The 55042-nt window shown below is 72.3% G+C and carries 59 protein-coding genes; 33 read left to right on the forward strand and 26 right to left on the reverse strand.

Features of this window, described 5'->3' with window-relative positions; all coding sequences use genetic code 11:
- Positions 1-149 precede the first annotated feature (149 nt).
- Together ABD331_RS01660 and ABD331_RS01665 are read right to left on the reverse strand one after the other, a co-directional pair.
- Complete coding sequence (locus ABD331_RS01660) at positions 150-668, reverse strand: hypothetical protein (protein WP_344470344.1); 519 nt, start codon at positions 666-668, stop codon at positions 150-152.
- 24 nt (positions 669-692) lie between these two features.
- Positions 693-1031, reverse strand: coding sequence for an Atu4866 domain-containing protein (locus ABD331_RS01665; protein WP_344470345.1), 339 nt, complete (start codon positions 1029-1031; stop codon positions 693-695).
- A 217-nt stretch (positions 1032-1248) separates the two neighbouring features.
- Here ABD331_RS01665 and ABD331_RS01670 point away from each other — a divergent pair, with 217 nt between their 5' ends.
- Both ABD331_RS01670 and ABD331_RS01675 read left to right on the forward strand, forming a co-directional pair.
- Positions 1249-1434, forward strand: a complete 186-nt coding sequence (locus ABD331_RS01670; protein ID WP_344470347.1) for a CopG family transcriptional regulator — start codon at positions 1249-1251, stop codon at positions 1432-1434.
- On the forward strand, positions 1431-1802 hold the full coding sequence (locus ABD331_RS01675; RefSeq protein ID WP_344470348.1) for a type II toxin-antitoxin system death-on-curing family toxin: 372 nt from the start codon (positions 1431-1433) through the stop codon (positions 1800-1802). The genes ABD331_RS01670 and ABD331_RS01675 overlap by 4 nt, the downstream gene beginning before the upstream one ends.
- A gap of 15 nt (positions 1803-1817) precedes the next feature.
- Here ABD331_RS01675 and ABD331_RS01680 read toward each other — a convergent pair whose 3' ends face one another.
- From ABD331_RS01680 to ABD331_RS01690, 3 genes are all read right to left on the reverse strand, one after another.
- Positions 1818-3068, reverse strand: a complete 1251-nt coding sequence (locus tag ABD331_RS01680; RefSeq protein WP_344470349.1) for an FUSC family protein — start codon at positions 3066-3068, stop codon at positions 1818-1820.
- 20 nt (positions 3069-3088) lie between these two features.
- Positions 3089-4210 (reverse strand): FUSC family protein, encoded by a 1122-nt coding sequence (locus ABD331_RS01685; RefSeq protein WP_344470743.1) that lies wholly within the window; start codon positions 4208-4210, stop codon positions 3089-3091.
- 92 nt (positions 4211-4302) lie between these two features.
- Entirely contained in the window at positions 4303-4971 is a 669-nt protein-coding gene (locus tag ABD331_RS01690) for an alpha/beta fold hydrolase (RefSeq protein WP_344470350.1), read from the reverse strand.
- Between the two features lie 125 nt (positions 4972-5096).
- On the opposite strand from ABD331_RS01690, the gene bar reads away from it, so the two are divergent.
- The 12 genes from bar (at position 5097) to ABD331_RS01750 (ending at position 16491) form a co-directional block, all read left to right on the forward strand.
- Positions 5097-6188, forward strand: a complete 1092-nt coding sequence (gene bar / locus ABD331_RS01695; RefSeq protein ID WP_344470352.1) for a barbiturase — start codon at positions 5097-5099, stop codon at positions 6186-6188.
- 78 nt (positions 6189-6266) lie between these two features.
- The gene (locus ABD331_RS01700) at positions 6267-6596 is read left to right on the forward strand and encodes a PadR family transcriptional regulator (RefSeq protein ID WP_344470353.1); all 330 of its coding nucleotides are present in this window, start codon (positions 6267-6269) and stop codon (positions 6594-6596) included.
- Positions 6593-7546, forward strand: coding sequence for an HD domain-containing protein (locus ABD331_RS01705; protein WP_344470354.1), 954 nt, complete (start codon positions 6593-6595; stop codon positions 7544-7546). The genes ABD331_RS01700 and ABD331_RS01705 overlap by 4 nt, the downstream gene beginning before the upstream one ends.
- Positions 7547-7557: 11 nt before the next feature.
- Positions 7558-8097 (forward strand): SseB family protein, encoded by a 540-nt coding sequence (locus tag ABD331_RS01710; protein WP_344470355.1) that lies wholly within the window; start codon positions 7558-7560, stop codon positions 8095-8097.
- Between the two features lie 129 nt (positions 8098-8226).
- Entirely contained in the window at positions 8227-8811 is a 585-nt protein-coding gene (locus ABD331_RS01715; RefSeq protein WP_344470357.1) for a prepilin peptidase, read from the forward strand.
- A 43-nt stretch (positions 8812-8854) separates the two neighbouring features.
- Positions 8855-10036 carry a chorismate synthase gene (aroC, locus tag ABD331_RS01720; RefSeq protein ID WP_344470358.1) on the forward strand — a complete coding sequence of 394 codons (1182 nt, stop codon included), beginning with the start codon at positions 8855-8857 and terminating at the stop codon, positions 10034-10036.
- Positions 10033-10533 (forward strand): shikimate kinase, encoded by a 501-nt coding sequence (locus ABD331_RS01725; RefSeq protein WP_344470360.1) that lies wholly within the window; start codon positions 10033-10035, stop codon positions 10531-10533. The genes aroC and ABD331_RS01725 overlap by 4 nt, the downstream gene beginning before the upstream one ends.
- Before the next feature lie 34 nt (positions 10534-10567).
- The gene (aroB, locus tag ABD331_RS01730) at positions 10568-11641 is read left to right on the forward strand and encodes a 3-dehydroquinate synthase (protein ID WP_344470361.1); all 1074 of its coding nucleotides are present in this window, start codon (positions 10568-10570) and stop codon (positions 11639-11641) included.
- On the forward strand, positions 11638-12072 hold the full coding sequence (gene aroQ, locus ABD331_RS01735) for a type II 3-dehydroquinate dehydratase (RefSeq protein WP_344470362.1): 435 nt from the start codon (positions 11638-11640) through the stop codon (positions 12070-12072). The genes aroB and aroQ overlap by 4 nt, the downstream gene beginning before the upstream one ends.
- On the forward strand, positions 12069-12824 hold the full coding sequence (locus ABD331_RS01740; protein WP_344470363.1) for an SGNH/GDSL hydrolase family protein: 756 nt from the start codon (positions 12069-12071) through the stop codon (positions 12822-12824). The genes aroQ and ABD331_RS01740 overlap by 4 nt, the downstream gene beginning before the upstream one ends.
- A gap of 440 nt (positions 12825-13264) precedes the next feature.
- Positions 13265-14260 carry an ABC transporter ATP-binding protein gene (locus ABD331_RS01745; RefSeq protein ID WP_344470364.1) on the forward strand — a complete coding sequence of 332 codons (996 nt, stop codon included), beginning with the start codon at positions 13265-13267 and terminating at the stop codon, positions 14258-14260.
- The gene (locus ABD331_RS01750; RefSeq protein ID WP_344470365.1) at positions 14257-16491 is read left to right on the forward strand and encodes an alpha/beta fold hydrolase; all 2235 of its coding nucleotides are present in this window, start codon (positions 14257-14259) and stop codon (positions 16489-16491) included. The genes ABD331_RS01745 and ABD331_RS01750 overlap by 4 nt, the downstream gene beginning before the upstream one ends.
- A gap of 247 nt (positions 16492-16738) precedes the next feature.
- Here ABD331_RS01750 and ABD331_RS01755 read toward each other — a convergent pair whose 3' ends face one another.
- Positions 16739-18733 (reverse strand): ATP-dependent DNA helicase, encoded by a 1995-nt coding sequence (locus tag ABD331_RS01755; protein ID WP_344470366.1) that lies wholly within the window; start codon positions 18731-18733, stop codon positions 16739-16741.
- Positions 18734-18963: 230 nt separating this feature from the next.
- On the opposite strand from ABD331_RS01755, the gene ABD331_RS01760 reads away from it, so the two are divergent.
- Positions 18964-20274 (forward strand): chromosomal replication initiator protein DnaA, encoded by a 1311-nt coding sequence (locus ABD331_RS01760; RefSeq protein WP_344470368.1) that lies wholly within the window; start codon positions 18964-18966, stop codon positions 20272-20274.
- Between the two features lie 95 nt (positions 20275-20369).
- Positions 20370-21944 carry a Na+/H+ antiporter gene (locus ABD331_RS01765; protein ID WP_344470369.1) on the forward strand — a complete coding sequence of 525 codons (1575 nt, stop codon included), beginning with the start codon at positions 20370-20372 and terminating at the stop codon, positions 21942-21944.
- Positions 21945-21947: 3 nt separating this feature from the next.
- Here ABD331_RS01765 and ABD331_RS01770 read toward each other — a convergent pair whose 3' ends face one another.
- Positions 21948-22205, reverse strand: a complete 258-nt coding sequence (locus ABD331_RS01770; RefSeq protein WP_344470370.1) for a UBP-type zinc finger domain-containing protein — start codon at positions 22203-22205, stop codon at positions 21948-21950.
- Positions 22206-22330: 125 nt separating this feature from the next.
- Here ABD331_RS01770 and ABD331_RS01775 point away from each other — a divergent pair, with 125 nt between their 5' ends.
- The 6 genes from ABD331_RS01775 to ABD331_RS01800 are packed head-to-tail and all read left to right on the forward strand — an operon-like array spanning position 22331 to position 29049.
- On the forward strand, positions 22331-23092 hold the full coding sequence (locus ABD331_RS01775) for an ABC transporter ATP-binding protein (protein WP_344470371.1): 762 nt from the start codon (positions 22331-22333) through the stop codon (positions 23090-23092).
- Positions 23080-23844, forward strand: coding sequence for an ABC transporter ATP-binding protein (locus ABD331_RS01780; RefSeq protein WP_148434075.1), 765 nt, complete (start codon positions 23080-23082; stop codon positions 23842-23844). The genes ABD331_RS01775 and ABD331_RS01780 overlap by 13 nt, the downstream gene beginning before the upstream one ends.
- Positions 23841-25688 (forward strand): AMP-dependent synthetase/ligase, encoded by a 1848-nt coding sequence (locus ABD331_RS01785; RefSeq protein ID WP_344470372.1) that lies wholly within the window; start codon positions 23841-23843, stop codon positions 25686-25688. The genes ABD331_RS01780 and ABD331_RS01785 overlap by 4 nt, the downstream gene beginning before the upstream one ends.
- Positions 25685-26572 carry a branched-chain amino acid ABC transporter permease gene (locus tag ABD331_RS01790; RefSeq protein WP_344470373.1) on the forward strand — a complete coding sequence of 296 codons (888 nt, stop codon included), beginning with the start codon at positions 25685-25687 and terminating at the stop codon, positions 26570-26572. The genes ABD331_RS01785 and ABD331_RS01790 overlap by 4 nt, the downstream gene beginning before the upstream one ends.
- Positions 26569-27738 carry a branched-chain amino acid ABC transporter permease gene (locus tag ABD331_RS01795; RefSeq protein ID WP_344470374.1) on the forward strand — a complete coding sequence of 390 codons (1170 nt, stop codon included), beginning with the start codon at positions 26569-26571 and terminating at the stop codon, positions 27736-27738. The genes ABD331_RS01790 and ABD331_RS01795 overlap by 4 nt, the downstream gene beginning before the upstream one ends.
- Before the next feature lie 21 nt (positions 27739-27759).
- Positions 27760-29049: an ABC transporter substrate-binding protein gene (locus ABD331_RS01800; RefSeq protein WP_344470375.1), complete on the forward strand. Its 1290-nt coding sequence runs from the start codon at positions 27760-27762 to the stop codon at positions 29047-29049.
- Here the strand turns inward: ABD331_RS01800 and ABD331_RS01805 are convergent.
- From ABD331_RS01805 to ABD331_RS01870, 14 genes are all read right to left on the reverse strand, one after another.
- Positions 29013-30125, reverse strand: coding sequence for an alcohol dehydrogenase catalytic domain-containing protein (locus ABD331_RS01805; RefSeq protein ID WP_344470744.1), 1113 nt, complete (start codon positions 30123-30125; stop codon positions 29013-29015). The genes ABD331_RS01800 and ABD331_RS01805 overlap by 37 nt on opposite strands.
- A gap of 5 nt (positions 30126-30130) precedes the next feature.
- Positions 30131-31036, reverse strand: a complete 906-nt coding sequence (locus ABD331_RS01810; RefSeq protein ID WP_344470376.1) for a hypothetical protein — start codon at positions 31034-31036, stop codon at positions 30131-30133.
- Positions 31033-31347, reverse strand: coding sequence for an antibiotic biosynthesis monooxygenase family protein (locus tag ABD331_RS01815; protein ID WP_344470377.1), 315 nt, complete (start codon positions 31345-31347; stop codon positions 31033-31035). Before ABD331_RS01815 ends, ABD331_RS01810 begins: the two co-directional genes overlap by 4 nt.
- The gene (locus tag ABD331_RS01820; RefSeq protein WP_344470378.1) at positions 31344-31655 is read right to left on the reverse strand and encodes an antibiotic biosynthesis monooxygenase family protein; all 312 of its coding nucleotides are present in this window, start codon (positions 31653-31655) and stop codon (positions 31344-31346) included. Before ABD331_RS01820 ends, ABD331_RS01815 begins: the two co-directional genes overlap by 4 nt.
- Position 31656: 1 nt before the next feature.
- Positions 31657-32388, reverse strand: a complete 732-nt coding sequence (locus ABD331_RS01825) for an SDR family NAD(P)-dependent oxidoreductase (RefSeq protein WP_344470379.1) — start codon at positions 32386-32388, stop codon at positions 31657-31659.
- A 13-nt stretch (positions 32389-32401) separates the two neighbouring features.
- Positions 32402-32848 (reverse strand): anthrone oxygenase family protein, encoded by a 447-nt coding sequence (locus ABD331_RS01830; RefSeq protein ID WP_344470380.1) that lies wholly within the window; start codon positions 32846-32848, stop codon positions 32402-32404.
- An 8-nt stretch (positions 32849-32856) separates the two neighbouring features.
- On the reverse strand, positions 32857-33555 hold the full coding sequence (locus ABD331_RS01835; RefSeq protein ID WP_344470381.1) for an SRPBCC family protein: 699 nt from the start codon (positions 33553-33555) through the stop codon (positions 32857-32859).
- A gap of 33 nt (positions 33556-33588) precedes the next feature.
- Positions 33589-34809: a ketosynthase chain-length factor gene (locus ABD331_RS01840; RefSeq protein WP_344470382.1), complete on the reverse strand. Its 1221-nt coding sequence runs from the start codon at positions 34807-34809 to the stop codon at positions 33589-33591.
- Entirely contained in the window at positions 34806-36101 is a 1296-nt protein-coding gene (locus tag ABD331_RS01845) for a beta-ketoacyl-[acyl-carrier-protein] synthase family protein (protein WP_344470383.1), read from the reverse strand. The genes ABD331_RS01840 and ABD331_RS01845 overlap by 4 nt, the downstream gene beginning before the upstream one ends.
- Positions 36098-36529 carry a cupin domain-containing protein gene (locus tag ABD331_RS01850; RefSeq protein WP_344470384.1) on the reverse strand — a complete coding sequence of 144 codons (432 nt, stop codon included), beginning with the start codon at positions 36527-36529 and terminating at the stop codon, positions 36098-36100. The genes ABD331_RS01845 and ABD331_RS01850 overlap by 4 nt, the downstream gene beginning before the upstream one ends.
- A complete protein-coding gene (locus tag ABD331_RS01855) occupies positions 36526-36849 on the reverse strand; it encodes a TcmI family type II polyketide cyclase (RefSeq protein ID WP_344470385.1) in 324 nt (107 codons plus the stop codon). Before ABD331_RS01855 ends, ABD331_RS01850 begins: the two co-directional genes overlap by 4 nt.
- A 61-nt stretch (positions 36850-36910) precedes the next feature.
- Positions 36911-38269 carry an acetyl-CoA carboxylase biotin carboxylase subunit gene (locus ABD331_RS01860; protein ID WP_344470386.1) on the reverse strand — a complete coding sequence of 453 codons (1359 nt, stop codon included), beginning with the start codon at positions 38267-38269 and terminating at the stop codon, positions 36911-36913.
- A 10-nt stretch (positions 38270-38279) separates the two neighbouring features.
- A complete protein-coding gene (locus tag ABD331_RS01865) occupies positions 38280-38705 on the reverse strand; it encodes an acetyl-CoA carboxylase biotin carboxyl carrier protein (protein ID WP_344470387.1) in 426 nt (141 codons plus the stop codon).
- On the reverse strand, positions 38702-40474 hold the full coding sequence (locus tag ABD331_RS01870) for an acetyl-CoA carboxylase carboxyltransferase subunit alpha (RefSeq protein ID WP_344470388.1): 1773 nt from the start codon (positions 40472-40474) through the stop codon (positions 38702-38704). The genes ABD331_RS01865 and ABD331_RS01870 overlap by 4 nt, the downstream gene beginning before the upstream one ends.
- A 160-nt stretch (positions 40475-40634) precedes the next feature.
- On the opposite strand from ABD331_RS01870, the gene ABD331_RS01875 reads away from it, so the two are divergent.
- The 3 genes from ABD331_RS01875 to ABD331_RS01885 are packed head-to-tail and all read left to right on the forward strand — an operon-like array spanning position 40635 to position 42648.
- Complete coding sequence (locus ABD331_RS01875) at positions 40635-41438, forward strand: class I SAM-dependent methyltransferase (RefSeq protein WP_344470389.1); 804 nt, start codon at positions 40635-40637, stop codon at positions 41436-41438.
- 44 nt (positions 41439-41482) lie between these two features.
- Entirely contained in the window at positions 41483-42052 is a 570-nt protein-coding gene (locus ABD331_RS01880) for a GntR family transcriptional regulator (protein ID WP_344470390.1), read from the forward strand.
- Positions 42053-42105: 53 nt separating this feature from the next.
- The gene (locus tag ABD331_RS01885) at positions 42106-42648 is read left to right on the forward strand and encodes a DinB family protein (protein ID WP_344470391.1); all 543 of its coding nucleotides are present in this window, start codon (positions 42106-42108) and stop codon (positions 42646-42648) included.
- Between the two features lie 6 nt (positions 42649-42654).
- Here ABD331_RS01885 and ABD331_RS01890 read toward each other — a convergent pair whose 3' ends face one another.
- From ABD331_RS01890 to bla, 3 genes are read right to left on the reverse strand one after another with little or no spacing between them, the layout of a single operon-like run.
- Complete coding sequence (locus ABD331_RS01890) at positions 42655-43053, reverse strand: hypothetical protein (protein ID WP_344470392.1); 399 nt, start codon at positions 43051-43053, stop codon at positions 42655-42657.
- Between the two features lie 21 nt (positions 43054-43074).
- Positions 43075-45213 carry a transglycosylase domain-containing protein gene (locus ABD331_RS01895; RefSeq protein ID WP_344470393.1) on the reverse strand — a complete coding sequence of 713 codons (2139 nt, stop codon included), beginning with the start codon at positions 45211-45213 and terminating at the stop codon, positions 43075-43077.
- On the reverse strand, positions 45213-46145 hold the full coding sequence (bla, locus tag ABD331_RS01900) for a class A beta-lactamase (protein ID WP_344470394.1): 933 nt from the start codon (positions 46143-46145) through the stop codon (positions 45213-45215). Before bla ends, ABD331_RS01895 begins: the two co-directional genes overlap by 1 nt.
- A 221-nt stretch (positions 46146-46366) precedes the next feature.
- On the opposite strand from bla, the gene ABD331_RS01905 reads away from it, so the two are divergent.
- The 6 genes from ABD331_RS01905 (at position 46367) to ABD331_RS01930 (ending at position 49361) form a co-directional block, all read left to right on the forward strand.
- Positions 46367-47332 (forward strand): alpha/beta fold hydrolase, encoded by a 966-nt coding sequence (locus ABD331_RS01905; RefSeq protein ID WP_344470395.1) that lies wholly within the window; start codon positions 46367-46369, stop codon positions 47330-47332.
- Positions 47333-47341: 9 nt separating this feature from the next.
- The gene (locus ABD331_RS01910; protein WP_344470396.1) at positions 47342-47728 is read left to right on the forward strand and encodes a hypothetical protein; all 387 of its coding nucleotides are present in this window, start codon (positions 47342-47344) and stop codon (positions 47726-47728) included.
- 58 nt (positions 47729-47786) lie between these two features.
- Entirely contained in the window at positions 47787-48113 is a 327-nt protein-coding gene (locus ABD331_RS01915) for a YidH family protein (protein WP_344470397.1), read from the forward strand.
- 4 nt (positions 48114-48117) lie between these two features.
- Entirely contained in the window at positions 48118-48453 is a 336-nt protein-coding gene (locus ABD331_RS01920) for a DUF202 domain-containing protein (RefSeq protein WP_344470398.1), read from the forward strand.
- A 57-nt stretch (positions 48454-48510) separates the two neighbouring features.
- Positions 48511-48813 (forward strand): hypothetical protein, encoded by a 303-nt coding sequence (locus ABD331_RS01925; protein ID WP_344470400.1) that lies wholly within the window; start codon positions 48511-48513, stop codon positions 48811-48813.
- A gap of 125 nt (positions 48814-48938) precedes the next feature.
- On the forward strand, positions 48939-49361 hold the full coding sequence (locus ABD331_RS01930; protein WP_344470402.1) for a hypothetical protein: 423 nt from the start codon (positions 48939-48941) through the stop codon (positions 49359-49361).
- Here ABD331_RS01930 and ABD331_RS01935 read toward each other — a convergent pair.
- Both ABD331_RS01935 and ABD331_RS01940 read right to left on the reverse strand, forming a co-directional pair.
- Positions 49358-51205 (reverse strand): ABC transporter ATP-binding protein, encoded by a 1848-nt coding sequence (locus tag ABD331_RS01935; protein WP_344470404.1) that lies wholly within the window; start codon positions 51203-51205, stop codon positions 49358-49360. The two genes, ABD331_RS01930 and ABD331_RS01935, sit on opposite strands and share 4 nt — an antisense overlap.
- Positions 51202-52926 (reverse strand): ABC transporter ATP-binding protein, encoded by a 1725-nt coding sequence (locus ABD331_RS01940; protein ID WP_344470406.1) that lies wholly within the window; start codon positions 52924-52926, stop codon positions 51202-51204. The genes ABD331_RS01935 and ABD331_RS01940 overlap by 4 nt, the downstream gene beginning before the upstream one ends.
- Before the next feature lie 188 nt (positions 52927-53114).
- On the opposite strand from ABD331_RS01940, the gene ABD331_RS01945 reads away from it, so the two are divergent.
- On the forward strand, positions 53115-53594 hold the full coding sequence (locus ABD331_RS01945; protein ID WP_344470408.1) for a nucleoside deaminase: 480 nt from the start codon (positions 53115-53117) through the stop codon (positions 53592-53594).
- A 36-nt stretch (positions 53595-53630) separates the two neighbouring features.
- The gene (locus tag ABD331_RS01950; protein ID WP_344470410.1) at positions 53631-54944 is read left to right on the forward strand and encodes a sensor histidine kinase; all 1314 of its coding nucleotides are present in this window, start codon (positions 53631-53633) and stop codon (positions 54942-54944) included.
- The last annotated feature ends 98 nt before the right edge of the window (positions 54945-55042 follow it).

Below are 55042 nucleotides of genomic sequence, written 5' to 3' on the forward strand. Positions count from 1 at the left end.
CTGACCGTGCGGCTCACGGCTGGCTGACCGCGCCGCTCACGGCTGGCTGACCGCGCCGCTCACGGCTGGCTGACCGCGCCGCTCACGGCTGGCTGACCGCGCCGCTCACGGCTGGCTGGCCCGCCGCTCACGGCCGGCGGTGCGTCGGTTCAAGGGCCCTCCCAGTACGGGGTGTGCGCCTCGACCTCCGCCGGCACCCGGATCCGCCCGTCCAGCAGGACGAGCGGAGCGATCTCCACGCTCTCGCAGAAGCGCAGATAACCGACGAAGAACTCGACGCCCCCCGTGCCGGCGTGCAGCGAACGCCGCCCGAGCCAGCCCAACAGGGTCCTGACCAGGTAGAAGCTGTCGGGATGCACGGCCTGGCGCGCCGTCAGCGCCCAGCCGTCCGGATTCTTCCGCCCGACCAGCTCGGCCACGAGCGCACCCCCCACCTGCCACCCCGCGCCGCGTCCCGCCAGGAGGGGCTCCGGCTCCGCGGTGTCCCACTCACAGGCGGGGTCGTCGGGGTCGCCGAGCGGGTAGGCCTCCAGGTAGTGGTCGCTGCCGATCGGCAGCCGCTCCGGGCGCGGCCCCTGGCCCGTGTGCCAGCGCAGCTCGGCCAGCTCGTCCCCGGTGAGGTCGGCGCTGAGATCCAGCGACAGCGTGAGCTCGTACAGATCTCCCATCCGGCGCACTTTAGTGCGATCCCGTCACCGCTTCCGGTAGAGGACGAGGTGCTCGTGATAGAGCACCCCGTCGCGCACGTCGCCGGTGGCGGTGAACCCGGCGTCGTCGTAGTAGTCGAGGTGGTCGCCGGTGACGGTGTAGCGGCCCGTGTAGGCGCGCTTGCGTCCGTCGCGCTCCTCCTCGTAGCGGCCGTTCGGCAGCAGCTCCTGCCTGATGCGGCCGTCGGCGGTCACCCACATGCCCACGTACGGGTGCGGGGACGCGCCCGTACGCTCCGGCGCCTGCTTCGGGGCACGGCCGCCGTCGGCGCAGGCGGTCATCGCGGTGAGCAGGCCGAGGGTGAGCAGCGCTTTGCCGATCATGTGGAACCTCCGTCGGTCCGGGTGGTGGGTCTGGGACCGAGTCTGCCGAGGTCGGGGAGGTGGAGGGAGTGGTGAGAAGTTCCTAGGGGGGACGCACCCACCCACGCGGATCCCGGAAGTTCGTTCAGCGGAGGGTGAGGAAGAGTGGACTCTCCGTGGTGGTATCGCGGTGATACCGCCTCGTGTCTACGCTTGGGGTATGGCTATGACCCTTCGCTTGAGTGACGAGCAGACCGAGGCCCTCCGCAAGCGTGCGGAGGCTGAAGGGCGGAGCATGCAGCAGATCGTGCTGACAGCCGTTGAGGAGTATCTCGCGCGGCACAGTGCCGACGAGGAGGTGCGCCGCCTCGGTGCCAAGTCGCGGGAGCGTTGGCGGACGGTGCTCGATCGGCTGGGCGAGTGACTCGCTACCTCACGCTCGAGCAGGTTCTCGAGCTGGCGGAGGCCGAGCTCGGCGACGTCCTGGCTGTCAGGGACCTCGGCCTCCTCGATTCGGCGGTGCACCGGCCGGGCTCGTCCATGTTCGGGCAGGAGGCCTACCCCGATCTCATCACCAAGGCCGCCGCGCTGCTGCAATCGCTGGCGACCAATCACCCGCTCATCGACGGCAACAAACGCCTGTCGTGGCTCGTGACGGACGTCTTCCTGCGGTACAACGGCCTCGAGCTCGACACTGACGACGACTCGGCCTACGAGCTCGTCATCGCCGTCGCCTCGGGCAAGCTCACCGAGGTGGACGAGATCGCCGCCGTCCTGCGCACCTTCACCTGAGCCCGCGCAGGCCCGTCACCCTCGCCGCGTCGTCTCGTCGCTAGCATCGGCCTGTTCCCTCGGGCTGGCCTGTCCGTTCGGGTCGGCCTGTCCGTTCGGGCTGGCCTGTTCGCCTGGGTCGGCCTGTCCGCCCGAGCCGGCCTGTTCGCCTGAGCCGCCCCCACCCCGAGTGCCCGTCCCCTTGCCCGGGCCCGTCTCATCCAGCGGCGTCAACGCCGCCGTGGCCTCCTCGTGCTCCATCCCCGTAGCCTGCAGCAGATCCACCACCACGGACCGCAACTGCGCGATGATCACATGCGCGGAGAACCCCAGCCGCGCCGGCCGCTCCCGGGCCGCCACCGCCAGCAGCGCCTGCCGGGCCAGGGCAGGCTCACGCCCGGCGCCCAGCTCCAGTTGCAGGAGCAGCGCCGCCTCCGACACCTCGCGCATCGCCTCCGCCAGCGCGGCGGGCGGCGGGCTGGCCTCGCCGAGGGAGGCCAGGGTGCGCCTGCTGAGGACGCGGGCGTTGCGCAGCGCCAGGTCCACGGGCACGGCGGCGGTCTCGTAGCGGGCCAGGCGGGCCCGCCGGTGCCAGTGCAGCGGCGAGATCATCGTGATCTCCTTGCTGGTCTCCAGCGCGGCCTCGAACTCCTCCACCGCCGTCTGCGTCGTGCGCGCCTCCTCCAGCGCTTCGGCGGCCAGGTCGGCGTCGCGTTTCTCGATGGCCTCCGCCGCCCGTTCGAGCACCGTGGACAGCGCGTCGAGCACCCCCGACAGGTGTTTGGCCGCGATGGCGTACGGGCTGGCGGGCAGCAGGGCGACGGCCGCGATGCCGATGACGCCGCCGGTGAGCGCGTCGGCCATGCGGTCGAGGCCGCCGGCGCCGTCGCCGGGCACCAGGGTGGTGACCAGCACGGCTGAGGAGCCGGCCTGGGCGACGAACAGGGCTCCGCTGTTGAGCAGCACGGCGACCGTCATGGCGAGGGCGACGACGAGCGCGAGCTGCCAGGCGCCGGAGCCGATCCACGAGACCAGCAGGTCGCCGACGCCGACGCCGAGGCTGACCCCGACGACCAGCTCGACGACCCGCCGCAGCCGCTGCCCGAGGCCGACGCCCACGCAGATCAGCACGGAGATGGGGGCGAAGAACGGGCGGGGGTGGCCGAGCAACTCGATGGCGGCGGTCCAGGCCAGGGCGGAGCCCACCGCGCACTGCGCGATCGACGGCGCTGTGAGGCCGAACGTGCCCAGCCGTTCCTTGACGAGATCGCTGAGCCTGTTTAGCACCCTTCCACCATGGCGGATCTTTATGACAGTAAGGTCACGTTTGCCCCAGCTAAGTCCTTTTCGTCAGGTGTGGGCGGTGGCTCCGGACGGACGTCCAGAGGCGGGAGCGCGGCGACGGCCTCCTCGCGTTCGGTGCCCGTCGCCTGGAGCAGGTCCACGATGATCGACCGGAGCTGGGCGATCATCACGTCCGCCGAGAAACCCCACCGCTCGGCCCCCTGCCGCGACGCCACGGACAGGATCGCCAGGCCCGCCCTCTCCGGGGAGCGGCCCCCGGCCAGCTCGTCGCGCAGCAGCACGGTCGCGTCGGCCAGCTCGCGCAGCGCCCCTGGCAGCCAGGGCGGCAGCGGGCTGGAGCCGTCGAGCGCCACGATCGCCCGCCTGGCCAGCACCCTGGCGTTGCGCAGCGCGTGGTCGAGCGGCACGGCCGCCGTCCGGTAGCCCTCCAGCCTGGGGCGGCGGTGGCGGTGCAGCGGCGAGATGGTGGCGATCTCGTGGCTGGTCTGCAGCGCCTGCTTGAACTCCTCCACGCTCGTCTGCGTGCCCCGCGCCGCCTCCAGCGCCTCACCGGCCAGCGCCGAGTCGGACCGCTCGATCGCCTCGGCGATCCGGCGCAACGCGTCGGCCAGCGCGCCGAACATGCCGGTCGCGTGCCGCGCGGCCAGCGCCGACGGGCTGGCGGGCAGCAACGCCACGGCCAGCAGCCCCATGAGGCCGCCGACCAGGGCGTCCAGCATGCGGTTGAGCCCGCCCAGACCGGACGGCGGCAGCAGCGTGGCGACCAGCACCGCCGACGAGCCCGCCTGCAGCACGATCAGCGAGCCGCTGTCGAGCAGCACCGCCACCGTCATGGCGAGGGCCACCACCAGCGCGATCTGCCAGGCGCCCGAGCCGATCCACGACACCAGCAGGTCGCCCACGCCGACGCCCAGGCTGACCCCGACGACCAGCTCGCCCACCCGCCGCAACCGCTGCCCGAGGCCCACGCCGATGCACACCACCACCGCGATCGGCGCGAAGAACGGGCTGGGATGACCCAGCACCTCCTTGGCCACCAGCCACGCCAGCGCGGCGCCCGCCGCGCACTGACCGATCGAGGGCGCCATCAGCCGGAGCCTGCTCAGGCGCTGGTGCAGGTGCATGTCAACCACGCACCTACCCTGGCCTGGGAACGTGACACGGCGGTTACAGGCCGATGAGAACGGTGCAATCGAGCGCCGCGTCCTGCTCAGCCTCAGACCTGGGGAGGATGGCCGAGGAAGGCGTCCACCGCGCGCAGGAACTCCTTGCGGGCGTCCATGTGGACCAGGTGCCCGGCCTCGATCCTGACCAGCTCCGCCGCCGGGATCCGCGCCGCCACGTCCGGCTCGAACGGGCTGAGCGTCCCCGACAGCACCAGCGTGGGCGCCGTGATCTCCTTGAGCCCCTCGCCCCACGTGGGTTCGAGCATCTGCCGCTCGGTCTGGTGCACCATCCGCCAGTCGAACCCGGTCGAGTCGTCCTCCACGATCGGAGAACGCCCCGTCAGCGGGTACGCGGGCGGCGGGTCCTCCAGCACGAGCCGCTCGATCCGTCCCGGATGCCCGGCCGCCACGAGAGCGGCGACCACGCCGCCGAGCGAGTGCCCGATGAGCGTGACCCGCCCGACGCCCAGGTGGTCGAGCAGCGCCACCACGTCCGCCGCCATGCCGGGCAGCGGGTACTCGCCCGGGTGGTCGCTGGCCCCGTGGCCGCGCAGGTCGGGCACGAACACGTGGTGACGGGCGGCGAAGTGCTGGGTGATGCCGTTCCAGTCGTTGTGGTCGGCGGTACGGCCGTGGATCAGCATCAGCGGCGGAGAGGAGGGGTCGCCCTCCTCACGGTAGACGAGTCTGAGCCCGTTGACGTGCGCGTCGCGAATCACAGCCCGACCCTACGACGTCAGCGCACCTTGACATCACCGCCGGTCTTCATGGGCACACATTGACCATGAACCCCGCCGGCCGGCTCGGTAGCGTGGGGACCCGCCGCCAGCAGAAAGGGCAACGCATGCCGGACCCGATCGAAGTGCGCAAGGTGCCGATCGAGAGCGTCACCGACGCCTCCGGCCTGGCCAGGCTCATCGCCGACGGCGTGATCGAGGCGGACCGGGTGCTGGCGGTCATCGGCAAGACCGAGGGCAACGGCGGCGTCAACGACTACACCCGCATCCTCGCCGACCGCGCCTTCCGCGAGGTCCTGGCCACTCACGGGCATCCGTCGCCGGAGAGCGTCCCGCTGGTCTGGTCGGGCGGCACGGACGGCATCCTCAGCCCGCACGCCACCGTCTTCGCCACCACGGCCGACGCCCCCGCCTCCGAGGAGCCCAGGCTGTCCGTCGGCGTCGCGATGAGCGAGGTCATCCTGCCCGAGGACATCGGCCGCCCCGCCATGGTGGAGAAGGTCGCCGCCGGCGTACGGGAGGCCATGAAGATCGCCGGCATCGACGACCCGCGCGACGTCCACTACGTCCAGACCAAGACGCCGCTGCTCACCCTGGCCACCATCACCGACGCCAAGAGCCGCGGCCAGGACACCGCCATCGAGGAGACCGGCCCCTCCATGGACCTGTCCAACTCGACCACCGCCCTCGGCATCGCCGTCGCGCTCGGCGAGATCGAGATGCCGGCCGCCGGCCAGATCCACAAGGACCTGTCGCTGTACTCGTCCGTCGCCTCCTGCTCGTCGGGGGTGGAGCTGGACCGCGCGCAGATCGTGCTGGTCGGGAACGTGCGGGGGATCGGCGGGCGCTACCGCATCGGGCACAGCGTCATGAAGGACGCGCTGGACGCCGACGGCATCTGGCAGGCCATCCGCGACTCCGGCCTCTCCCTGCCCGACCGGCCCCACCCGTCCGACCTCGGGGGGAGGCTGGTGAACGTGTTCATGAAGTGCGAGGCCGACCCGTCGGGGCGGGTGCGCGGGCGGCGCAACATCATGCTGGACGACTCGGACGTGCACTGGCACCGGCAGATCAAGGCGGCCGTGGGCGGGGTGGCCGCTTCGGTCACCGGGGATCCGGCGGTGTTCGTGTCGGTGGCGGCCGTGCACCAGGGGCCGTCGGGCGGCGGGCCGGTGGCGGCGATCGCCGACCTGGGCTGATCTACCTGCATCGGGAGTCATACAACTCGGGCTGTTCGGCGACGGTGCGCGTACATCTACCTATGTAGAGTTCGAGACATGCGGGCCGGTTTACGGATGACCATGCCGACGCAGGCGGTCCTGCGGGCCTTCCTGGACGATCCCCCGCGCGAGCGTTACGGGCTGGAGTTGTGCGAGGTCGCGGGGCTGCCCAGTGGGACGTTGTATCCGATTCTGGCCCGGCTGGAGCAGGCCGGGTGGGTGGAGAGCCGGTGGGAGGACCCGGAGGCCCACGTGGCGGAGGGGCGTCCCCGGCGTCGTTACTACCGGGTCACCACGGATGGGGCGCAGCAGGCGCGGGAGGCGGTCGCGGAGGCTTACCGGGCGCGTAGGCAGCGGGTGCCGGGGTGGGTGGTGGGCTTGCCGTGAGCGGGCATCTGCAGCCTTTGCTGAAGGTCGCCGGTGGGTCGCTGACCGGTGAGCAACTGGGGGTGGTGCGGCGCGCGTACGAGGTGGCCGACCGCTGGCACAGCGGGCAGTTCCGCCGGGACGGGAGCCCCTTCATCACCCATCCGGTCGCCGTCGCCGTGATCGTGGCCGAGCTGGACCTGGATCACGAGATGTTGTGCGCGGCGCTGCTGCACGAGGTGCCCACGGACGCTGAGGCGTTCGGCGAGCGGATCACGGACCTGCTGCATGGCATGCGGATGCTTGACGACGCCGAGCGCCGACCGCCCGATTGGGCTGTCTCGACGGACGAGCGCGTGCTCACGCTCAAGCTCGCCGACCGGCTGCACAACCAGCGCACGATCAGCGGTCTGCCCGAGAGCAGGCAACGGGTGAAGTCGCAGGAGAACCTGGACGTCGTCGCACCCGTCGCGCGAAGGCTCGGGCTGACGGAGGTCGAGGAGGAGTTGCGGCGGCTGGCCATGGCGAACCTGTCCGGGCTCGGTGGCGCCCAGGCCTGCTTCGGCGTCATCACCGCAGGCGCGATCATGCTTCCGGCAGGCGTTCGGGGCAGGTGGCTGGAGGAATGGCTGGGGGAGTTGCTCGCGCTGCCCGGCGGAAGGGCTCGGCTGAGATTCGTGTGCTGGCTGATGGCCGGGATGCCGCGGATGGCGCTGACCCTGCGTCGGCGGGATGCCCTCCGGCGTGGTGGTGGAGTGGTGGGTGCGGTGGTGCGGTGCCTGCGCTGGGTCGTGCGGTCGGACCTGCGGACATGGGCCCTGCTCACGCCGCTGCTCGCCTGGCTGGTGCTGGACGCGGCGGCCGAGCGGGTCGCCGACGCCGTGGTGATCGCGATCACCGTGCCGCCCGTACTGGTCGCGGCGGTTCGCGCGATCCGGGCCAGGCTCGGGGGCGGTGACGGGCGCGGGTAGTCTCGGACGCTGTGCCGAGCATCCCGCAACCCCTTGACCCGAACGACGACGGCAGCGCCGCCCCCGCCGTCGCCGCCGCGCTGGCCGCCTACGAGGCGGGCACGGCCGGTCCCGCCGAGGTGCTGAACGCGCTGGGCGGCGCCCGGCTGCTGGTGCCCGTGGTGGCGCTGCTGACCGAGTCCGAGGTGGGGGAGCACGGGCTGCGGCAGGAGAAGGAGAGCGAGATGGCGCTGCCCAAGCTCGTCGGGCAGGACGGCCGGGAGGCGGTGCTAGCGTTCACCGGCACGTCGGCGCTGACCCGGTGGCGGCCGGACGCGCGGCCGATCCAGGCCACGACGCTGCAGGTCTGCCGGGCCGCCGTGCAGGAGCGGGCGGCGGCGGTCGTGGTGGACGTGGCGGGGCCGGTGCAGTTCGTCATCGAGGGCGAGGTGCTGGCCGCGCTGGCGGCGGTGGAGTCAGGGACGGTGAACGAGCTGGACGGGGTGACGGTGGCCAGAGTGGAGGAGGCCGCGCCGCCGCGTAAGCGCCGCTGGTTCTCACGGCGACGCTGAGCCGCTTCCGGTCTCCGATGCGGACGCGCTGTGCCGCGTCAGGTTCGGAACGGCGGTGCTGCGCCGCTGCCATACCGGATTCGTATGGCCGGGCGAGGCACGTGGCCGGGTGCGGCTAGCGTCGGCCGGGTGGTCGCACTCATGGCGCTGGCCGGCCTGTTCTGCGGAGACCGCATCCGCTCGCTGGCCGCCTCCTACGACGGCTACGCCGCCGCAACCCCCCGCCGCTGGCCGGCCGTGGAGCTGGTGAGTGCCGCCGTGGCCGCACTGGTCGCCTGGCGGGCGGGCACGCCGTACGTGTGCTTCGCCGTGATCGCCGTGGCCCTGGCCGTCATCGACTGGCGCACCAGCACGCTGCCCGACGCGATCACGCTCCCCGCGTACCCGATCATGATGCTGGCGCTGCTGCCGACGGGAGAGCTGCCCAGGGCGCTGGCCGGCGGCGTGGTGCTGACGGCGGTGTACGGGCTGCTGTGGTTCGTCAGGCCGGAGGCGATGGGGTTCGGCGACGTCAAGATCGCCGGGCTGATCGGGATGGCGGCGGCGGCGATGAGCTGGCAGGCGCTGCTGGCGGCGGCGTTCTGCGGGCAGTTGCTCGGCGCGCTGTACGCGCTGTCCCTGCTGGCGACGGGCCGCGGCACCAGGCACACCCAGTTCCCTTTCGGCACCTTCATGCTGCTCGGCACGCTGCCGACACTCTGTCTCGCATCGTGACCGAGGGACATCTCACTAGGCCGTACATGGAAGACTTGTACGCATGTTGCGCTGGTTGACCGCCGGAGAGTCCCACGGGCCCGAACTCGTCGCCGTCCTGGAAGGCCTGCCGGCCGGGGTAGAGGTGACCACGGCCGCGATCGACGAGGCCCTGCGCCGCCGCAGGCTCGGATACGGGCGCGGCGCGCGGATGAAGTTCGAGCAGGACGAGGTGACGATCGTCGGCGGCGTCCGGCACGGGCGCACGATGGGCAGCCCGGTCGCGATCCGCGTGGGCAACACCGAGTGGCCGAAGTGGGAGAAGGTCATGTCGGCCGACCCGGTCGATCCGGCCGAGCTGGAGGGGATGGCGCGCAACGCGCCCAGGTCGCGTCCCCGTCCCGGCCACGCCGACCTGGCGGGCATGCAGAAGTACGGCTTCGACGACGCCCGCAACGTGCTCGACAGGGCCAGCGCCAGGGAGACGGCCGCGCGGGTGGCGCTGGGCGAGGTCGCCAGGCGCTTCCTGAAGCAGGCGCTCGGCGTCGACATCGTCAGCCACGTGACCGAGATCGGCGGCGCCCGCACCCCGTCGCAGACGCTGCCCGGCCCCGGCGACCTGGCCAGGATCGACGAGGACCCGGTGCGCTGCTCCGACGCCGAGGGCAGCGCCGCGATGGTCGCCGTGATCGACAAGGCCCACAAGGACGGCGACACGCTCGGCGGCGTCGTCGAGGTCCTCGCCTACGGCCTGCCGCCGGGCCTGGGCAGCTACACGCACTGGGACCGCAGGCTCGACTCCCGGCTGGCCGCCGCGCTCATGGGCATCCAGGCCATCAAGGGTGTCGCGGTCGGCGACGGCTTCGAGACCGCGCGCAGGCCGGGCTCCCGCGCCCACGACGAGATCGAGTACACCACCGCCGACGGCGTGCGCCGCATCACCAACCGCGCGGGCGGCGTCGAGGGCGGCATGACGAACGGCGAGATCCTGCGGGTCAGCGCCGCCATGAAGCCGATCTCCACCGTCCCCAGGGCGCTGGCCACGATCGACGTCAAGACGGGCGAGGCCGCCAAGGCCCACCACGAGCGCTCCGACGTGTGCGCCGTCCCGGCGGCGGGCATCGTGGCCGAGGCGATGGTCGCGCTGGTGCTGGCCGACGCGGCGATCGAGAAGTTCGGCGGCGACTCCGTGGAGGAAGTCGCCCGCAACCTGTCCGGCTACCTCTCTTCCATGGTGATCAAATGACACGCGTTGTGCTGATCGGCCCGCCCGGGTCCGGCAAGAGCACGCTCGGGCGGCTGCTCTCCGAGCGGCTCGGCCTCGGCTTCCGCGACACCGACGCCGACGTCGAGGCCGTGGCGGGCAAGCCCGTCTCCGACATCTTCGTCGAGGACGGCGAGACCCGCTTCCGCGAGCTGGAGCACGAGGCCGTGCGCCGCGCGCTGGCCGAGCACGACGGCGTCCTGTCCCTGGGCGGCGGAGCGGTGCTGCACGAGGAGACGCAGGCGCTGCTCGCCGGTCACCACGTCGTCTACCTGCAGGTGGGCCTGGCGGACGCGGTGCAGCGGGTCGGGCTGGCCTCGGCCAGGCCGCTGCTGGTGCTCAACCCGCGCAGCCAGCTCAAGAAGCTCATGGAGGAGCGCAGGCCCGTCTACGAGCGGCTGGCCGTGGTCACCGTGGTGACCGACAAGCGCGAGCCGGAGGAGCTCGCCGACGAGATCGTCAAGGGGCTGCCCGCATGACCAAGGCGACCGCGATCGTGAAGGGGTGCCTGGCATGACGGCCGCGACGAGGATTCACGTGCGCGGCGACAGCCCGTACGACGTGGTCGTCGGCACCGGCGTGCTGGCCGAGCTGACCACGCTGCTCAAGCCCGGCGTCCGCACCGTGGCGGTGATCGGCCCCGAGACGCTGCCCGAGATCACCCGGCCGGTCGGCGCGGCGCTGTCCGAGGCCGGCTACCAGGTCGTCGAGCTGCCCGTGCCCGACGGCGAGGCGGCCAAGACCGTCGAGGTGGCCGCGCGGCTCTGGTCCGAGCTGGGCAGGCACGGCGTCACCCGCTCCGACGCCGTGGTCGGCGTGGGCGGCGGCGCGACGACCGACCTGGCGGGTTTCGTGGCGGCCACGTGGCTGCGCGGCGTGCAGGTCGTGCTTGTGCCCACGACGCTGCTGGCCATGGTCGACGCGGCGGTCGGCGGCAAGAACGGCATCGACACGCCCGAGGGCAAGAACCTCGTCGGCACCTTCCTGCCGCCCGTGGGCGTGCTGTGCGAGCTGTCCACGCTGGCCGGCATGCCGAAGGACGACTACGTCGCGGGCCTGGCCGAGATCATCAAGGGCGGCTTCATCGCCGACCCGGAGATCCTGCGGCTCATCGAGGAGGACCCGGAGGCGGCCACCCGCCCCGACGGCCCCCACACGCGCGAGCTGATCGAGCGCAAGATCCAGGTCAAGGCCGACGTCGTGGGCGCCGACCTGCGCGAGGCGGGCCTGCGCGAGATCCTCAACTACGGCCACACGCTCGCCCACGCCATCGAACGCGACCGCCACTACGGCATCCGCCACGGCGAGGCCGTCGCCATCGGCATGGTCTACGCCGCCGAGCTGTCCAGGCTCTCCGGCCGCGCCGACCTGGTGGCCCGCACCCGCGCCATCCTCACCAGCGTCGGCCTGCCCATCACGTACGCCGCCGACGCCTGGCCGAGGCTGCGCGACCACATGCGCCTGGACAAGAAGAACCGCGGCGCCAAGCAGCGCTTCGTCGTGCTCGACGACCTGGCCAGGCCGGGCCGCCTCGAAGGCCCCGCGGAAGAGCTGCTCGAAGCCGCCTACAAGGAGATCTCCGCATGATCCTCGTGCTCAACGGGCCCAACCTGGGCCGTCTCGGCAAGCGTGAGCCGTCCATCTACGGCGCCGACACGTACGAGGACCTCGTCAACCTCTGCCGCGAGACCGGCGGCAAGCTCGGCCACGACGTCGAGGTGCGCCAGACCGACTCCGAGGCCGAGCTGATCGGCTGGATCCACGAGGCGTGCGACGGGCGGATCCCGGTCGTGCTCAACCCGGCCGCCTTCACCCACTACTCCTACGCCCTGCGCGACGCCATCGCCCAGCGCACCGCGCCGCTCATCGAGGTGCACATCTCCAACCCCGCGGCCAGGGAAGAGTTTCGCCATACCTCCGTCGTGGCCGGGGTGGCGACAGGCACCATCGCGGGGTTCGGACTACAGTCGTACGTCCTTGCGCTGCACGCTATCTCGGAGATGAACACCACCTCATGAGGCACTACAAGTCCTTCGTCGCCCTCGGCGACAGCTTCACGGAAGGGCTGAACGATCCCGGGCCGGACGGGCACTACTGTGGCTGGGCCGACCGGGTGGCCGAGCGGCTCGCCGCCGACGAACCCGGCTTCCGCTACGCCAACCTCGCCGTACGCGGCAAGCTGCTCGACCAGATCGTGGCCGAGCAGGTGCCGCTGGCCGTCGACATGGCGCCCGACCTGGTCAGCTTCTGCGCCGGCGGCAACGACCTGCTGCGGCCCGGCAGCGACCCGGACGTCATGGCCAAGAAGCTCGCCCTGGCCGTGCGCGACCTGCGGGGCTGCGGGGCGGAGGTGGTGCTGTTCACGGGGGTCGATCCGCGTGACACGCCGCTGATGCGGCGGCTGCGCGGGCGCTTCGCCGTCTTCTACCTGCACCTGCGGTCCATCGCCGACCTGTACGGGTGCCGGCTCGTCGACCAGTGGTCCATGCAGGGGCTGCGCGACTGGCGGGCGTGGAGCCCCGATCGGCTGCACATGAACGAGGACGGGCACCGGCTGGTGGCGGCCCGGGTGCTCGACGTGCTGGGGGTGCCGTTCGACGACTGGCGCAAGGAGTGGCCGGAGCGGGAGGTCGATCCGCGGGCCCGGCGGCGGGAGGACGCCCAGTGGTTGCGGGAGCATCTGGTGCCGTGGGTGTCGCGGCGGCTGCGCGGAGTGTCCTCGGGGGACGGTCTGTCTCCCAAGCGGCCCGATCTCGCGCCGTGGATGTGAGCTTGCCGGTCTGATCGCCGGGGCGGCCCCCGCGCCCGCATGCCGTCATCGCCGGTCGGCCGGCCAGAAGCGCCCATGACACCACCAACGGGGCAGGGCCGCCGGACCGCGCCCCGTCGCGCGCCGACAGCAGCATGACGGGGACGAGCAGTGCCGGCGACGCCAGGCCGGTGACGGCGTTCAGGGCGAGCGCGAGCGTGTCCGCGAGCACGGCGGCCACCCCCGCCCATGCGGGTCAGCGCGGGCCGTGTCCGGATCGCGGCAGCAGTCTGCCCTGTGCGTGAGCCGCCGGGGAGTAGGGCTGGGTCTACCCCGGAGGGTGGGGATTCTCCACCGGCGAGGGTGGTCCAGGGCCCATGGCGTACACGCCCCCGCTCCGCGAGGCTGAAGGACGCGCCGAGCGCCGTCCCCGGCCGGGCGGACGAGAACGAGGGAGAGCCGTGATCGAAGTGCGGGACCTGACCCTGCGGTACGGCCGCACGGTCGCCGTGGACGACCTGACCTTCACCGTGAGACCGGGCGTGGTGACCGGGTTCCTGGGCCCGAACGGCGCGGGAAAGTCCACGACCATGCGGGCCGTGCTCGGGCTGGAGGTCCCTGACAGGGGCGAGGCGCTGGTGGACGGCCGCGCGTACGCGTCGTTGCGCCGTCCGATCCGCACCCTGGGGGCGCTGCTCGACGCCGGGGCCGTGCACGGCGGCCGGACCGCCCGCGCCCACCTCGCCTGGCTGGCCCGCAGCAACGGCATCGGCGCGGGCCGGGTGGCCGCGGTGCTGGAGCAGTCCGGCCTGGCCGGCGTCGCGGACCGGCGGATCGGCACGTTCTCGCTGGGGATGAAGCAGCGGCTGGGCATCGCGGCGGCGCTGCTCGGCGACCCGGCGGCGCTGATGCTGGACGAGCCGCTGAACGGGCTGGACCCGGAGGGCATCCGCTGGCTGCGCGGCCTGCTGCGCTCGCTCGCCGGCGAGGGCCGCACCGTGTTGCTGTCCAGCCACCTGATGAACGAATTGGCGCTCACCGCCGAGCACGTCATCGTCATCGGGCGCGGCCGGCTGGTCGCCGACACCAGTACGGAATCCCTGGCCGGGCACTTCCAGGGCGACGTGCTCGTCCGCACGCCGTCCCCGGAGCGGCTCGCTGACGTCCTGCGCGCGCACGGAGCGACGGTGGTGGCCGGGGACGACGCCGCCCTGTCCGTCCGGGACCTGGCGGCGTCCGACATCGGCGCCCTGCCCGTCCGGGACCTGGCGGCGTCCGAGATCGGCGCGCTGTCCGTCCGCGACCTGACGGCGTCCGAGATCGGCGCGCTGGCGCTGTCCGCCGGGGTCGCGCTGGCGGAGCTGACGCCGCGCGGCGCGTCGCTGGAGGAGGCGTTCATGCGGCTCACCGGCGACAGCACCGACTACAGGACCGCCCCTCGGGAGGCCGTGCGATGATCGACGCGATCGCCGCGGAGTGGCTGAAGCTCCGCTCACTGCGCTCGAACCTGTACCTGCTGGCCTGCTCGGTGGCAGCCGTGGCCGCCTGCGCCGGGATCGCGTTCATGATCGGACGTGGCTTCGACAACCAGACCGTGGACGAGCGGATGGCCTTTCCCGCCAACGGGGACGGCCTCGGCAACGGCATCGCGGTCGCCTACGTCGTCTTCGCCCTGCTGGGAGCGCTGGCGATCACCTCGGAGTACGGCACCGGCATGATCCAGTCGAGCCTGGCGGCCGTGCCGCGCCGGCAGGTGCTGCTGCTGGCCAAGGTGCCGGGCCTGGCCGCCGTCACGCTGGTGGCGGGTCAGGCGCTGGCGTTCGCCATGCACGCGGCCTCCATGGCGGTGCTCGGCGACCGGGCCGGGCAACTGCTGCGGGAAGGGGTGCCGCTGGGCACGCCGCTGTCGCATCCGGGCGTGCTCGCCTCGGTGATCGTCACCGGGCTGTCGATGGCCGCGGTCGCGCTGATCGGGCTCGGCGTCGGGGCCGCCGTCCGCTCCACGCCAGGCGCGCTGGTCGTGCTGGCCGTGATCATCGTGGTGCTGCCGGTGGTGGCCAGGACGCTGCCCATGCCGCTGCGCGCGCAGGCGGGCTCGTTCATGATCGAGAACTTGCCGCTCCAGATCGCGGGGGCCGGCGGTGGGAGTCTGTCCTCGGCCGCGGCGGCGGGGCTGCTCGTCGGGTACGTGATCGCCGCCCTCACGGCCGGGGCCACGGTGATCGCGCGGAGGGGACGCCGGATCAAGGCGCTGGCGGTCGGCGTGGTCGCGACCGTGCTGGTCTCGGCGGTGCCCGCCGCGACCGTCCTGCCGGGATCGAGCCGGGCGATCCTGGCCTGGGCGCGGTGCGCGGACCAGGAGCTGCTCCGGGAGATGCGCTGCGCCTCCATCACCGTCCCCCTGAACTGGGCCGAGCCGTCCGGGCGGAAGATCGAACTCACCGTCGGGCTGCTGCCCGCGACCGGCGTCCAGCGGCGGATGGGCACGGTGTTCGCGGTGCCCGGCGGCCCCGGCGCCTCGGGCGTCTCCTCGCTGAGCGAGAACGCCGCCGGCTTCGCCGAGCTGCGCGACCGGTTCGACGTGGTCAGCGTCGAACCACGCAACACCATCGACAAGGGCGTGCTGTCGTACGAATGCCTCACCTCGGGCCCCTGGATCACCTGGCCCGACACGCCCGCCGAGTACGCCGAGCTCGGCAGGAGCAACAGGGCGGCGGCCGAGCGCTGCCGCGCCGCCGACCCCGAGTTCTTCGACCACATGGACTCGGCCTCGGTGGCGCGCGACATGGAGGCCATCCGGGCCGCGCTGGGCGAGGACAGGCTGAGCTTCATCGCCAACTCCTACGGCGGCATGCCCGCGCTCGCCTACTCCCGGCTGTTCCCGGGGCGGGTGCGGGCGATGGCGTTCGACGGCACGGCCAACCCGTACCAGCCCCGCGCGCAGAGCAGGCTGCCCCACGAGGCCGCCTTCGCCCGGTTCGCCGCCTGGTGCGCGAAGGCCGCCGCGTGCGCCCTGCACGGCCGGGACGTCGGTGAGGTCTGGCGGGCGCTGGTGGCTCGGGCCGACCGGGTGCCGGTGCCCGTCAAGGGCGAGCGGGCCGCCTACAGCGGGTTCGACATCAAGGAGGCCGCCGCGCCCAGCGTCATCTCGCCCGGACCCGCGCCCGAGCATCCCCGCTGGGTGGAGCTGGCCGAGGCGATCGAGCGGGCCGCCGCAGGGGACGCGTCCGGGTTCGCCGACTATGTCCGGCGGAGCACGAAGAGCGTGAAGGTTCCCTCGTTCACGGGGATGAACATGACGCACTGCCTGGACGGGCTGGGCTTCGAGAGCTACGAGGCGTACGTGGAGCAGCGGCGTGAGGGGGAGCGGCTGCTGCCCAACCTGGCCGGGATCGAGTTGTGGCATCCGCTGGCCTGCGTGGGCTGGCCTTCGCCCGTCACCAACCCGCCCGGGCCGCTGCCCGCCGGTGAGCTGCCGCCCTACCTGGGGGTGGGCTCGCTGACGGACTTCGACGCGTCGGCTGACCTGGTGCGGCGGGTGCCTGGTTCGGGGGCGATCCAGTACCTGGATCATGGGCACGGGCTCTACAACGCGGGCAACTCCTGCGTCATCGCCCACGTGAACCGATACCTGACCAGCCTGCGCCTGCCCGCGCCCGGTGCCGTGTGCCCGAAGGCCGCCGCCTGACTGCCCCGCGCAGAGCGGCCCGGGGCCTGGCGTCGCCACACGACCGGCTCGGAGCCGCGCGGCGGGCGCCTGGCTGCGGGCCGCGTGGGAAGCGTGGTGCGGAGGTGCGGAGGTGCGGAGGTGCGGGCGGCGTGCGGAGGTGGCGGGCGGCGGGCGGGCCGCGTGGAGAGCGTGGTGCGGAGGCGCGGGCGTCGTGCGGAGGCGCGGGCGTCGTGCGGAGGTGGCGGGTGTCGTGCGGTCCGGCCGGTCAGGGCGCCTCGGTGGCCAGGCGCTTGAGGGCCGCGCGGGGGATGGCCGGGTCCGTGGTGCGCCAGAACGGCGGCAGGGAGTTCAGCAGGAAGCCGCTGTAGCGGGCCGTGGCGAGGCGAGGGTCGAGGACGGCGATGACGCCCTTGTCGTCCTGGGAGCGCAGGAGGCGGCCGGCGCCCTGGGCGAGGAGGAGGGCGGCGTGGTTGGCCGCCACCGCCATGAAGCCGTTGCCGCCCCTGGCCGCCACGTGGCGCTGGCGGGCCGAGGTGAGGGGGTCGTCGGGGCGGGGGAAGGGGACGCGGTCGATGATGACGAGGCGGAGCGAGGGGCCTGGGACGTCGACGCCCTGCCAGAGCGACAGGGTGCCGAACAGGCAGGTGGGCTCGTCCTCGGCGAACTGCTTGACCAGGAGCATCGTGGAGTCGTCGCCCTGGCACAGGAGCGGCACGTCGAGGCGGTCGCGCAGGGCCTCGGTGGCGGCCTTGGCGGCGCGCATGGAGGAGAACAGGCCGAGCGTGCGGCCCCCGGCGGCCTCGATCAGCTCGGTGATCTCGTCGAGGTACTGCTGGGGCAGGCCGTCGCGGCCCGGCTGGGGCAGGTGCTTGGCGACGTAGAGGATGCCGGCGCGGGGGTGGTCGAACGGGGAGCCGACGTCGATGCCCTGCCACTTGCCGTCGGCCAGGCCCCACTGGGCGGCGAGCGCGTCGAAGGTGCCGCCGAGCGCCAGGGTGGCGGAGGTGAGGACGACGGTGCGCTCGCCGAACAGCTTGTCGCGCAGCATGCCGGCCACGGTGAGGGGGGCGACGCGGAGCGAGGGCGGGCGGCGGTCGGTGCCGGAGTCGAGCCAGACCACCTCGGCCCGGTCGGACTCGGAGGCGTGCCCGTAGGCGTCGAGCATGCGCACCGCCGTGTCGTGCACCTCGTCGAGCGCGGTGAACGCGGCCTTGCGCTGGCCCGCCTTGTCGGGGTCGTCCTTGTCGGCGTTGCGCGGCCCCATGGCGGTGATGCAGCGCCAGGCGGTGTCGCGGATGAGCTGGAGGGTGAGGCCGAGCACCTGCGGCATGTCGTCGATGCGGCCGGGCGGGGCGGCGGCCAGCAGCGCCTTCAGGTCTTCGCCGGCCTCCATGAGCTGGTCGGCGACGGGCTGGTCGATGAGGCGGCCGACGCGGCGCACGGCCAGCATGACGGAGGTGTCGGACAGCTCGCCGGTGACGACGGACGTGACGCGGTCGACCAGCTCGTGCGCCTCGTCCACGACGACCACGTCGTGCTCGGGCAGGACGGGCAGGTCGCCCATGGCGTCGATGGCGAGCAGCGCGTGGTTGGTGACGACGACGTCGACCTCGCCCGCGCGGGCCCTGGCCATCTCGGCGAAGCACTCGGCGCCTGAGGGGCAGCGGGTGGCGCCCAGGCACTCCTGGGCGCTGACGGAGAACTGGCGCCAGGCCTGCTCGCTGACGCCGGGCACCAGCTCGTCGCGGTCGCCGGTCTCGGTCTCCTCGGCCCACTCCTGGATGCGCTGCACCATGCGGCCGGTGGCGCTGACCTCGCGCGGGTCGAAGAGCTGGTGCTGCTCGTCCTCCTCGGGCCAGCCCGCCGTGGCCTTGTAGCGGCACAGGTAGTTGCGGCGGCCCTTGAGGATGGCGAACGTCGGCTCGTGCGGCAGCTCCTTGCCGAGCGCGGCGGACAGGCGCGGCAGGTCGCGGTCGACGAGCTGGCGCTGCAGCGCGATGGTGGCGGTGGAGATGACGACGGGGGAGTCGCTGTCCATGGCGTGCCGGATGGAGGGCACGAGGTAGGCCAGGGACTTGCCGGTGCCGGTGCCCGCCTGGACGGCCAGGTGCTCGTCGTCGTCGATGGCCTTCTGGACGGCGCGGACCATGGTGACCTGGCCCTGCCGTTCGCTCCCGCCGAGAGCGTCGACCGCGATGCTGAGCAGTGTGTCCACTGGTGGGAGATGGGAGTCCGGCACGGCACTAAACGCTACCGGCATTCCGGGGTCGCCGCGCCGAACGCGGTGTGATCGGCCAGACGCATCCCGGCGTTCCCGGATACTCCCGGCGCGTCGCGTGGCACACTGGGCGATCGGAACTCCAACTGGTCATGGAAGATCTTCACTGGGTGTGACCGGAGGGAGTCCGGGTGTAGATGGTCAGGCCGGTTCCTCTGGGTTTTCCGGGGTTGAGTGGACGAATAAAGGCTGGTTAAAGCAGTATGTCTGCCATGTCGGAAGTTGTCCCGTTGCCGTCGTTCGGCGAAGTCTTCTTCGATGCACGAGGTCAGGAGCGGTGCCTCCGCGTCACGTGGCATGAGGGCACGCTGGTCCTCAGCCTGTGGCGCGGCGAGATGTGCACAGCGAGCTTCCGCATGCCGATGGAGGATGTCGGCCGGCTGCTCGACACCCTCGACGAGGGGTTCGCGGAGGCCACGGGCGAGCAGCCCGCCGTCCCCGCGCACGACCCCGGCACGGAGGTCATGCCGGGCACCGGCACCTACCACCGGCCGCAGCAGCACGGCCAGCAGCCGCCACCGCAGCTCGACGAGCGGCCCACCGCCGCCCTGTCGCCCAACGACGTCCTGGTGGCCAGGGGCCCCGCCCCGCAGGACAAGCTGGTGGCCTCCTACAGCGAGACCACCGGTCCCAGGGACACCACCCCGGCGTACGGGGAGCGCTCGCCCTTCACCGGCCCGCAGTACGTGGAGGGCGCGGGCGGCCCTCAGTATCCGGACGCGGGCGGCCCGCAGTACCCCGACGCGGGAGCCCCGCGCTACGTGGAGACGACGGGCCCGCAGCCGAAGTACACCGGCGACCCGTTCAGCGGCCCCCAGTACACCTCCGACCCGCTGAGCGGCCCCCACTACACGCAGCCCGCCCAGCCCGAGCCGTTCACCGGCCCGCAGTACGTGGACGGCAGCGAGCCCGTCTACCAGATGCCCGGCGGCGACCGGCGCAGGCAGGCGCCGCTCAGCACCGACCCGCTGGGCTTCCCCTCCCAGGCCGCCGAGCCGTACCAGGCCGCCGAGCCGTACCAAGCCGCCGAGCCGTACCAGGCCGCCGAGCCGTACCAGGCGGCGGAGCCGTACCAGGCCGCCCAGCAGCAGCCGTACCAGCAGGACCCGTACCCCTCCGACCCGTACGGGGGCCGCCGCTCCGACAACTACCAGCAGCCCCAGCCCCAGGCGAGCACCGCGGGGCTCGGCACGCCCATGCACGGCATCCCGGGGGCGGGCCGCCGCCGCGCGGCCCCGCAGCAGCCCCAGCAGCCGGCCCAGGACTACGGCTCCTACCAGCAGAGCCAGCCGCAGCCCAACCCGGTGGACCCGCTGCTGGCGCTCGGCCGCCAGGAGCAGTACCCGCCGCAGGACCAGTACGACCAGTACAGGCAGGACCACTACGGCCAGGACCAGTACACGCAGCAGCCCGACGCGGGCATGTCCCGCCCGTACGTCGGGGACCCCATGTTCTCCACGGGCGAGCGCCTGCGCCCGGAGCAGCCCGACTACCACGAGAGAAGCGACCGCAGGGAGTGGTGAGGTCCCGCCGCGGCGCGGCGGGTACGCTCTCGGCGGGACGATGGAGCTGAGGCGGTCGGCTCACGATCGCCCGGTCGGGGGCTGGAGGGGCGTCGGTGGATCCGAGCACGGGTTTGCAGTTGCTGCTGCTCGCCGGAGGCGCGGTCGGGGTGGCGGCGGTCGCGCGGCACAAGGGCTGGCCGGCCCCGCTGCTGCTGGTCGCGGCCGGGCTGCTGGTCTCGCCGCTGGTGCCGGCGGTGCCGCTGCAGCCGGAGCTGGTGCTGTACGTGTTCCTGCCGCCGCTGCTCTACTCCGCCGCCCTCGACAGCTCCTACCTGCGGCTGCGTGACGTCAAGCGGTCGGTGGGGCTGCTGTCGGTCGGGCTGGTGCTGTTCACCACGGTCGCGGTCGGGCTGGTCGTGCACCTCATGCTGCCGAGCCTGCCGCTGGCGCTGGCGTTCGCGCTGGGCGCCATCATCGCCCCGCCCGACGCGGTGGCGGCGGTCGCGGTGGGGCGGCGGCTGGGCCTGCCGCGCAGGTCGCTGACCATCCTCATCGGCGAGAGCCTGTTCAACGACGCCACCGCGCTGACGCTCTACCGCGTGGCCATCGGGGCGGCCGTGGGCGGCGCCGTCAGCCTGTGGGAGGGGCTGGGGGAGTTCCTGTTCGCCGCGGCGGGCGGGGTGGCGATCGGGCTGGCGCTGGCGTTCGTGTTCGCCTGGGTCTTCCGGCGCACCCGCGACTCGCTGGTGGAGAACACGCTGATGCTGCTGATCCCGTTCGCCGCCTACCTGGCGGCGGAGAGCGTGCACGCCTCGGGCGTGATCGCGGTGGTGATCGTCGGCCTCTACCTGGGCAACCGCATGCACCTGCGGGGGTTCGGCACCAGGCTGGTGTCCGACGCGGTGTGGAAGGTGACCGACTTCTTCCTGGAGGCGATCGTCTTCGCGCTGATCGGGCTGCAGCTCGTGACCGTGATCGAGGGCATCAGCGGCTACAGCGCCTGGGCGGTCGCCGGCTACGCGGCGGCGGTGCTGGCGGTGACGATCGTCAGCAGGTTCGTCTGGATGTTCGGGGTGACCTGGGCGATCAGGCTGTGGCGCAAGGACAGCGCGCCGTCGGCCGCCGAGACGGTGATCCTCGGCTGGGCGGGCATGCGGGGCGTGGTGTCGCTGGCGGCGGCGTTCTCGATCTCGGGGGTGCCCACGCGGGACCGGGCGCTGCTGCTGTTCCTGACGTTCACGACGGTGATCGGCACGCTGCTCATCCAGGGCACCACGTTCCCCGCGCTGATCAGGCGGCTGGGCGTGTCGAGCGAGGCCGAGCAGTACGAGGACCGGCTGGCCGAGGCGGCGGCGCAGCAGGCCGCGCTGGAGGCGGGCCTGGCGGAGCTGGAGCGGCTGGTCGGGCAGCTCGACGGCGAGCCCGACGAGATCCAGCGGCAGGTGGTCGAGCAGCTCAGGGAGAAGTCGTGGCGCCGCTCGCTCACGGCGTGGGAGCGCCTGGGCGGCGGCACGGGCGCGGGCGGCGCGGAGACGCCCAGCGCCCTCTACCGCCGCCTGCGGCGCGACATGCTGCAGGCCGAGCGGGAGGTGTTCGTCCGGCTGCGCGACGAGCGCCGCCTGGACGACGAGGTGCTGCGCGAGGTGATGGCGCAGCTCGACTTCGAGGAGGCGATCCTCGAAAGGTGATGCTCACCCCATCTGGCTGTCCGCGAAGCACCACCGCCAGCTCTCGCCCGGCTCGAACGACTGGATGACCGGGTGGCCCGTCTCCCGGAAGTGCCCCGTGGCGTGCTTGGCCGGCGAGGAGTCGCAGCACCCGATGTGACCGCACTCCAGGCAGCGCCGCAGGTGCACCCAGCGGCCTCCCACGGCCAGGCACTCCTCGCAGCCCTCCGGCGTCTTCGCGGCGGGGTCGTCGGCCTCGGAAAGATGCTCACAAATTGCCATACCGGAAATCCTAGGTGCACCGTGCCGCGCGATTTCGGCCGGGCCTCTTGTCGGTCGCTGAGCAAGCGTGGACATTGGCCTCATCGGGGGGAGTGACACAGGCCACACAATCCCGGGAGCCGCGCGTGCTCGAGGTACGCAACCTGGAGGTCGTCTACGACGACGTGATGCTCGTGCTGCGCGGCGTGAGCATCCGCGTGCCGCCCGGCTCGATCGTGGCGCTGCTCGGCGCGAACGGCGCGGGCAAGACCACCCTGCTGCGCGCCCTGTCGGGGCTGCTCGACGTGCACGACGGCGAGATCACCAAGGGCGAGGTCACGCTGGAGGGCCAGCCCATCCACCACCTGCGGCCCGCCCAGATCGTCCGGCGCGGCGTCAGCCAGGTGATGGAGGGCCGGCGCATCCTGTCGGAGCTGACCGTCGAGGAGAACCTGAAGGTCGGCGGCCACACGGCCGCCCGGTCGCACCTGGACCGCGTCTACGGCCTGTTCCCCCTGCTGCGGGAGCGGCGCAGGAGCGTGTCGGGCTACCTGTCGGGCGGCGAGCAGCAGATGCTGGCCGTCGGCAGGGCCCTCATGGCGGGCCCCAAGTACCTGCTGCTGGACGAGCCCAGCCTGGGCCTCGCGCCGTCGCTGGTGGGCCAGGTGCGCGACCTGATCGTGGAGATCAACCGCCAGGGCACCACGGTCCTGCTGGTCGAGCAGAACGCCACGATGGCGCTGTCCATCGCCTCGCACGGCTACGTCATGGAGACCGGGAAGATCGTGATGGACAAGCCGTCGGGGGAGCTGCTCGCCGACGAGGACATCAAGGAGTTCTACCTGGGGGCCGTCCGGTCCTTCCGCGAGATCAAGCACTACAAGCGGAGAAAAAGATGGCTCTCCTGACGTTCGAGGACGTGCACCTGAGCTTCGCCGGGGTCAAGGCCATCGACGGCGTCTCCTTCGAGGTGCGGCAGGCGGAGCTGCTCGCCGTCATCGGCCCGAACGGGGCGGGCAAGACGTCCGTCTTCAACGTGCTGTCGGGCGTCTACCGGCCGCAGAGCGGGCGGGTCACCTTCCTCGGCGAGGACCTGCTGGCCCGCCGCCCGCACGAGATCGCGGCCATGGGGCTGGCGCGGACGTTCCAGAACGTGGAGCTGTTCCACAACCTGACCGTCCTGGACAACCTCATGCTCGGCCGCCACCACCACTTCCGTTACGGCGCGCTGTCGGCGCTCGCCTGGTACGGCCGCGCCAGGCGGGCCGAGCTGGCGGCCCGCGCCCGCATCGAGGACATCATCGACTTCCTGGAGCTGGAGGCCTGGCGGCGGCACCCCGTGCGGCTGCTGCCGTACGGGATCCAGAAGCGGGTGGAGCTGGGGCGGGCGCTGGCCATGGAGCCCCGGCTGCTGCTGCTGGACGAGCCCGTGGCCGGCATGAACCTGGAGGAGACCGAGGACATGGCCAGGTTCGTCCTGGACATCCGGGATGAGCTGGGCATCCCGGTCGTGCTCGTGGACCACGACATGGCGCTGGTCATGGATTTGGCCGACCGGGTGCTGGTGCTGGACTTCGGCCGCCCGGTCGCGCTCGGCGAGCCGGCCGAGGTGCAGCGGGATCCCGCGGTCATCGAGGCGTACCTGGGAGGGACCGCATGAGCGTGGGCGTCGTGTCGAGGACCGCCACCATCGTCACCAGGGTGCGCGAGCGCGCCAGGAACGCCCCCGACGCCGTCGCCATGCGGCACAAGGACTTCGGCATCTGGCAGGAGGTCACCTGGGGCGCGTACTGGACGCAGGTCGAGCTGGTCGCGCACGCGCTGCTCGCGCTGGGCGTCGAGCCGGGCGACCGGGTGGCCGTGCACGCGGAGAACCGCCCCGAGTGGCTCTACGCCGACCTCGGCACGGTCGCCGCGCGCGCGATCACGGTCGGCCTGTACCCCACGAACCCGCCCGCCGAGGTCGCCTACCTGCTGGCCGACTCGGGCGCGAAGATCCTCGTGGCCGAGGACCAGGAGCAGGTGGACAAGGCGCTGTCCGTCCTCGACGAGTGCCCCGAGCTGCGGCGGATCATCTACCTGGAGCCGCGCGGCATCCGCGGGCGCTACGACGACGACGTACTGATGTCCTGGCCCGAGTTGCTCGCGCTCGGGGCGGAGCACCGCGCGGCGCATCCGGCTGCGGTGGAGCGCCGCCTGGCCGAGGCCGAGCCCGCCGACGTGATGACGCTCATCTACACCTCCGGCACCACCGGGCCGCCCAAGGGCGTGATGCTGACCGTCGCCAACGTCGAGTTCGCCGTGCGCACGCTGGTCGAGGGCGGCGGCTTCACCTCCCCGCCGCCCTCGGAGCGCGATCTGGCGCTGTCGTACCTGCCGCTGTGCCACGTGGCGGAGCGGGCGTTCACCGTCTGGTTCAACTCGGCGGCCGGGGTGCAGGTGAACTTCGCCGAGTCCATCGACACCGTGCAGGCGAACCTGCGGGAGGTGCAGCCGACGATACTGTTCGGGGTGCCGCGCATCTGGGAGAAGGTGCTCGCGCAGGTCAACATCAAGCTGGAGTCGGCCTCGCCGGTCAAGCGGGCACTGACGAGGTTCTGGCTGCGGGTGGCCGACCGGGTGGGCGACACGCTGGTGCGCACCGGCGGCCGGCACACACTCAGGACGCGGGCGGCGTACGCGGCGGGCTGGGTGTTCTGTTACCGCTCGCTGCGCGAGCGGCTCGGCATGCGGCGGGTCCGTTACGCCGCCTCCGGCGCCGCGCCGATCGCGCCGGACGTGCTCAAGTTCTACATGGGGATCGGCGTGCCCATGCACGAGGTGTACGGCATGAGCGAGAACACCGCCGTCGCCACCGCCAACCGCCCGGGACGGATCCGCCTGGGCACGGTCGGGGAGCCGCAGCCCGGCATCGAGCTGCGGATCGACGAGGCCACCGGCGAGATCATGACCAGGCACCCGGGGAACTTCGCCGGCTACTGGCGCAACCCGCGCGCCACCGCCGACGTGCTGGACGAGGACGGCTGGCTGCACACCGGCGACGTGGGCGAGTGGGTCGAGGGCACGCACGTGCGGATCACCGACCGGATGAAGGACATCATCATCACGGCCGGCGGCAAGAACATCGCGCCCAGCGAGATCGAGAACGCGCTGAAGGCGTCCCCCTACCTGAAGGAGGCCGTGGTCATCGGCGACCAGCGGCCCTACCTGGTGGCGCTGATCGGGATCGAGCTGGACACGGTGGGGGAGTGGGCGCGGCGGCGCGGCCTGCCGTACACCACCTACCGGGACCTGTCGGACAAGCCGCAGGTGCGGGAGCTGGTCCAGGAGATCGTGAACGGCGTGAACGAGCGGTTCGCGTACGTGGAGCAGGTCAAGCGCTTCGCGTTCCTGCCCAAGGAGCTCGACCACGAGGACGGCGAGCTGACCGCCACCCAGAAGGTCAAGCGCTCGGCCATCGCCAAGCTCTTCGAGGACCTGGTCGAAGGGATGTACGCCCGGTGAAGGGGCTGCTGGAGTCGGTGATCAGGGGCCTGGGGAACGGCTCGGTGTACGCGCTGCTCGCCCTCGGCTTCGTGATCATCTACAAGGCGACGCGGGTGATCAGCTTCGCCCAGCCCGCCCTCATGCTGGCCGGCGGCGTCGCGGTCAGCTACCTGGCCGCCCTGACCGGCTTCTACCCGGCCGTCCTGCTGGCGGCGCTGCTCATCGCGGCGGTGGCGCTGGTCGTCGAGCGGGTGTCGATCAGGCCGATGGTGGGCCGCCCGGTCTTCGTCGTGGCGATCATCACGCTCGGCCTCGACGTGGTGCTGCGGGTGATCGTGAACGGCTTCATCGGCCGGGACGTGCGGCAGGTGGGCGACCCGTGGGGGTTCACCCAGGTCTCGCTCGGGCCGCTGGTCGTGCAGTCGCGCTGGCTGGCCATGATGCTGGTCACCGCCGTGCTGGTGGCGCTGCTGTTCGCGTTCTTCCGCTATACGCGCTACGGGCTGGCCATGCGGGCGGCGGCCTTCGACCAGGAGATCGCGCTGGCGCAGGGGGTCTCGGTGGGGGCGGTGTTCGCGCTGTCGTGGGGGCTGGCCGGGTTCCTGGCGGCGATCGCCGGGATGTTCGTCGGCACCGGGCAGGGCATCGAGCAGATGACCTGGGTGATCGCGTTGAAGGCGCTGCCGGCGATCATCGTGGGCGGGCTCGACTCGCTGGGCGGGGCCGTGGTGGGCGGGCTCATCGTGGGCGTGGTGGAGTCGCTGTTCCAGTCGTACCAGGGGGAGTTCGCGCCCTGGCTGGGGCAGAACTTCGCGGTCGTGTCGCCGTACGTCGTCATGCTCATCGTGCTGATGGTGCGGCCGTACGGGCTGTTCGGGACGCGGGAGGTCGAGCGGGTATGACCGGGACGCGGACCACGGCGGGGGCGCCCCCCGACATACCGACCGGACGGTCTCGGTCGCGGCGGGTGCGCGGCAGGCCGCTGCTCTACACCTCCTACGCCCAGGACATGGCGCTGCTCGACACGCCCGCCAAGAAGGTCTCCACGGGGCTGCTGGTGCTGCTCGCGTTCGCGCTGGCGGTGCTGCTGCAGGACCGGTCGCTGGAGGTGCTGGCGGGGGCGTACGTGCTGGCCATCGGGGCGATCGGGCTGAACATCGTCACCGGGTACGCCGGGCAGGTCTCGCTCGGGCACGCGTTCTTCGTCGCGATCGGCGCGTACACGGCCGCCGCCGTCTCCGGCCCCGTGGACGGCGAGAACATCGGCTACGGCGTCGCCGAGCTGTGGATCTGGCTGCCCGCCGCCGGCCTGGTCGCCGCCGCGGCCGGGGTGCTGATCGCGCCGCTCGCCTCCCGGCTGCGCGGACTCTACCTGGCCGTCGTCACGCTCGGGCTGGTCTTCCTGGGCGAGCACATCTTCAAGGAGTGGCAGGAGCTGACCGGCGGCCCCGGCGTCGGCAGGGAGGCCGCGATCCCGCAGCTCTTCGGCGTGCGGCTGGACCAGGACGGGCCGCTCGGCACCAAGGAGCAGCTCCTCTACACGCTCATGCTGACGCTGCTCGTCGTCTTCGCGGTCGCCGCCCGCAACCTGGCCCGCTCCCGCATCGGCCGCGCCTTCGCCGCCATCCGCGACAGGGACATCGCCGCCGCCGTCATCGGGGTGCCGCTGACCCGCTACAAGGTGCTCGCCTTCGGCATCTCCTCGTTCTACGCGGGGTGCGCGGGCGGGCTGCTGTTCACGATCTCCGGGTACGTCGAGCCGTCGTCGTTCAACCTGCTGCTGTCGGTGCAGTTCATCGCCATGGTGCTGATCGGCGGGGTGGCGACGGTGTCGGGGGCGATCGCCGGGGCGCTGTTCATCTCGCTGCTGCAGCCGGTGACCAGGTCGCTGCCCGCGCTGGTGCCGTTCATCAGCGGGGACACCACGCAGACGCCGAACGTGTTCCAGGTCGAGACCGTTCTGTACGGGCTGCTGATCGTGCTGTTCCTCATCTTCGAGCCACGGGGCCTGTTCGGCCTGTGGATCCGGGTCCGCAACTACTGGAAGTCCTGGCCTTTCTCGTACTAGCTCGCTCAGGAGGGGTTCTCCATGAAGAGTCGCTGTGCATTCACCTTCCTCGCCATAGCGGCCCTTCTGTCCGCGTGCGGCGTCTTCCGGGGGGACGACCAAGGCAGTACAGGCGGTGTCGCCGCCCAGGCTCCGGGTGTCACCACCGAGCCCTGCCCGTCCGCGGTGGACAGCAACAAGGGCTGCATCTACCTCGGCACCATCTCCGACCTCACCTCCGGCCCCTTCGCCGCGCTCGCCGTCCCCATCACCGACGCCCAGAAGGCCTTCTGGGCCCGCGTCAACAAGGCGGGCGGCATCGGCGGCAAGTACGAGGTGGACGTCACCAAGTACGTCAAGGACAACAAGTACAACCCCGAGGTGCACCGGCAGGTCTACAACGAGATCAAGGACCAGGTGCTCGGCCTGGCCCAGACCCTCGGCTCGCCCACCACCGCCGCCATCATCGGCGACCTCAAGGCCAACAACATCGTCTCCGCCCCCGCGTCGTGGACCTCGGCCTGGGAGTTCGAGGACGTCATCATCGAGACCGGGTCCAACTACTGCGTCGAGGCGATGAACTCCGTCGACTACGCGGTGGACACCTACAAGGTGAAGTCCGTGATGGCCGTCCACCTGGCGGGCGACTACGGCGCGGACGCCGCCGCCGGCGCCAAGGCGGCCGCCGAGCGCGGCGGCCTGACCTTCGCCAACGTCGAGACCCCGACGGGCGCCACCGAGCAGGGCAGGGCCATCACCGAGATCACCAAGAACAAGCCCGACCTGGTCATCCTCACCACCGGCCCCGCGGACGCCGCCACGATCGTCGGCCAGTCGGCCGCGGCCGGCTACAAGGGCCGCTTCATCGGCACCGGCCCGACCTGGAACCCGGCGCTCCTCCAGTCGCCGGCCGCGCCCGCGCTGAAGGCGCTGTACGAGCAGTCGGCCCCCGGCAAGCCGTGGGACGCCGACACGCCCGGCCACAAGGCGATGCGCGACGCGCTGCCCGGCGTCACCCCGAACGACGGGTACACCTCGGGGTGGGCGTGGGCGTACCCGATGAAGGCGGCGCTGGACGCGATGGTGGCCGGCGGGAACGTGAGCAGGGCCGGGCTGCTGGCGGCGGTCAAGACGCTGAAGACGGTGGACTACGAGGGCATGCTGCCCGCGGAGGCCGGGAACTACGCGGAGCCGGGAGCGGTCTTCAGGCAGACGCTGATCAACAAGGTGGACGACAAGGCCACGACGGGCGTCGCCATCGTCAAGGACTTCTTCACCGGGCCGACGGCGCAGGCCTACACCTTCGACGGGCCCTGCTTCTCCAAGCTCTGAGCGCTGGGCGGGTGGACGACGGTCATCCACATGGGGTGCTCACGGCCGCGCATGGCGCTGATGGCGGCGTCCACCCGCTCAAGCGGGAAACGATGCGTGATCAGCTCGTCGGCCGTCAGCACCCCCGCCCCGAGCAGGGCCAGGACGCGGTGGGCGTCGCCGCGCGCGGAGCCGCGCAGGCCGGTGAACCGCCAGCAGTTCGCCATCATGGCGGCGAAGGAGACCGGGTGCGGAGCGGGGTCGGTCCCCATGTGGACGAGCGTGCCGCCGACGCCCAGGGCGCCGCTCACCACCTCCCACAGCCGGGCTTGGTCGGGCAGGTAGTCGATCACCGCGTCCGCGCCGCCCGGCACCAGGCGGCGCAGGCGCCGCGTCAGGCCGCCGGTCTCGTCCAGGGCGACGGTCTCCACCGGCACCGAGGCGAGGGCCGCCACGCTCCGCAGGCGCTCGCGGGATCGGCCGAGGAGGATGAGCCGGGTGACGCCGAACAGGTGGGCGAGCCTGACCGTGGCGCTGCCCATGCAGCCGGTGGCCGCGGTGACGACCACCGTGCCCGTGTGCAGCGGGGCGGCGGTCCTGAGCGCGCGCACGGCGTTCGCCAGATCGGGCACCTTGGCCGCGACGTCGAAACCGACGCCGTCCGGAAGGCGGTCCACCAGCCAGGCCGGCGCGCGGACGTACTCCGCCAGCCCGCCGTCGTGGTAGCGCTCGTACAGCGGCATCGGCCCAGAGCCGAAGCCGGCGTGGCCGATCATGGCCTGTTCGGGGCACATCTGCTCCCGGTCGGTGCGGCAGTGGACGCAGGCGCGGCAGGTGAGGTTGGGATGGATCCGGACGCGGTCACCTGCGCCGAACCCGGTGACGCCGGCGCCCACGCGCGTCACGACCCCGGCCGCCTCATGGCCGAGAGTGCTGGGCAGGTGCCGGAAGCGGCCGAGCTTCAGCAGGCCGAGCACGCCCGGCGCCAGCCCGGCGGACCTGACCTCGACCAGGACGTCGTCCGGGCCGGGCTGTGGAACCGGGATCCGCTCCAGCCGGGGTTCCGCACCGCTGGAGCGGGCGCGGAGCGCGAGCATCGTCGTCACGGGCCGGCCACGCGCGTCACGGCCTGCCCGGAGACGACCGAGATGTGCGCGCTGGGGCCCGCGCACACGTCGGTGAACGCGCAGCCGACGGGGATGTGCACGAGGTCTCCCGGCTCCAGGTCGAGCGTGCCGCGCTGGGTGACGAGCCGCCGCCGGCCGCTGATCTGGTACTGGACCTCGTCGGCCGTGCGGTGCCTGCGGTAGAGGGAGCCGTCGGCCCCGTCGAGCCGGACGTTGCCGACCCACACGTGCGCGGACCGGTAGAGCCAGGTGGTGCCCGGCGCGTCGGCCCGCTGGATCGCGATCGTGCCCTCCTCGGGCGACGCCTGTTCGAGCAGCAGCCGTTCATCGATCAGGAAGCTGGCCACACCCTGGTGGGACGCGGTCACGAACTCGGTGACGATCCCCGCCTCCCACCCGGGGAACGGCGGCACCAGCCGCTCGGCGTGGCGGACCACCGGGCCGACCTCCCTGGCGGGCGGCAGCACGTCGATCGCCAGGTGCACGTCCCGCACCCCGTAGTGGTCGTGCGCCGTGCCCACCGGGACGCGGGAGAAGTCGCCCGGCCGCAGGACGGCGGATCCCAGGTCCGTCATCACCGTGCACTCGCCGGTGATCTGGAAGGCGATCTCGTCCATGTCGTTGTTGCGGTGATAGAACGGCTGGCGGAAGTCGTGCATCTGCTGCCATTCCACCTGGAGGCAGGCGTTCTGGTAGACCCTGCGGGGCCGCGCGAACCCCTGCTCGACGTACTCCTGCGGGACGTGCGCGGTCTCCAGCGGCTCCGGCGACAGCGCGGCAGGCCCGGCCGGGGGGCCGGTCAGGAGCAGGTGCTCCTGACGTCGCAGCAGCCTGGTGCCCGAGTCGTAGGGCAGGCCGTCGAGGACCTCATGGACGATCATGCCGGGCTCTCCTCGTCCGCATAGGCGGCCTCCACGACGTAGACGGCGAAGCCGCTCTGGAAAGGGCGCAGCGGGGCGGTGGCGGCACGGTGGCCGGGCCCGCCCTCCCAGGCGCGGAAGGCCTCCACGCTCGCCCATTCGCTCAGCACGGCGTACTCGCCCGGACGGTGAGCGGAGCGCAGCAGCTCGTTGCCGAGCAGCCCGGGCGTGCCCGCCAGCGTCCGGCTGATCAGGTGGTAGGCGTGCGTGACGGCCTGGAGGTCGCCGCCGGGGGCCGTGGCGTGGACGAGGACCCGCACCCGGGCGCTCACGACGGCTCCTGCCCCGGCAGCGCGTGCACCAGCCGCATGGTGATCATGGAGCCGCTGGAGCGGTAGGGATGCAGCTTGGCGCGGTGCTCGCGATGGGCGGGGCTGCGCTCGAACTCGCGGAAACGCGGCTCGTCCAGCCAGTCGCTGATCACGAAGTAGACGCCCTCCTCCTCACCGCTCCTGGCCAGCCACTGGCCGAGGTTCGCCGGGTGGGAGGTGACCGCGTGCCCGACGTCCAGCCAGGTCCTCTCGAAGTCCCGCTCCAGGCCGGGACGGATCTGCATGCGCAGGAACACCCTGAACGTCATGTCACACCCCTCCGTCCACGTCGATGGTGGCGCCGGTCACGAAACTGGCCAGGTCGCAGGCCAGGAACGCCACCACGTTCGCGACCTCCTCGGGGCGGCCCAGCCTGCCCAGCGCGATCCTGCTCTCGTAGCCGGCGCGCACGCCGGGGTCGAGCGGCTGTCCGGTGTCCACGGGGCCGGGCGCGACGAGGTTGACGCGGATGCCGCGCGGCCCCAGCTCCTTGGCCATCGACCGGGTCAGGCCGATCAGGCCGGCCTTGGCCGCCGTGTAGTGGGCGCGCAGCGGGATGCCGACGGTGGCCACCCGCGAGCCGACGTGCACGATCGAGGCTCCCGGCGCGAGCAGGGGCAGCGCCTTCTGCACGACGAACATGGACGCGGTCAGGTTGGTGTCGATGACCGTGTGCCACTGGTCCGGCCGCAGCTCGTCGAGGGGCACGTGGGAGATGGCCCCGGCGTTGCCGACGACGGTGTCGAGGCCGCCGAGCCGGTCGCGGCACTCCCGCAGCAGCCGGTCGAGGTCCTGCGGGCGGCTGACGTCGGCCTGGACGACGTGGTGGCTGCCGTCCGTCTCCGCCAGGTCGCTCACCAGCCGTCCGGCGGCCTCCGTGTCGCCGCGGAAGCAGGCCAGCACGTCGGCGCCGGCCCTGGCCAGGGTGAGCGTGATCTCCTTGCCGATGCCCCTGGTCCCGCCGGTGACCAGGGCCTTCTTTCCTGTGAGGTCGGGATGCAACTGATGTCTCCGTTCAGGTGGGCAGGGCCAGGGCCGCCGCGTTGACCGCGAGGGCCAGCAGCGTGGCCGCGGTGCGGGCGAGATGCCAGCGCGTCCACGACCGGCGCGGGTCGATCTCCTTCCAGTCCAGGGGAGCCGTGTGCACGGGCAGGGTGGCCACCCACCTGTTGATCGGGCTGTTGCGGAAGTGGGAGACGAGCAGCACGGCGACGAGCGCCGCGGCGCCGACCACGTACAGCGTGCCCGCCGGCTGCCGCCGCTCCGCGACCGCCAGGACCGCTTCCGCGGCGGCGAGGAGGTGCATCACCACCGGCATCCAGGAGGCCGAACGCCGCAGCAGGGCCTGCTTCTCCTCGACGTAGGCCGCGTACGGCAGGGTGAGCTGGTAGGACCCGCGCAACGCGGTCGCGAGCATCAGGCCGGCGGCGAGCCCGAGCGCGGCCAGGGTCAGGACGGACATGACGGCGATCATCGGGCGACCTCCTCGATGACGTGCTTGATTCTTTCGAGCTGGACGGCGGTGTTGCGGTTGATGCGCTCGGTCATCGTGGCGTCGTCGACCGGGGCGCCCGGCCGCATGTGGAAGCTCTGCGCCCAGCGCATCCGCACCCCGCCCTCGACCCGCGCGTACTCCCAGAAGATGTCCATGTACTCGAACGGCCCCGTCTCCACCCGGTAGGCGCGGACCGTGCCCTTCTCCCGGTCGGTGACGCGCTCGGACACCCAGCTCCAGGCGGTGCCGTCCGCGTCGGGACGCATGGTCAGGCGGAAGCGCACCACGTTCTCCCGCCGCAGCAGCACCTCCGCCGCCGCGTACTCGCTGAACAGCTCGGGCCAGGACTCGACGTCGTTCGTCATCGTCCAGACCAGGTCGAAGGGGGCGGCGATGACGATGGCGTTGTCGGTGTGCCCGGCCGCGCCGTCGCCCTGGCGGCGGACGAAGCTGAGCAGCCGGTACGGCGTCTTGATCTCGTCCAGCGCCGAGTCCGGCACCTCGACGCCGAGCCGGTGCTCGATCAGCGCGCCGATCTGCAGCACGGCCAGCGAGTCGTAGCCGAGGTCGGGGAACGGGGTGTGCAGGATGTCGCCGTCGAGATCGACGTCGTCATCGACCCCGCCGGCGCTGCGCATCAGGTCGCGCAGGTCGTCGAGGGTGAGTTCGGGCATGAGTCCTCCTGTTTCTTACGGGGCGGATGTTTCTCAGGGCGGCGGATGATTTCCTAGGGCGGATGAGACGACGAGGGCGGCGTTGAAGCCGCCGTGGCCCCTGGCGATGACCAGGGCGTGACGCAGGCGGGCCGGCCTGGGGCGGCCGGTCACCAGGTCGATGGGGTGGGCGGGATCCACCTCGCCGACGCCGGTGGTGTGCGGGATGACCTGGTGGCGCAGGGCGAGCAGCGCCGTGGCCACGTCGAGTGCGGCGCCACCCGCGTACAGGCGGCCCGTCAGGGTCTTCGGGGCGGTGACCGGCACGCCGTGCGGCCCGAACACCCCGGCGATCGCGGCGCTCTCCCGCCGGTCGGCCGCGGGCACGCCCATCGCGTCGGCGAAGACGACGCCGACGTCGCCGGGAGCGAGCCCGGCGTCGGCGAGCGCCGTCTCGACGGCGCGCCGCAGCCCCGGCGGGCGTCCGGTGGACGGATGCGGGTCGAAGGAGGCGCCGTAGCCCGCGATCGTCCCGTACGGGCGGGCGCCGCCCCGCGTGCCGTCCTCGACGACCAGCATGGCTCCGCCCTCGCCGGGCAGGAAACCGCGGGCCGCCCGGCCGAACGGCTGGTAGGCGCCGTCCTCGCCGGTGCTGAGCAGCCCCGTGGCGAGCTGCGTCGTCAGGGCGTACGGGGACAGCGGGGCCTCGGTCCCGCCGGTGACCACCAGGCGCGCGCCGGCGCGGATCGACCTGCGGGCGCTCGCGATCGCGTCGATGCCGCCGGCCTGCTCGGTCGCGATCACGCCGCAGGGGCCGCGCAGCTTGTGGCGGATGGAGATCTGGCCGGTGCTCGCCGCGTAGAACCAGGCGATGGACTGGTACGCGCTCACCCGCCGGGCCCCCTCGGCCCACAGCCGCTCGATCTCGCGCTGGCCGAACTCGTTGCCGCCCGACGAGCTCGCCGTCACCACCGCCAGGTCGTACTCGGGCAGGACGGACAGGTCGGCCCCGGCGTCCTCCAGGGCCATGGCCGTCCCGGCCAGCGCGAAATGCGTCCAGCGGTCGGTCTCCACGATCACCCGGCCAGGCACGTGGTCACCTGCCGCGAAGCCGCGGATCTCCCCAGCCCTGCGCACCGGGTAGCCGCCGGGATCGAAGCGGGAGATGCGGCCGATGCCGCTCGCGCCGCCGAGCAGGGCCGCCCAGTAGGCCGCCGCGCCGAGCCCGTTCGGCGCGACCACGCCGATCCCGGTGACCACGGCCGTGGACGTCACGGCCGTGCCCTGCCGGGGGCGGTGAGCACCATCGCGCTCTGGAAGCCGCCGAAGCCGCTGCCCACGCTCAGCACCACGTCCACGGGCAGCTCGCGGGCCGTCAGCGGCACGTAGTCGAGGTCGCACTCCGGGTCGGGCTCGTGCAGGTTGGCCGTCGGCGGCACCACCCCGTGCCGGATCGCCAGGGCACTGGCCGCGAGCTCGATCGAGCCGATCGCGCCGAGCGAGTGCCCGATCATCGACTTGATGGAGCTCATCGGCACTTTCCTGGCGTGCTCGCCCAGGCTGCGCTTGACGGCGGCGGTCTCGTGCCGGTCGTTCTGCTTGGTGCCGGAGCCGTGGGCGTTGACGTACCCGACGTCCCCGGGGTTCAGCCGGGCCTCGCCGAGCGCGGCGCGGATGGCCTCGGCCATCTCCCTGCCGTCCGGCCGCAGGCCGGTCATGTGGAAGGCGTTGCTGCGCGCGGCGAAGCCGGCGATCTCGCAGTACACGTCCGCGCCCCTGCGCCGCGCGGCCTCCAGCTCCTCCAGCACCAGGACGGCCGCGCCCTCGCCGAGCACGAAGCCGTCGCGGCGCCGGTCGAACGGCCTCGACGCGTGCCCGGGGTCGGCGTTGTTCGGGGACGTCGCCCGGATGGCGTCGAAGCACGCCACGGTGATGGGGGAGATCGGCGCGTCGGCGGCGCCCGCCACGACCACGTCCGCCGCGCCCTCCTGGATGGACCGGTAGGCGTGCCCGACCGAGTCCAGGCCCGAGGTGCAGCCGGTGGAGACGAGGGCGGCGGGGCCCTCGGCCGCGCACGTCCAGGCCACCTCGCAGGCCAGCGTGCTCGGCACCAGATAGCCGTACAAGTGCGGCACCGCGTAGGCGGGATCCACCTTCCAGTGCCGGCCCCCGTCGCTGACGACGACGTACTCCTCCTCCAGCCCCGTCGTGCAGCCCACCGCGCTGCCCAGGCTGACGCCGACCCGCTCAGGGGCGACGCCCGCCAGGCCGCTGCCCGCCAGGCCGCTGCCCGCCAGGCCGCTGCCCGCCCACGCCTCCCTCGCGGACACCACGGCGAGCTGCGCCGCCCGGTCCATCCTCCTGATCTGCCGCGGTGTCAGCCCGGCCGCCGCCGGATCGAAGTCGCACTCGGCCGCCACCCGCGACCGGAAGGCCGACGGGTCGAAGAACGTGATCGTCCGGGTGGCCGTCCGGCCCGCGGTCAGCAGCTCCCAGAACCGGTCCACGCCGATGCCGCCAGGGGCCACGACCCCGATCCCCGTGACGACGACGCGGCGCCCGCTCACCCCGGGCCTCCCACGACGGGCCCCGTCTCCTCCGGGTTCGGCGGCTGTTCGGTGTCGACGTGCCCCAGCTCAGGGCTGGGCGCGAGCGGGCACAGGTGGAACACCACGGACGCGCCCGCCGCGCCGGTGCCGGTGACCCGGTGCCGCATCCCGATGGGGACCACGACGCCCTCCCCGGCCTCCAGCACGACGAACTCGTCCTCCGCCCGGACCACGACGGCGCCCGACACGACGTACAGGAACTCCTCGGAGTACGGGTGATAGTGCTCCGAGACGTACTCGCCGGGCCGGAGCGTGAGCACGCCCATGAACCCGGTGGACGCGCCCGCCGTCCTGGGGCCGAGCACCACGCGGATGTCGCCGCCACGCCGCCGGTTGGGCGGCACGTCCCGCGCGGCCACCTTCCTCACGCGCGCCTGCTCGCTCATCCGCCCGGCTCCCACGTGTAGAAGGGAACGGCCATCGCGTCGCCTGGCTCGCGCCAGCCGGGGTCGTAGGGCCTGATGTGCTCGCGGAGCCGGGCGTCGAGGTCCTGGTACAGCGCGCCGTCACGGGCCAGGCGGAGGCGCTCGGCGAGGTCGTCGCCGGACTCCACGAGGTGGAAGTACAAGTCGTGGAAGCGGAACAGCGTCCGCCGCGAGACCCCGATCAGGTGGGGGAGCCGCGTCGCGTCGGAGGCGGCGAACAGGCCGGCCACGGCGTCCGCGCTCGCCGCGTCCATGCGCGCGACGATGAGGGTGCGCCTCATGACCGCTCCCCTCCGGTAGGGGCGCCGCCGCGCGTGTCGATGACGAACGCGTCATCGGCGTTCATGGTGTCTCCTCACGGGTCATGCGGTCCACGAGCGTCGTGTCGTGACCGCCGGATTCGAACAGGGGGTGGGTGAGCACCCGGGGCAGGAAGCCGGCGGTGGTCCGCAGACCGGGTCCCTCGACCGTGAGCTCCGACAGGGCCCGCCGCATGCGGGCGATGGCCGCCGCGCGGTCGTGCGCCCAGACGACGACCTTGGCGAGCAGCGGATCGTAGGCGGCGGGCACGTCCAGGCCGTGCTCCAGGTAGCCGTCCACCCGGACGAACGGCCCGCCCGGCAGGGCCAGCCGCTCGACGCGGCCGGGGCTCGGCAGGAAACCGCGATCGGGGTCCTCGGCGTTGACGCGGCACTCGATGGCCGCGCCGCGCAGGCGCACGTCGTCCTGACCGAACGACAGCTTCAGCCCGGCGGCGACGCGCAGCTGCTCCGCCACGATGTCGACGCCCGCGACCATCTCCGTCACGGGATGCTCGACCTGGATGCGGCAGTTGGCCTCGATGAAGGCGAACGTCCCGTCGGGGCCGGCGAGGAACTCGAAGGTGCCGGCGCCCGCGTAACCCGTCGCCCGGGCGGCGCTGACGGCGGCCTCGCAGAGCCGTTCCGTCGCCTCCGGCCGCCAGCCAGGGACGGGCGACTCCTCCACCAGCTTCTGGTGGCGGCGCTGCACCGAGCAGTCCCTGGCGCCCAGGTGCACCACCGCGCCGTGCCGGTCCGCCAGCACCTGCACCTCGACGTGCCGCGCGGCCTCGACGTACCTCTCCAGGTAGAGGCGATCGTCGCCGAACACGGCGGCGGCCGTGCCGCGCACCCGCGCGTACGCGCCGGGCAGGTCGCGCGCGTCGCGCACCACGGCCATGCCCCGCCCGCCGCCGCCCGCCACGGCCTTGACGATGAGCGGGTAACCGATCCCGGCGGCGGCGGCGCGGGCCTCCGCGAGACCGTCCACCGGGCCGCCGCTCCAGGGCAGCACGGGCAGCCCGGCCTCGGCGACCGCGCGCAGCGCGCCCGCCTTGTCGCCCAGGCGCGCCAGCACGCCGGCGGGCGGCCCCACGAACGCCAGCCCTGCCTCCTCGCACATCTGCGCGAAGTCCGGGTTCTCCGACAGGAAGCCGTAGCCGGGGTGGATCGCCTCCGCCCCCGTCTGCAGGGCGGCCTGCAGAACGGCGGCGGCGTTCAGGTAGCTGCGCCCGGCGGGGGCGGGCCCGATTCGCACCGCCTGGTCGGCGAAGCGGACCGGGGCGGTGCCCTCGTCGGCGGCCGAGTGCACGACGACCGTCCTGATGCCCAGCTCGCGGCAGGTACGGGCGACGCGCAGGGCGATCTCGCCCCGGTTGGCGATGAGCACGGTGCCGAACATGGCGACCCCGCTACTCGTCCGGGCGCAGGACGATGAGCGGGCGGCCGTACTCCACGGGCGTGGCGTCGGGCACCAGGATCTCCGTGACGACGCCCGCGCGCTCGGCGGTGACGGCGTTCATCAGCTTCATCGCCTCGATGACCCCGACCTGCTGCCCGGCGGCCACCGCGTCACCTTCGCGGACGAACGGCTCGGCGCCCGGCTGCGGGGCGTGGTAGAAGGTCCCGACCATGGGGGCGTGCACCCGCCAGGAGCCGTCCTCGGCCTCCTCCGCGTCGCCGGGAGGCGGGGGCTCGCCCGGCTGCGCCGTCCAGGTCAGGTCGAGGCTGATGTCGCCGTAGGAGACGCGCAGCCCGGACAGGGAGGCCGCTCCTGCGCGGGAGAGCCGGGCGGCCTGACGGCACAGCTCCGCGAACACCTCGTGCGGCTCGGTCATGCGAGGCTCCCTTCAGCGCCGGAGCCGAAGCGCGCGTACCGCCGGCGACGTTCGCGCAGCAGCTCCGCGGCCGGCTGACCGGCGAGGCGGCTCAGCGCCGCGGCGACCACCGGCCTGATGCTTTCCGCTGTCGCGGCGGGCTGCACGTGGGCGCCCCCGGGCGGCTCGGGGATGACCGCGTCGACGATCCCCTGTTCGAGCAGGTGCCGGGCGTCGAGCCGCAGGGCGGCGGCGGCCTCCGGGGCGGCCTCCGCGCTGCGCCACAGGATGGCGGCGCAGCCCTCCGGGCTGATGACCGAGTAGGTGGCGTTGGACAGGGCCAGCACCCGATCGGCCACGGCCAGCGCCAGCGCGCCGCCGCTGCCGCCCTCGCCGGTGAAGACCGCCACGATCGGGACCGGCAGGGCCGACATGAGACGCAGGTTGCGGGAGATCGCCCAGGCCTGCCCGTCCTGCTCCGCCTCGACGCCGGGATGGGCGCCCGGCGTGTCCACGAAGGTGAGGACGGGCAGGCCCAGCTTGGCCGCCAGCCGCATCAGCCGGGCGGCCTTGCGGTAGCCGGCGGGCGACGGCATCCCGAAGGAACGCCTGATCCGCTCGCCGGTGGTGCGGCCCTTCTGGTGGCCGATGAGCATGACCGGGCGGCCGTCCAGCAGGCCGGGGCCGCCGACGATGGCCGGGCAGTCGCCGTGCGCGCGGTCGCCGTGCAGCTCGTGGAACTCCTCCAGCAGGTAGCCCGCGTAGTCCAGGGTGGAGGGGCGGTCGGGGTGGCGGGCGCGGTGGACGATCTGCCAGGGATCGTCGGACGTCGGTTCCGCGAGGCCCTCGACGGCGGGCACGTCGTCGCCAGCGCTGGTGCCGTCGCCTGTGTCGTCGCCTGTGCCGTCTGTGCCGCCTGTGCCGCCTGTGCCGCCTGTGCCGCCTGTGCCGCCTGTGCCGCCTGTGCCGTCGTCTGAGGCGTCGGCGGTGTCGCGGCCGTGCGGGCGTGCCTGACCGGTGGCGGCGAGCAGGCGGGCGAGGGCCGTCCGCAGCGTCGCTCTGGGCTGGACGGCGTCGATGAGCCCGCCGGCGAACAGGGACGTCGCCGTCTGCAGCCCCTCCGGCACCCGCTGCCCGATCGTCTGCTCGATCACCCGCGGCCCGGCGAACCCCATGCGGGCGCCCGGCTCGGCCAGGATGACGTCGGTCAGCGTCGCGATCGACGCCGCCACGCCCCCGTACGTCGGATCGGTCACCAGGCACACGGTCAGCACCCCGGCCTCGTCCAGCCGGGCAAGCGCCTGGCTGCACCGGGCCATCTGCATGAGGGACAGCGCGCCCTCCTGCATCCGGGCGCCGCCGGAGGCCGTCACGACGAGCAGCGGGATCCGCTCACGCAACGCCGTCCGCGCGGCCGAGGTCACGCATTCGCCCTCCGCCATGCCGAGGCTGCCGCCCAGGAAGCGGAAGTCCATGGCGACGACGACCAGCCGCCGCCCATGGATCGACCCGGTGGCGGCCACGGCGGCGGCCCGCATCCCGGTGGCCTGCCGGGCCGCGCTGAGCCGTTGCGCGTAGGGCCGCCGGTCGGCGAACCGCAGCGGGTCGTCCCGCGTCGTGGCCACCCGGACGGGGGCGGCCGAGCCCGCGTCGAGGAGGTGGTCGAGCCGCTCCTGAGCGGTGAGCCGCGCGTGCAGGCCGCACTGCGGGCACACCTTGCCCGCCGCCTCGTAGCGTCTTCGGTGGACGAGCTGACGGCACCCGGCGCAGATCAGCCAGTGCGCGTTCATGGTCGGCGTGGGTCGAGGAGGCGAGTGCGGCGTATGTGAAGACATGGGCCTGACGTGGGGAGATGGCGGGAATCTGGTAGAAGCTCTACCCGCTTTTAACTCTCTGCAACCATTTGATTACTATCTGTTTCGGTTGCGGGGATGCTGCCAGAATCGGAGCATGCATCGCGATCTTCCGCTACGGGCCACCTTCGACCGCGCCGCCGCCACCTACCAGGCCGCCCGCCCCGACTACCCGCCCGAGCTGTACGCCGACCTCCTCGCGACCACGGCGATCACCCCGCCCGCGCACCTGCTGGAGGTCGGCTGCGGCCCGGGCAAGGCCACCCTGCCGCTGGCCCGGATGGGGTTCGGCATCACCGCGATCGAGCTGGGCGGCGCGCTGGCGGCCAAGGCGCGCGAGCAGCTCGCCGCCTTCCCCGGCGTCTCGGTGATCACGTCCTCGTTCGAGGAGTGGGAGCCCCCGGCGGGCGCCCGCTTCGACCTCGTCTACGCCGCCACGGCCTGGAAGTGGGTGGACGCGGACGTCAAGTACGCGAAGGCGGCCGGCCTGCTCGCCGACGGCGGCCACCTGGCCGTCTGGAACGCCGACCACGCGTTCCCCGCCGACGTGGACCCGTTCTTCTACGAGATCCAGCCGGTGTACGAGGAGCTGGGGGAGAGGCACGACGGCCCGTGGCCGCCGCCCCCGCCCGAGGAGCAGCCCGACCCGATGGCCGCCGAGATCGAGGCGTCCGGCCACTTCACGGTGATCTCGACGAAGCTGTACGTGTGGGCCGCGCGCTACACGGCCGACGAGTACATCGCGCTGCTCGACACGTTCTCCGGCCACATCGCCATGGACCCGGCCAAGAACGAGCGACTCTACGGCGAGATCCGCCGCCGGCTCGCCGCCCGTCCCGACGGGAGGCTCACCCGCCACTGGTCGGCCGTGCTCACCGTCGCACGGCGTACCGGCCTCTGACGGCGGGGCACTAGAGTGCCTGCGGAAGTTGTGGGGAGGCGACGATGGATGACCCGAAGCCGGGCGCGCCGCGCGTGCTCGTGCGGCGCGCGCTGCCGACGGAGCCCGCCGTGCGCGGCTCCGCGTCCCTGTTCCTCGCCGAGGCGCGGAGCCAGGGGCTGAACGCGGGCCGCCGCATGCTGTACGTCGGGACGGAGCCGGCCGGCGACCAGGTGGCGGCCTGCCTGCGGGTGCAGCCGCAGACGGACGTCGTGGCGCGGCGCAAGCTGATGACCGTCGGCGACGTCCCCGTACGCGTCGCGACGAGCTACTTCCGCGCCGACCTGTTCGGCGGCACCAGGCTCGCCGAGCCCGAGTTCGTGCGGCCGTCGCTGCAGTCCGCGCTCACCGCCCTCGGCCACGCGTTCGGCCGCGCGGAGGAGAGCCTGATCGCCCGGCCGCCTACGCCGTCCGAACGGGATACCCTGGAGCTGGACCCCGGCGAGTGGGTCGTGGTCGTGGTGCGGGCGAGCTACTCGGCCGAGGACGTGCCCGTCCACGTCCTGGAGACGATCTGCGCCGCGAGCCGGCACGTCTTCACCATCACCCAGGTCTCCGGGCACGACGAGTTCTGAGCCCGCCCGTAATGCGATTTACGGGCGCGGGCCGGACGTGCGAGCATCGGCCGATGTCCGAGTCCCGATGCGCGTTGCTGCGCTGGCAGTTCGACCTCACCTGGTCGTTGTTCGAGTACCACCTGGAACGGTTGGAGGAGGACGACTTCCGCTGGGAGCCCGCCCCGCACTGCTGGACCGTGCGCCGCGACCCCGCCGGAAGGTGGGAGCCGGACTGGGCGGACAGCGAGCCCGACCCCGTTCCCGTGCCCACGATCGCCTGGCTGAGCTGGCACGTCGGCTGGTGGTTGAGCGTCACCACCGATCACGCCCAGGGGCGGACGCCGCGCGACAGGACCGAGGTCACCTGGCCGGGTGACGGCGAGCGGACCGTGGCCTGGCTGCGCGGGCTGCGCGAGGAGTGGCTGACCGTCCTGGACCGGCTCACCGACGCCGACCTGGACGCCGCCGCCCCGTTCCCGTGGCCGCGGGACGGCGGGCACACCGTGGCGCACATGGTGGCCTGGGTGAACGCCGAGCTGATGAAGAACGTCACCGAGATCGGCCAGCTACGCCTGCTGCGCGCGGCCCAGGCTCCGCAGCTCCGCCAGCCGTGACGCGGGTCAGCGGTCGAACCACCGGCCTGCGGCGGGCAAGGCCAGCAGAAGGACGATCGCGAGATACAGCACGACGGAGCTGAGCAGAGCGAGCCAGCTACTGCCGTCGTCGAGCACGCCCATGGCGGCCCTCGCGCCGCACATGGCCGCCGCGAGGGCGACGGATCCCCAGCGCACCGACCTCTTGCGCGACGCCCAGCGGGACAGGAGCCATCCGGTGAGCGCCGTGCTGGTGGCGGAAAGGATCAGGAGCAGCAGCATCCCGGCGGAGAAGCCGGAGGTGATGAGGACGTAGAGCGCGAGGGCGATCCCCACGAGGCCGAAGGCCACCTGGAGCGTCATGATGAACCGCGCGATACGCGTGCTGGCGGGCAGGTGGCCGGCCGCGGAGCCCTGTGTCGTCACACGATCATTCTGTACGCCGCTCTACTCCAGAATGTCCTCAGGCGTGAGCGTCACCTCCGGCGTGGCCTCGTCATCCGCGGGCTTCTTCGCCGGCCGGCAACTGTCCGAGCACCCCTCGAACCGGGAGGTGTCGATCGCGGTGAACGGCGTGGCAGGCACGTCGCGCAACGCCGCCGACATGGTGTCGCGCCAGATGGGCCCGGGGATGCTGGCCCCCTGGACAGCCCCGTAGTACCGCCCCCCGATGGTGACGCCCGTCAGCTTGTACTGCTGGGAGCCGCGCGGGTCGCCGAGGCTGACGGCGGCGGCCAGGTCGGGGGTGAAGCCGGCGAACCAGGCCGAGGCGTAGTCGTCGGTGGTGCCGGTCTTGCCGGCCGCGTCGCGGCCGAGGCCGCCGACGCCGCTCATCGTGCCCTCGGTGAAGACGCCCGACAGGACTTCGGCGGTCGCGTCCGCGATGGCCGGGTCGAGGGCCTGGCGGCATTTCGGGCGGTAGCGGGTGGTCCGGCCGTCGCGGTCGGTGATCTGGGTGATCGCGAGCGGGGCGCAGTACTCGCCGCGGGCCGCGACCGCCGCGTACGCGGCGGCGACCGTCACCGGGTCGGACTCGTTGATGCCGAGCGTGAACGTCTCGTACTCCTGCAGCTTCTTGCCGTCCGCCCGCCGGATGCCGAGCGACTTGGCCGTCTTGACCGTCTCGCAGAGGCCGACCCGCTCCTCCAGCTCCATGAAGAACGTGTTCACCGAGTCCCAGGTGCCGGTCCGCAGGGTCTTCCAGCCGGGTGAGCCCTCGTCGTTGGTGACGGTGTGGGACGGGTCGCCGACGTTCTGGCCCTTGCAGGTCTTGAACGTGGCGTACGCCGGAGCCCGGTAGCCCGCGCCCGCGGCGAGGCCGTCGTCCAGCTTCATGCCCTGTTGCAGGGCCGTGATCAGGGTGAACGTCTTGAACGTGGAGCCGGGCTGGAAGCCGATGCCGCCGCCGTGCGCGGTGTTCGCCACGACGTTGTAGGAGATCTCGTTCCTGGCGGCGCTGGTGCCGTAGCGTCTGCTGGCCGCCATCGCCTTGATGGCGCCCGTGCCGGGTTTGATCAGGGCCTGGGCGGCGACGGGGGCGTCCGACGGGTGCACGTACTTCTTGATCGCCTTGTCGGCGGCGGCTTGCATGGCGGGGTCGAGGGTGGTGGTGATGGTCAGGCCGCCGCGGTTGAGCATCGTCAGCCGGGCCTTGGCGGTGCGGCCGAAGTCCGGGTTGCTGAGGATCTCGTGGCGGACGTAGAGGCAGAAGTACGGATATTTGCTGCTCTCGCAGCCGCCCGGGATGCGGGTGGCCTTGTAGCCGAGCTTGGCGGCCTTCGCCTTGGCCGCCTCGGCGGCGGTGATCTTCCCCAGCTCGGCCATCCGGTCCAGGACCACGTTGCGGCGGTTGAGCAGCCGCTCGCGGTGCTCCTTGCCCAGGTTGGGGTCGGTGGCGTTGGGATCCTGGACGGCTCCGGCCAGTGTGGCGGCCTGGGGGAGCGTCAGGTCGGCCGCGGAGACGCCGAAGAAGCGCTTGGCCGCCGCCTCGACGCCGTACGCGCTCGCGCCGAAATACGCGATGTTCAGATATTTGGCGAGAATCTCGTCCTTGGTGTACTTCTTCTCGATGCCCATCGCGTACCGGAGCTCGTTCAGCTTGCGCGCGTAGCTCGCCTCGACGGCCGCGTTCCGCTCCGCCTGCGTGTCGGCCGAGTTGAGCAGCACCTGCTTGACGTACTGCTGGGTGATGCTGGAGCCGCCCTGGCTCACCTTGCCCGACTGCAGGTTGGTGGCCAGCGCGCGCAGCGTGCCCTCGACGTCGATCGCCCCGTGCTCGTAGAAGCGGAAGTCCTCGATCGCCACGATGGCCGTCTTCATCGTCGCGGCGATCTCGCCGAACCCGACGACCTCGCGGAACTCCTCGTAGAAGCGGGCGATCTCGCCGCCCTTCGCGTCCCGCACGATCGTCACCTCCGCGGGCGGCGGCTCGGCCAGGTCGAGCGGCTTGAGGTCGACCTCGCCCGCCGCTGTCACGAAGCCGAGCCCGGCGCCCCCCACCGCCGGGACCGCGATCGCGGCCACCACCAGCCCGGCCGCCGCGCCCGCGGCGGCCAGGCGCACCATGTTCGTCCCCCGACGCGACATCAGAGCCTGCCGAGCCCGCGGGCCAGGATGGTGGCGGTCTTCGCGACGACGGCGTCGTCGGCGGCGGCGACCGAGCGGTGGGTGTAGACGGCCAGGATGATCGGGGCGCCGGACGACCCGGACGGCCACACGACGGCGATGTCGTTGGCGCCGCCGATCTCGCCGTTCGTGCCCGTCTTGTCGCCGATCTTCCAGGTCTTCGGCAGCCCGGCGCGGATGCGGGCGTCGCCGGTCTTGTTCGCGATCAGCCAGGCGTTGAGCCGCTCGCGGTCCTTGGCCTTCAGCGCGCCGCCCGTCGTGAGCAGGCGCAGGTCACGGGCGATGGCCGCGGGCGTGGTGGTGTCGCGGCGCTCCTTGGCGGTCCAGTCGTTCAGCTCGGTCTCGTAGCGGTCGAGCCGCGAGATCGGGTCCTTGAGTGAACGGAAGTACCTCGTCAGCCCGGCCGGGCCGCCGATCTGCTTGAGCACCATGTTGGCCGCGGTGTTGTCGCTCTCGGTGATGGTCGCCTGGCACAGCTTGGCGACGCTCAGGCCGTCCTCGACGTGCTTCTCCGTGGTGGGGGAGTTGGGCTTGAGCTCGTCGGCCGTCCACTTGACGACCTTGTCCATCAGGCCAGGCTCGGAGGTGCGGGCCTTGTGCAGGGCCGCCGCGCAGAGCGGCGCCTTGAACGTGGACAGCAGCGGGAAACGCTCGCCCGACCGGTAGCCGACCGTCTCGCCGGTCGCCGTGTCGATGGCGTACGCGCCGATGCGGCCCTTGAAGGACGCCTCCAGCGCGCGCAGCTCCTTCTTCACGTCCGGCCGCGCCGCCGCCTGCTGGGCGACGGGGACGGCGGCGGAGGCGGTGCCCGTGGTGAGCGCGCCGCCCGCCAGGAGGGAGGCGGTCAGGGCCGCGGCTGCCTGGAGCGCGGGCCGGGTGCGGGGGTGTCGCATGCGTGCATGTCCTCGCTGTCGTCGGGTGCCGGAGGTCAGGAGCAAAGCAGATGCGATCACGTGATGTCTAATAGCGATATCGCGAAATGCGCGATATCCGAAGGTGTATGAGTGCAGGTCAATGACATCAGGAGAAGCCGGCCTTGCCGAAACGGCAACGGAATTCCCCGGGTGCGCCCTCCGCGGCGGATAGTGCACGAAGACGAAAACGGAGGTCGTACATGTCGCAGACCCATCGCCTGGTCGAGGTGCCGGGCGGCCGGATCCACCTGGTCGAGCAGGGCGCGGGGCCGCTGGTCCTGCTGGTCCACGGTTTCCCCGAGTCGTGGTACTCCTGGCGCCACCAGCTCCCCGCCCTGGCCGCGGCCGGTTTCCGCGCGGTGGCCGTGGACGTGCGCGGCTACGGCCGCTCCTCGGCGCCCGCCCGCGTCGCGGACTACCGGATGCTGGCCCACGTGGCCGACAACGTGGCCGTGGTGCGGGCGCTCGGCGAACGTGCGGCGGTGATCGTCGGGCACGACTGGGGCTCCGCGATCGCCGCCCACAGCGCCCTGCTGCGGCCCGACCTGTTCCGGGCCGTCGGCATGCTGAGCGTCCCGTACGCGCCGCGCGGCCCGCACCGCCCCAGCGACTCCTTCGCGGCGATGGGCGGCGACGAGGAGTTCTACGTCAGCTACTTCCAGGCGGAGGGCCGCGCCGAGGCGGAGATCGAGCCGGACGTGCGCGGCTGGCTGGCGGGCTTCTACGGCGCCCTGTCGGCGCAGGGGAAGGGCGCCTACTTCGTGCCCAGGGGCGGCCGGTTGCGCGACCGTTTCCCCGAGGGCGCGCCGCCGGAGTGGCTGACGGAGACCGACCTGGACGTGTACGCGGGCGAGTTCGAGCGCACCGGCCTGACCGGAGCGCTGAACCGCTACCGCAACGTGGACCGCGACTGGGAGGACCTGGCGGCCTGGGACGGCGCGCCGATCGCGCAGCCCGCGCTGTTCGTCGGCGGGGCGCTGGACGCCACCACGACCTGGATGGCCGGCGCCATCGAGGCGCTCCCCCGCACGCTCCCCGGCCTGGCCGGCGCCCACATCCTGGACGGCTGCGGCCACTGGGTGCAGCAGGAGCGGCCGGAGGAGGTGAACAGATTGGTGATCGACTGGCTGCGCGGAGTGACCGCAGGTGACGCCGCGCTTGGGTAGGGTCGGGGCATGCGACATCTCAAGAGCCGGTTCCTGCCGCTGGCCCTGTTCGCCGCAGGCGTCCTCGCCGCCGGGTGCAGCGAGGTCAACAGCACGATCGACAAGGCCCAGGCGTGCCTCGAAGCCCCCAAGATAATCACGGAGCTGGGTGCGGAGATCAGCAAGCTCACCAACGACCCCCAGGCCATGGACAAGGCGATCGACGACGCCGCCGGCAAGCTGAACGAGGTGGCCGACCAGGCCTCCAACACCACACTCAAGGAAGCCACGGACGGCATGGCCAGCACGCTGACCAGCATCTCCGTCCAGGACGCCAACGACGCCGTGGACGCGGTGCAGAAGGTCACCACGGAGAGCGCCGCCTACGTGGAGAAGGTGGCCCAGGCCTGTAGCTGAGTCGCTGGGATAATCCCGGCTTCTCTAGGGGAAATAGGGACGAATTACCGTTTTTCTCATGGAGCCCGACCCGCGTTTCACCTTGGCCAACGAACGCACCTTCCTCACCTGGCTGAGCACGGCGCTGGCGCTCAGCGCGGGTGGGGTGGCCATGGCGGCGGTGCCGGCCGACGTGTTCGTGCCCTGGATCCGCACCGCACTGGCCATCGTGCTGGTCTCACTCTCCGCGCTGGCGGCGGGCATGGCCTACCCGCGCTGGCGCAACATCCAGCGCGCGCTGCGCCAGGAGGCGCCGCTCCCGCCGCCCGCCCTGGCGGCCGTCTTCGGGTACGGCGTCGCCGCCGTGGCCGTCGTGGCCCTCGTCCTGATCATCCTGTCCGCGTGACCTCATGACGTCAGAAGAGGAGATCTGGGACCGGGGGCTGCAGAGCGAGCGCACCCGGATGGCCTGGGTGCGCACGGCGGTGGCGCTGTCCACCGGCGGGATCGGCGCGGCCGGGCTCGCGGCCCGGCACGGCCTGCCCGTGCTCGCCGTCGCCGCCTTCGCCCTGGCCGCGCTCTGCGGCGGCGTGCTGCTGATCAGGACAGGGGTGCGCTACCGCCGCGTGCAGGCCGCCCTGCACGGCGGCACGCCCCTGGACGCCGGGCTCGACGCGCTGTTCGCCTGGCTCGGCACGCTGGGCGTGGTCGCGGGCGCCGTCACCTTTGTCCTCACCATCAGATGAGCCTGGTTGCGGGATGACGAGCAGGGGGTGGACACTCGAAATCAGGGGGTGACCTCGATGGAAGAGGAACTCAGGAACGTGCCTTTCGAGTGCCGTGGCTGCTGGCACGTCTGGCAGGAGGACTACGTCGTCAGGCACAGCGAGGACGATCACGGCAACCAGGGCGAGGTCTGGCTGAGCGCCGGGCTCCGCGTGCCGCCGCCGTCGTCGGGCGCCATCTGCCCGCAGTGCGGCTGCCAGCAGGCGACCATGTTCCCTTACGGCTACCTGACCCGCCACCCGGAGCTGATCCCGCCGGTCGGGCCGATCGTGCCCGACGCGACTCCGCTGCTCAGCCCGGTGCCGAAGCCGCTGTACTGACTGTGCAATCTGACAGCCGGTAAGGCTTTTCTGGCCAACGGTGTCAGAAAGTCGTCTTGTGGGGCGATCGTAATCGGACGGACACTCGGAGTGACACGGCGGTCTACGAGCCGAAGGCGGTCCCTGTGCCCGACGGATTCGACACCTGCGAGACGTGGCCCTTCGAATGCCTGCGCTGCCTGCACGTCTGGGAAGAGGAGTTCGTGGTCAGGCACCTCTGCGACGCCTACGGCAACGACGGCGACATCTGGCTCAGCTCGGGGGTTCCCGTACAGCCACCCTGGTCGGACGCCTGCTGCCCGGCCTGCGGCGCGAACCGGGTGACCTGCTTCCCGCCCGGGTGCCCGGCGGGAAGCAGGTCACCCGGGCGGCCCGAGCCCGAGCCCGAAGCGGTCCTCATGCCCTGGCCGGACAGGCCGCCCGCTCCGGTCACGGAGCGGACGCACCTGCCCGGCAGGCTCCTGGTCGCGCTGGGCGTGCCGATGGCCCTGTTCGTCGGGTACGAGCTGTACGCCGGCGCCATGGCCGCCGTGCACCCGCGACCCTAGGAGCTGAGGCTCTCCAGCCAGGCCCGGTGCAGACCGGCGAACCGGCCCGCGGCGGCGATGAGCTGGGCGGGCGGCCCGTCCTCGACGATCCGGCCGCCCTCCATCACCAGCACCCGGTCGGCGATCTCCACGGTCGACAGCCGGTGCGCGATGATCAGCGCCGTGCGCTCGGCCAGGATCGTGCGCAGCGCCCGCTGCACCAGCCGCTCGCTCGGCACGTCCAGGCTGGAGGTGGCCTCGTCGAGGATCAGCACGGCGGGGTCGGCGAGGAAGGCGCGGGCGAACGCGACGAGCTGCCGCTGCCCGGCCGACATCCGGCCGCCGTGCTTGCCCACCTCGGTGTCGTAGCCCTGGGGCAGCCCCGAGATGAACTCGTGCGCGCCGATGGCCTTGGCCGCCTCGCGCACCTGACGGTCGGTCGCGTCAGGTTTGCCGAACCTGATGTTGTCCGCGACCGTGCCGTTGAACAGGAAGTTCTCCTGCGTCACCATGACCACGGCCTGGCGCAGCGCCGGCTCGTCGAGGCGGCGCAGGTCCACGCCGTCGAGCAGCACCCGCCCGTCCGTCGGGTCGTAGAAGCGGGAGATGAGCTTGGCCAGCGTCGTCTTGCCCGCGCCCGTCGCGCCGACCAGCGCCACCGACTGCCCCGCCGGGATCGTCAGGTCGAGATGCGGCAGGATCGGCATCTCCTTGACGTAGGCGAACTCGACGCCGTCGAAGCGCACCTTGCCGCGCGCCCTGCCCTGCGGCAGCGCCTGCGGCTCGCGCGGCTCGGGCACGGCCGGCTCCTCCTCCAGCACGCCCGACAGCTTCTCCAGCGCCGCGCCCGCCGACTGCAGCGTGTTGTAGAACTGGCTGATCTCCTGCATCGGCTCGTAGAACGAACGCAGGTACAGCATGAAGCCGGCCAGCACGCCGGGGGAGACCTCGCCGCGCAGGGCCAGGTAGCCGCCGTAGAGCAGCACCGCGCCGATCGTCATGTTGCCGATCAGCTTGACGCCGGTCATGAACGTCGCGCCGAGGATCATGCTGCGCGCGTTCGCGTCGCGGTAGTCGTCGTTGAGCTGCTCGAAGATCTCCTGGTTGCGCGGCTCCCTGCGGAACGCCTGCACCGCCCGGATGCCGATCATCGACTCCACGAAGTGAACGATCACCAAGGCGACCGTCTCGCGCGTCCGCCGGTACACCATGGCCGACTGCCGCTGGAACCACTTGGTGAACAGCAGCAGGAGCGGGATCGGGATCAGCGCCACCAGGCCGAGGTGCACGTCCAGCACCAGCAGCAGCACCGCCGTGCCCACCAGCGTCAGCACGGCCTTGACCAGCGCGTCGAAACCCGACTGCACCAGCTCGGCGATGGCCTCGATGTCCGAGGTCAGCCGGGAGATCACCCGGCCCGACGTGTACTGCTCGTGGAAGCTCAGCGACAGCCGCTGGAAGTGGTCGAACACCCTCCTGCGCAGCGTCAGCAGGATGCTCTGGCCGACCGCGCCCATCAGCCGCAGGAACGCCTGCCGGGTGAGCGCCTGCGTGACCGCCGCGACCAGGATCACCCCGACCACCGTCACCAGCACCTCGGACCCCAGGCCCTTGGTGATCGGCGGGATGCCCGAGTCGATGCCCACCGAGACCAGGTAGGGGATCGACAGCCCGGCCGCGTTGGAGACCACGATGATCAGTACGAGCAGCGCGATCCGCTTCCTGTACGGCCGCAGCAGGTCGCCGAGCAGCCGCCGGGAGCGCTCCCGCAGCAGCACGGACACCTTGTCCGACAGCTCCTCCTGATCCTCGGAGGCGACTCCGCGCCAGGAGTCGCTCTTTTCCTCCTGAACCGTCGCGGTCATCGAAGCGCCCCTTCCGCCGCGTCGTCGAGGTCGGCGTCCTGCGCCAGCAGCTCCCGGTACTCCGGAACCCGCGCCAGCAGCTCGCGGTGCTGCCCGACATGCGTGATCGTGCCGTCGCGCAGCAACGCCACCTTGTCGGCCAGCAGCACGGTGGAGGCGCGGTGCGCGACCACGATGCCGGTCGCGTCACGCAGCACGTGCCGCAGCGCCTCCTCCACCAGCGCCTCGGTCTCGGCGTCGAGCGCCGACAGCGTGTCGTCGAGCACGAGGATGCGCGGCTTGCTCAGCACCGCCCTGGCCAGGGCGAGCCGCTGCCGCTGCCCGCCGGACAGGGACAGCCCCTGCTCGCCGATGCGGGTGTCGAGGCCCCACGGCAGGTCGTGGACGAACATCGCCTGCGCCGTCCGGATGGCCTGCGCCAGCTCCTCCTCGGTGGCGTCGGGCCGGCCGAGCATCAGGTTCTCGCGCACGCTCATCGAGAACAGCGTGGGCTCCTCGAACGCGGTCGCGACCACCGAGCGCAGGGTTTTCAGGTCGAGGTCTCGTACGTCGTGCCCGTCGATCGTGACCCGCCCGGAGGTGGGGTCGATCAGGCGGGGCACCAGCGCGGTCAGCGTGGTCTTGCCCGCTCCTGTCGGGCCGACCACGGCGACCGTCTCGCCCGGCCGGACCTCCAGCCAGACGTCGCGCAGCACCGGCTCCTCGGAGTCGGCGAAGCGGAAGCCGACCCCCTCGAAGCGCAGGTGGCCGCGCGGCTCCTCGATCGTGCCGGTGCCGCCCTCGATGGCCGGGACGGTGTCCATGACCTCCATGAGCCGGTCGGCGGAGGTCATCGCCTCCTGCGCCATGACCAGGAGGTAGCCGAGGCTGGCCACGGGCCAGACGAGCTGCAGCATCAGCGTGGTGAAGGCGATCAGCGCGCCCAGCGTCAGCTCGCCCGAGCCGACCGCCAGCGCCCCGATCAGCAGCACCAGGGCCAGCGTGATGTTGGGGACGATCTCCAGGAAGGAGAAGAACTTGGCCGACAGGCGCACCTTGTCCATCGAGGAGCCGTAGACCTTGCGCGCCGCGTCGTCGTACTGGTCGTAGACGTGGTGGCGGCGGCCGAACGCCTTGATGGTGCGGATGCCGATCGCCGACTCCTCGACGAGCGTGGCGAGGTCGCCCTGCTCGTCCTGGACCTGGCGGGAGATCTTGATGTAGCGCTTCTCGAAGCGCTGCGACGTCCACACGATCGGCACGACCGAGGCCAGCACCAGCAGGCCCAGCGGCCAGTACATGTTCAGCAGCAGCACGGTGACCGTGATGACCTGCAGCACGTTCATGACCAGGAACAGGGCGCCGAAGCCGAGGAAACGACGGATCGTCGACAGGTCCGTCGTGGCCCGTGATAAGAGCTGCCCGGACTGCCAGTCTCCGTGGAAGCCCATGGGCAGGCGTTGCAGGTGCTCGTACAGGTCGTCGCGGACGGCGGTCTCCAGGCCGAGCACCGGTTTGACCTGGATGTAGCGCCGGAACAGGATGAGCAGCGCCTCCAGGGCGCCGACGCCGATCGCGAGCAGCCCGAGGGGCAGCAGCGCTCCGGAGTCACCGTGTTCGACGGGCCCGTCGATGACCGTCTTGATGATCAGCGGGAAGACGATGACGAGGGCGACACCGACGAGTGCGGTCAACCAGATGATGATCAGTCTGGTGACGTACGGGCGGAGATACGGCTTCATCCGCCACAGGGAGTTGGAAGACAGCAGGGGACGGCGAGGTTTGTGCGTATCGGGAGGCATCCCTTCTAGGCTAATACGTGGGATCAACCGATTTTCTGTGGCCCCAGGGGCGGACTTTCGTACATGACGTGCGAAAACATGAATGTTCATGCACTTTCGGCGGGCCGTTACCTACCTTGGAGTTCATTGTGATCGCACCAACCGAGCTGCCGTACCTGCGGCGCTGCGTCGAGCTGGCCACCCGGGCGCTGGAGATCGGCGACGAGCCGTTCGGCTCCGTGCTCGTCTCCGGAGACGGCGCCGTGCTGGCCGAGGACCACAACCGGGTGGCCTCCGGCGACCGCACCAGGCACCCGGAGTTCGCCCTGGCCCGCTGGTCCGCCGAGCACCTGACGCCCGAGCAGCGGGCCGCCGCCACCGTCTACACCTCCGGCGAGCACTGCCCCATGTGCGCCGCCGCGCACGCCTGGGTGGGGCTCGGCCGCATCGTGTACGCCGCCTCCTCGGCCCAGCTCGCCGGCTGGCTGAGCGAGCTGGGCGTGCCCGCGCCGCCGGTGCGCACGCTGCCGGTCGCCGAGATCGCGCCGGACGTGATCGTCGAAGGGCCCGTGCCCGAGCTGGCCGACGAGGTCCGCGAGCTGCACCGCCGCTTTCACACACGTATTTGACCTGCGGTTTGTACTCTTCGTGGCACAGTCGGACGTATGGTGCACGGTCGCTCCATCAGGGCCAGGGTGACGATCGCGACGGTGGTGGCGTTCGGGATCCTCATCATGGGCGGCGTGACCGCGATCTCGATGATGTACCCGGTGCGGGCCCGCGCCGACCTCGTCGAACAGGCCGACAAGGCCAGCCGCCGCATCACCACGATCATCGACCGCACCCGCTTCACCGGCTCCATCCCGCCGCAGGAGAACGTCGGCCTCCTCCAGGTCGTGAACGCCGACGGCCAGGTCGTGGCCGCCAGCGCCGCCCTCACCGGTCGCCCCCCGCTCACCTCCGCCCGGCCCACCGGCGGCGACTCGCGCGTCAGCGACCGGGTGTGCCACCCCTGGGGCTGCATGGTCGTGGTGGGCACCAGCAACCGCGCCACCGTCTACGGGCCCGCCGTGGCCTACGCCGCCATCCGGGAGCCGTTCCTGCTGCGCTCGTCCTTCCTGCCCGCCGTCCTGTACGGCTCCGGCGCCGTCCTCGTGGCGATGCTGGGCTGGGCCGCCTGGTTCGGGGTCGGCCGGGTGCTGGCGCCCGTCGAACGCATCCGGCGCGGCCTCGAACGCATCAACGCCGAGGACCTCAGCATCCGGGTCGAGGTGCCGTCCAACAGGGACGAGGTGGCCGCGCTCGCCGGCACCGTCAACGACACGCTGGGGCGGCTGGAGGACGCCGTCGAGCGGCACCGCCGCTTCGTCTCCGACGCCTCGCACGAGCTGCGCTCACCGATCGCCGGCCTGCTCGTACGCCTGGAGGCCGGGCTCGACGAGCGGACCGAGGCCGACTGGCGGGCGGCCATGTCCGACGCCCAGCGGCTGTCCGACATCGTCGGCGACCTGCTGCTGATGGCCCGGCTGGACGCCGGCACGGAGATCGGCCGCGAGCGGGTGGACCTGGGGCGGCTGGTGGAGGAGGAGGTGGCGCGGCGGCCCGCGCGGCTGCCCGTGACGCTGTGCGTGGAGCCGGGCCTGTACGTGGCGGGGAGCCGGTTGCGGCTGGCCAGGATCCTGACGAACCTGCTGTCCAACGCCGACCGGTACGGGGACACGGCCGTGTGGGTCTCGGTGCGGGGGGCCGGGGGTGAGGTGGTGATGGAGGTGGCCGATGACGGGCCGGGAATTCCCGAGGAGATGCGGGAGCGGGTGTTCGAGCGGTTCACCCGGCTGGATCGGACCCGGTCATGGGACACCGGGGGGAGCGGGCTCGGGTTGCCCATCGCCAGGGACATCGCCAGGGCGCACGGCGGGGACCTCACGGTAGGCGGGGGGACGCGGACCCGGCTGATCCTGACCTTGCCGCGCGAGTAGCGCCGCCACCTTGTCACGGTCGACGTCCGGGCGGTCCGCCAGGGCGCGGAGCATGAGGGTGCGGCGATCGCTGTCGGCAGCTATCTCCAGCAGAGTCA

The organism is Nonomuraea monospora, from assembly GCF_039531895.1.
Lineage (GTDB): Bacteria > Actinomycetota > Actinomycetes > Streptosporangiales > Streptosporangiaceae > Nonomuraea > Nonomuraea monospora.

Bases quoted from the DNA above. Each gene is read 5' to 3' on its own strand.
- ABD331_RS01660 (WP_344470344.1), bottom strand. From the start codon at position 668: ATGGGAGATCTGTACGAGCTCACGCTGTCGCTGGATCTCAGCGCCGAC.
- ABD331_RS01665 (WP_344470345.1), bottom strand. From the start codon at position 1,031: ATGATCGGCAAAGCGCTGCTCACCCTCGGCCTGCTCACCGCGATGACC.
- ABD331_RS01685 (WP_344470743.1), bottom strand. From the start codon at position 4,210: ATGCACCTGCACCAGCGCCTGAGCAGGCTCCGGCTGATGGCGCCCTCG.
- bar (WP_344470352.1), top strand. From the start codon at position 5,097: ATGCCGGACCCGATCGAAGTGCGCAAGGTGCCGATCGAGAGCGTCACC.
- ABD331_RS01700 (WP_344470353.1), top strand. From the start codon at position 6,267: ATGCGGGCCGGTTTACGGATGACCATGCCGACGCAGGCGGTCCTGCGG.
- aroC (WP_344470358.1), top strand. From the start codon at position 8,855: ATGTTGCGCTGGTTGACCGCCGGAGAGTCCCACGGGCCCGAACTCGTC.
- ABD331_RS01725 (WP_344470360.1), top strand. From the start codon at position 10,033: ATGACACGCGTTGTGCTGATCGGCCCGCCCGGGTCCGGCAAGAGCACG.
- aroB (WP_344470361.1), top strand. From the start codon at position 10,568: ATGACGGCCGCGACGAGGATTCACGTGCGCGGCGACAGCCCGTACGAC.
- aroQ (WP_344470362.1), top strand. From the start codon at position 11,638: ATGATCCTCGTGCTCAACGGGCCCAACCTGGGCCGTCTCGGCAAGCGT.
- ABD331_RS01740 (WP_344470363.1), top strand. From the start codon at position 12,069: ATGAGGCACTACAAGTCCTTCGTCGCCCTCGGCGACAGCTTCACGGAA.
- ABD331_RS01750 (WP_344470365.1), top strand. From the start codon at position 14,257: ATGATCGACGCGATCGCCGCGGAGTGGCTGAAGCTCCGCTCACTGCGC.
- ABD331_RS01755 (WP_344470366.1), bottom strand. From the start codon at position 18,733: ATGCCGGTAGCGTTTAGTGCCGTGCCGGACTCCCATCTCCCACCAGTG.
- ABD331_RS01760 (WP_344470368.1), top strand. From the start codon at position 18,964: ATGTCGGAAGTTGTCCCGTTGCCGTCGTTCGGCGAAGTCTTCTTCGAT.
- ABD331_RS01770 (WP_344470370.1), bottom strand. From the start codon at position 22,205: ATGGCAATTTGTGAGCATCTTTCCGAGGCCGACGACCCCGCCGCGAAG.
- ABD331_RS01780 (WP_148434075.1), top strand. From the start codon at position 23,080: ATGGCTCTCCTGACGTTCGAGGACGTGCACCTGAGCTTCGCCGGGGTC.
- ABD331_RS01785 (WP_344470372.1), top strand. From the start codon at position 23,841: ATGAGCGTGGGCGTCGTGTCGAGGACCGCCACCATCGTCACCAGGGTG.
- ABD331_RS01795 (WP_344470374.1), top strand. From the start codon at position 26,569: ATGACCGGGACGCGGACCACGGCGGGGGCGCCCCCCGACATACCGACC.
- ABD331_RS01800 (WP_344470375.1), top strand. From the start codon at position 27,760: ATGAAGAGTCGCTGTGCATTCACCTTCCTCGCCATAGCGGCCCTTCTG.
- ABD331_RS01805 (WP_344470744.1), bottom strand. From the start codon at position 30,125: ATGCTCGCGCTCCGCGCCCGCTCCAGCGGTGCGGAACCCCGGCTGGAG.
- ABD331_RS01810 (WP_344470376.1), bottom strand. From the start codon at position 31,036: ATGATCGTCCATGAGGTCCTCGACGGCCTGCCCTACGACTCGGGCACC.
- ABD331_RS01820 (WP_344470378.1), bottom strand. From the start codon at position 31,655: ATGACGTTCAGGGTGTTCCTGCGCATGCAGATCCGTCCCGGCCTGGAG.
- ABD331_RS01830 (WP_344470380.1), bottom strand. From the start codon at position 32,848: ATGTCCGTCCTGACCCTGGCCGCGCTCGGGCTCGCCGCCGGCCTGATG.
- ABD331_RS01835 (WP_344470381.1), bottom strand. From the start codon at position 33,555: ATGCCCGAACTCACCCTCGACGACCTGCGCGACCTGATGCGCAGCGCC.
- ABD331_RS01850 (WP_344470384.1), bottom strand. From the start codon at position 36,529: ATGAGCGAGCAGGCGCGCGTGAGGAAGGTGGCCGCGCGGGACGTGCCG.
- ABD331_RS01855 (WP_344470385.1), bottom strand. From the start codon at position 36,849: ATGAGGCGCACCCTCATCGTCGCGCGCATGGACGCGGCGAGCGCGGAC.
- ABD331_RS01860 (WP_344470386.1), bottom strand. From the start codon at position 38,269: ATGTTCGGCACCGTGCTCATCGCCAACCGGGGCGAGATCGCCCTGCGC.
- ABD331_RS01865 (WP_344470387.1), bottom strand. From the start codon at position 38,705: ATGACCGAGCCGCACGAGGTGTTCGCGGAGCTGTGCCGTCAGGCCGCC.
- ABD331_RS01870 (WP_344470388.1), bottom strand. From the start codon at position 40,474: ATGAACGCGCACTGGCTGATCTGCGCCGGGTGCCGTCAGCTCGTCCAC.
- ABD331_RS01875 (WP_344470389.1), top strand. From the start codon at position 40,635: ATGCATCGCGATCTTCCGCTACGGGCCACCTTCGACCGCGCCGCCGCC.
- ABD331_RS01880 (WP_344470390.1), top strand. From the start codon at position 41,483: ATGGATGACCCGAAGCCGGGCGCGCCGCGCGTGCTCGTGCGGCGCGCG.
- ABD331_RS01885 (WP_344470391.1), top strand. From the start codon at position 42,106: ATGTCCGAGTCCCGATGCGCGTTGCTGCGCTGGCAGTTCGACCTCACC.
- ABD331_RS01895 (WP_344470393.1), bottom strand. From the start codon at position 45,213: ATGTCGCGTCGGGGGACGAACATGGTGCGCCTGGCCGCCGCGGGCGCG.
- bla (WP_344470394.1), bottom strand. From the start codon at position 46,145: ATGCGACACCCCCGCACCCGGCCCGCGCTCCAGGCAGCCGCGGCCCTG.
- ABD331_RS01905 (WP_344470395.1), top strand. From the start codon at position 46,367: ATGTCGCAGACCCATCGCCTGGTCGAGGTGCCGGGCGGCCGGATCCAC.
- ABD331_RS01910 (WP_344470396.1), top strand. From the start codon at position 47,342: ATGCGACATCTCAAGAGCCGGTTCCTGCCGCTGGCCCTGTTCGCCGCA.
- ABD331_RS01915 (WP_344470397.1), top strand. From the start codon at position 47,787: ATGGAGCCCGACCCGCGTTTCACCTTGGCCAACGAACGCACCTTCCTC.
- ABD331_RS01920 (WP_344470398.1), top strand. From the start codon at position 48,118: ATGACGTCAGAAGAGGAGATCTGGGACCGGGGGCTGCAGAGCGAGCGC.
- ABD331_RS01925 (WP_344470400.1), top strand. From the start codon at position 48,511: ATGGAAGAGGAACTCAGGAACGTGCCTTTCGAGTGCCGTGGCTGCTGG.
- ABD331_RS01935 (WP_344470404.1), bottom strand. From the start codon at position 51,205: ATGACCGCGACGGTTCAGGAGGAAAAGAGCGACTCCTGGCGCGGAGTC.
- ABD331_RS01940 (WP_344470406.1), bottom strand. From the start codon at position 52,926: ATGAAGCCGTATCTCCGCCCGTACGTCACCAGACTGATCATCATCTGG.
- ABD331_RS01950 (WP_344470410.1), top strand. From the start codon at position 53,631: ATGGTGCACGGTCGCTCCATCAGGGCCAGGGTGACGATCGCGACGGTG.